Source organism: Psychrobacter sp. SCQQ22 (assembly GCF_015864605.1).
Classification (GTDB): Bacteria; Pseudomonadota; Gammaproteobacteria; order Pseudomonadales; family Moraxellaceae; genus Psychrobacter; species Psychrobacter fozii.
Genome location: NZ_JADYWZ010000008.1, coordinates 115,344 through 170,062, shown reverse-complemented (window position 1 = coordinate 170,062; position 54,719 = coordinate 115,344). Strand labels below are relative to the sequence as shown.

Genomic DNA, 54,719 nt, shown 5'->3' with positions numbered 1-54,719 from the left:
TTATATAGAGTTTAAGAGCTGTGTCAATGACTTAATTAAAGGTTTTTTAACTAATTTAACTGCCTTTTTAATAATCGATACTTTTCAATGGGTTAAGATAAATTTAACTACTCAAAATTTTAGACACTGCTGTTGAAACTCTTATGATTTCCTACTTCTTTAGAAAAGCACTTCTACTTTAGCAATGATATATGATTGAAATCTATCTAATATACCAATACTGCTACACCACTCTTTTCTATATAACTGTTTATAACTTACCCATCTTTTCAAAAAACTCTTTATAAGCAGCGACTTTTTTATCTAATGATAAAGGGTATGCCCGTGAAGTTGATGGCAACCTATATAAAGTTAGATTATTCACATCAGCTTTGTTACCTGTACTCTGCCATTCATAAGGATAATCCATACTTTGATTGGTCTTAGGATACTTGGACTTAGTAGGTGGCTCGCTTAATAAATTGAGTAGTACCTCTGTCGCTTTGCCACCTGTGGTAAACAACATTTTAACTTTTGGCACTTGTAGCAAGATGCTATCTAAGTCAACAGGCGTTACTACCGTTAAGTTCTTGTCAGACGCATTACCCGTCTCACGAATGGCTTGTTTGACTGTTGGACAAGAGGCAATCCCGCGCTCAAACATAAAGGCGCGAATACGTTCAGGATCAAAGCATTTGTTATCCCCTACTCTGAAATAATCTGCATCATCAAAAAATACGCGACCATAGATACGCCACATATCATTATAAAAATTGGGGTAATGAAAACTCATTGCCCATTTATCGATAGTCGGTGGAAACGTTCCCATCATCATGACGGTGGCATTGGGCGGCAACACAGGTGGAAATGGATGTGTTTCTATTTTTGCTGCATTCGTTTCGGATAATGTTGAGTTGCTATAAGTCTTATTGGTATTTTTATGCGCGTAAGATGGGTATGTAGTCATAAGATTCTTCATCAGAAAAGCGGTTTTTTTGGTATCATAGCAGGCCTAAACCTTACTTCACTTATTATAGTGCTGCGATAGTGAAATATAGTCGGCTTAAGAGGTCAATGGCTTAAATATATAGAATGATGCGGTGTTTGATTCGAATAATTGTGGCTTTCATTATAGTTGCTTGAATCATGATGGCTTCAATTGTTTTGGATCTAATTATTGTGATCCTAAATGTAGGTTATGAATAAAAGCACTGTAAATTAATTAAGGTTAAGACCCTTATATAAGCATTGAATGTATTCAGTTGGCTTTACTAGTAATATATTAAGCTTACTATTTGTGTGCCAAAAATACGGTTAAAGTGAAGTAAGTGTTTGTATCTTTTATACTAATAGCAACCGCAGTGACTGCGCAAGCATCAGCCCCAAAATCAAGAGAGATTCTATGAGCGACCTAAATAGCGGTTTAAAAATTACGGTAATCGATCATCCACTAGTTCGTCATAAGCTTAGCCTTATGCGTGAAAAAGATTGTAGTACTTATAAGTTCCGTACGTTGACCAAAGAGCTTGCGCGCTTGATGGCGTATGAAGCAAGCCGTGACTTCGAGATTGAAACATTCCCAATGGCAGGATGGTGTGGCGAAATCACTGGTGAGCAAATCATCGGTAAGACAGCGACAATTGTACCGATTTTACGTGCAGGCATTGGCATGCTTGACGGGGTGCTCGACCTGATTCCTACTGCAAAAATCTCTGTCGTGGGCTTGCAACGTGACGAAGAAACCTTACAGCCAGTACCATTCTTTGAAAAATTCGTCAGCCACATGGACAAACGCCCAGCACTTATCATCGATCCGATGCTAGCAACAGGCGGCTCTATGGTTGCGACTATTGATATGCTAAAGAAAAACGGCTGTACTAATATTAAAGCACTCGTGTTAGTAGCTGCACCTGAAGGTGTGCGTGTGGTCAACGAAGCACATCCTGATGTAACTATTTATACTGCTGCATTGGATAGCCATTTGGATGAGCACGGCTATATCATTCCAGGTCTTGGTGATGCTGGTGATAAGATATTTGGTAAGCAACTAAATCAGTAACCTTTAAACCAAGGTATTCAGTCATCTTAGCAAGGCATTCGATTATCTTAGATAGTCATGACAAAAGCATACAGTATCAATGATAAGGATATAACATGAACGTATTGATTACAGGCGCGAGCGCAGGTTTTGGTAAAGCATTGGCTGAACGTTTGGTGGCAAAAGGCCATCGCGTGATTGGCTGTGCTAGACGCCTCGATAAGTTACAAGCCTTGGCTGCAGATTTGGGCGAGGCATTTTTACCTGTGGTCATGGATGTGAGCGATACAACTTCTATTCCACAAATCATTACTGACTTGCCTGACGGTTTTAATCAAATCGATGTTTTGGTGAATAATGCAGGATTGGCGCTAGGCGCTGGGCCTGCCCAAGAATCCAATCTAGATGACTGGATGCGCATGACCGATACCAATATCAAAGGGTTGATAGCGCTGACCCATGCTGTCTTGCCAGCGATGGTCGCTCGCGATAGCGGCTATATCATTAATGTCGGTTCGATTGCTGGTAGCTGGCCGTACTTTGGTGGCAACGTCTATGGCGCGACTAAAGCATTTGTAAAACAGTTCAGTCTAAACTTGCGAGCTGATCTGATCGGGACCCAAGTTCGCGTGACCAATCTTGAGCCAGGTAACGTCGCGGGCACTGAGTTTTCAAACGTGCGCTATCATGGTGATAGCGATAAAGCTGCCAAAGTTTATGATGGCTTCAAAACCATGACTGGTGACGATGTTGGCGATATTTTATTATGGCTGATTGAGTCGCCTGCACATATCAACGTGAACCGCTTAGAAGTGATGCCAGTTGCGCAGACCTATAATGGCTTAACCATCGCAAAAAACAATGGCTAATCCCTATTAAGCGTTAACATCACTACCATCAGGCCACGATACAATATCTTATTTTGATACTGTATCGCGGCCTGATTTTTTTCAGCCATTTTTACCGTTATTTTATGCTATGGTCAACGCTGTCACTTTTAATGTGACCTACCTGTGACTTACTTCTGTTAATGATATAAGGATATGTTATGCCAAACACTGCACTCACTCTGACGCTAGAATGGTTTTTAAATCCAGATCACCTACCTTTTATTGCAGGCATTCATACTGGTGCTTATGCCGAGGCAGGGCTTGATATCAATATGGTAGAGCCAACTGAACATTACGATGGCTTTGCAGAATTAGAAGCAGGCAATATTGATTTACACGTGAACGAACCGATTCACCTATTCGAGCATTATTTTGAAGACTTAAAAGCATTGGGCTGTTTTTTTGTGACAGACGGTGGCGTGCTTATCAAGCAAAGCAGTCTTGATAAATTACATCAAAACCAACCGATTCGTATTACAACGCCTGCAGCCAACCCTATTACCAATAAAATTGGCTTTGAAATTTTAAGCCGTTATGCCAAGAAAAATGGTTTTGTGTTAGATGCCGCTAATGTCAGCTTTGTAGAAACCGACTTTCAACATTTAGAAAACCTACAAAAAGGCGATGCAATAGGCGAATTCGATGGGGCATGGTTATGTTTTTATAACTTTGAAGGTATTGAGGCCAATCATGCAGGGCTTGACTATACCTTTATTGATCAACATTTATCACCATATCCTAACTTTTCGGCATTGGAACTGATGACCACCCACAGTATTTGGGAAGAAAAGTCAGAAGCGTTGATACAGTTTGTAGCTGTCAGTACAGCAATGGCGCAGTTGTGTATCGACAACCCCGAACAAGCACGCACGATTTATTATGCCTATACAGGTGAGACACCATCTGCATTGATGGATGACATTATCAACGATACTTTGAAGCGCTTGATAGCGCCTATCCAACCAGATGCCGAACGTTGGACTGCCCTACGTGACATGCTAGCAGAATTGGATATTGCTAACATTAGTGATGCTAACTACGCCAAACTCTGGCAGTAGTATAGTCAAATCCATATAAACCCCACATGTTCAAAGCGACATTTAAAATGGCATTCAAAATACCTGAGCAATACCAATTGCAAACCACTCATGTGACAGCGACTGACAGTACGCTGATACCGATGTCTGTGATTGGTAAAGGTCAGCCCGTGCTGCTATTACATGCTTTTGGTATGGACGCGCGGCAGTTTCTGCCGTTTATATTATCGCTGACCCCACACTATTGCTTTTATTTGCCGCATTTTCGTGGTTTTGGCTTGGCCAGTGATTTGACGTTGCCAACGTTTGATTTTATTGAACAATATGCAGAAGACACGCAACAAGTGGTACAGCATATTCGTCAACAGACAACCGTGGACGCCTTGCCTATTGCTGCGATATCGATGGGCGCATTGGTCATGTGGGCATACTTTAAGCGTTTTGGTCATGACAGTGTCAGCCGCTATCTGAATATCGACCAAGCACCTCTCATTCATAATCAGCCAGACTGGCAAGATGGCGGCGTCTTTGGTACACGTCAGACAGAATTATTTGCTCAGTTTACGCGGTTAATTTCTAACGCTGAGCCATACATGCACGTTGATGATTTTCGTCATCTGCCCTATCGATTAAAAGCTAATTTGTTAGACATGGAGCGCTCATTTTCACTGCTCTCTGTCAGTACCAAGCCTTCACAAGTATTGACGAAAACCTTGAGTTATCGTGCACCACACAAAATCTCATTAATGAAGCACGCGACTTGGCAACACAAACTGCGCTGTCTATCTGCCTATGTTGCACTGCCCTATGACTACCGCGATGTGTTGCCAACGGTTGATATTCCGACTACTTTACTAATTGGTGGGCGCTCTCAGTTATATGATCCGAAACGGCAACAACAGTTGCTTGAGCTATTGCCCAACGCGCATAGCATTGTTTTGCCAAAATCAGGGCATGCCGTACCAATGGATGCGCCTGTTGCGTTTTACAATGTCTTAAAACAGTTTTTACATCGTTAATTTTTAAAATATTGGTTTGAGTAGACGCAAAAAAGCGACTCCAAAAGTCGCTTTTTTATTTGTTTAATCAGCTGTTAAGTTCGTTTGCAGAAAACTAATCAGCCAATGCTTGAATAAGCTCAAAGCGTGGCACTTGCTTGCCTTCTACCGTAACCGTTTCAGAAAACATGGCTAATGGGCGTACCCATACGCCATATTTACCATACAGGCAACGATAAACCACTAACGACTCTTCAGTTTCTGAATGCTGTGCCGTATGCAAAACTTGGTAAAGGCTGCCTTTATAATGGCGGTAGATGCCTTGCTGAACTATCTGATCTGTCATTATTACTTCCAATTAGTCAATTTTATTCATATCGACATCATAGCCAGAGCTTTTCATTTCTCTAGCAATGCTATATTTCCAAGCTCCGCTTGTATCCATGGATTTATAGACCACGCCTGATATGTCATTTGGAGTTTCGACATTACCTTTCACAAGCGCAACCACATTTGCTCGACCAATCTTACCAATCAAGAGTCCATGTTCAAAAATAACATTTTGCCTTGCTCGTGGTTTCAGATCTTCGGGGTTAGACTTAATAACTCCGCCAATGTCGCACTCAGTATAGAGAACGATAGCAAAACCTACATCCGTATGCTTTCCTAACTTCTCTATGATTGTAGCGCCAGAATCTACTTGCTCATGGAGAATAACAGCTTTAAAACCGAGCTTATCTACAAATCTAGCTACTGTTTCTTTAGCGCCATCATCGTGACCGTGAACGATAAAAACCTTAGAGCTATCTTTAGTAATTAAAGATTCTTTTTTAGTTGGTCTATCAAGAGTATCAAACAGCTCGATATCTTCTATTACGTCATCTATAAGCTGTAAAGCATGCTTATGACCAGCCATCCAGATTTCCTTAGACTTAGGTTCATAAAAAAAATTTGTGCCAGAAGTAAAGCTAACATTATCAAATTTCTTAATATAAGCTGATTCACTATCTATAAACTTACTGATCAGCGCTGTAAATCTAATAGACAGCTTATCTTGGTTCTCATGATTTTCATAAGTTAAATTTTGAAAATCTTGTCTGAGTATTTTAAAGGTTTCGACCTTATTCATATTAACCAACTGTCACTTTCGCATAGGCTTTTTTGCCTGCTTGGATAACGACTGTCTGACCTGAGGTTAAGCTGAAACCTGCATCAACCACTTCACCATCTACTTTTACCGCACCACGTTTTACCATATCTTTGGCAGATGAGCTGTTTTTAGCCAGCCCAGATTGGTTCAGTACTTGAGTGATAAACAGTGCATCCTGACCTTCTAGATCTACCGTTACTTCTGGCAAATCGATTGGCAGTTCGCCATCAGCTAAGACATTACCCGCTGATTTATGCGCATTGGCAGCGGCATCAGCGTCATGGAAACGCTCGATTAGCTCTTCGGCTAAAATACGTTTGATTTCTTGTGGATTGCGACCATTTTCCATTTCTGCTAGTAAACCTTCGACTTCATCCATTGGTTTAAAGCTTAAAAACTCAAAGTAGCGACGGATTAAGGTATCTGGCATCGACAGCAGTTTTTGGTACATGGTGCCCGGTGTATCGTAAATGCCGACATAGTTGCCGAGTGACTTAGACATTTTATTAACGCCGTCTAGCCCTTCTAAGATTGGCACTGTGATACAAACTTGTGGCTCTTGGCCATAGCGACCTTGCAGGGTGCGCCCCATTAGGATATTAAAGGTTTGGTCGGTACCACCAAGCTCGACGTCGGCTTTTAGCGCGATAGAGTCATAACCTTGCACCAATGGGTAGAGAAACTCATGGATAGCAATTGGCGTTTGCGCGGCATAGCGTTTAGAAAAATCATCGCGCTCAAGCATACGTGAGACGGTCAATTGGCTAGAAAGCTGAATCATGTCACCCGCTGACATATCCTTGAACCATTCGGAGTTAAAGACAATCTTGGTTTTTTCTTTATCCAAAATTTTAAAAACCTGTTCAGCATAAGTCTGCGCATTAACTTTGATTTGCTCATCGGTCAATGGCGGACGTGTGCTGTTTTTGCCAGAAGGATCGCCAATCTTGGCGGTATAATCACCGATTAGAAAATAAATCTCATGACCCAAGTCTTGAAAGTGCTTAAGCTTATTGATTAGTACGGTATGACCTAAATGCAGGTCAGGTGCGGTGGGGTCAAAGCCCGCTTTGATACGCAGCGGGCGATTCAGTTTCAACTTCTTAACCAAATCCTCTTCAGATAGGATTTCCTGTGTACCGCGTTGAATTAAGGCAAGTTGTTCTTCTAGGGTGTAAGTTTGCGTGGTCATGATGCTCTCTTTATTGTCTTTATTAAGGGTTAAACGTTTGGGCTATTTATACTAAATCATACCAAACCAAAAAACACGATGCGCAGTGGCAAACTCGTTGAGTGTCATAAATGCAGTAATTACACTCGTTTTCCTTGCTACTCTGATTTTGGGAATGGTATTAAGGTCTCGTAGCCCGCAAAAGATGTTAGAATTTGACGGATATACTAGCGTTTTTTAAGGTAAATTGCCATGACCAACCCCGCATCGATTGCTGATACTCAACACAATACTCATCCAAACTTAGAGATGGACAGCGATTTAGAGAATAGCTTGGAAAATATTGACGATTTAAATTATGCCACACTTACTGAGGCACTTGAGCAGACCGTGTTTGAAAACTTCGATGATGGCTTATATATCGGCATGATGTCGGGCACCAGTTTGGACGGTATGGATGCCGTTCTTTGTCAATTCGGTACAGATACTGGTAATACAGATGAGGCTCAACAACCCATGCGCTTGTTAACTTCTTATAGCCAAGACTTCCCACCGCGACTGCGTGAAGTGCTTTTAGCATTATGTCAGCCCAACGGTGTTCAGACATTGACACCCACGGCTGATGAACCAAACAGCGAGCTGGATTGGTTCGGCTGGGCGAGCCGCGAGTATGGTGAGTTTGCAAGTGAGGTGGTCAATACGTTATTAAAACAAGCCGATACCGATGTAGAGCTAGTGCTAGCCATTGGCTGTCATGGACAGACTGTGCGCCATCGTCCGCAGATGGGCTTTAGCTTGCAGTTGCTCGATGCCAATATCATCGCTGAACGTACAGGTATCAGTGTGGTCAGTGATTTTCGTCGCCGTGATATGGCCGTTGGTGGTCAAGGTGCTCCATTGGTACCAGCATTTCATCAAGCACTGTTTGCCACGCATGACAGTACACGCGTGTTATTGAACTTGGGCGGCATTGCTAATATCACCGTCTTGCCAGCGGCTTCTAATCAACAAGACAATGTTGTGGGTTACGACACTGGCCCTGCCAATTTATTATTGGACGCGTGGACAGCATTGCATACAGATAAAGGTTATGATGCTGGTGGCGCATGGGCGCAGTCTGGTCAAGTCATTGAGCCGCTGCTCAACCAACTGTTGGAACATTCGTTTTTTGCAAAACCTTATCCCAAAAGTACTGGCCGTGAAGACTTTAACTTAGCATGGCTGCAAGACGAGCTACAAAAATTTGAGCAAGCATCTGCTGCTATTCGTTATTCCTCAGCAGATGTGCAGGCCACGCTCACTGAGCTGACGACCATCAGTGCAAGTGCGCAAATTAATACATTTATCAATGCTAATAAAAACACTGCGGTATATGTCTGCGGTGGCGGTGCATTGAATAGCTATTTAATGATGCGTTTGCAGGCAAACCTTCCCCATTGCACAGTAGAAACCACTGCAAGCTTGGGACTGGATCCAACGTGGGTAGAAGCCGTTGCTTTTGCGTGGCTAGCGAGACAGACATTAATGGGTGAAACAGGTAACTTGCCAGCAGTGACAGGCGCAAGTAAAAGTGTGGTGCTGGGACAGGTGTGCTTCGCTTAGCAGCCCTCATTACCATATCACTTGTCTCACTAATGCCTGTTACTATCGCCTGTACCATAAATCATGGATATATTGATATCATCGGTACATTGATATCAATGAACCCAGTACAAGTTGAACATGAGTATATTTAGCGAGACGACAATACAATGTCTTTACCGTGGATAGTGACGGCCTTATCGTGGATAAACTGCATAGTCAAAGTGTAGGCAGTCATCAGCAATACCTTTATACTATAAAAGCAATAGATACCTAAAACAGCAGGTAGCTAAAATAACAGATAGCCTTTACTACACTCGTTAGGCTTCGCAAGTACACTACCCTTAAGTTTACATATGTACACCTAAGTGTTTTATAATGGTTGTAAAAATGCATGTATGAGGCTATAAAGAGTATAACGCGACAGTAACAAACGATATGACGACAGCGCAATCAAATAATATCAGAAAAAACCATCCTTTTAGGAACGCAAGTACAGGACATATAGCATGAGCCAAGACATCAATACAGCCACATCACCGACGACGACTGGCATAAAGCGCCGTCCAAAAAAGCCTCATTATGAGCGCGATGATGACACTCGAGTGGTCGTTACCGGTATGGGAGCCATCACCCCACTGGGTCTAGATCTCGATAGTACATGGGCAAACCTGCTGGATGGCGTAAGTGGTATCGTACCTATCACTCATTTTGATGCCACAGAATACCGCGCTCAAATTGCTGGTGTGGTCAAAGACTTCGATGCCAAGCAATATATGAATGCAAAAGATGCTCGCCGCTATGATGAGTTTATGCATTACGCTATCGGTGCAACGACCATGGCTTTACATGATGCTGGCTTCATCGATGAGATTGGTGCCGCTGATGCGCCCGTTAAAAATGTCGATCAGGAACGTTTTGGCGTGATTATTGGGTCAGGTATTGGCGGTATTCAAACCATCGAAAACAGCTGTGCGACGCTCAATGCTCACGGGCCAAAAAAAGTATCACCTTTTATTATTCCTGGCTCTATTGTGAATATGGCAGCCGGTCTTGTGGCCATCAAACATAAGCTAAAAGGCCCTAACCTTGCGACATCAACAGCCTGTACAACCTCAACGCACGCCATTGGTTTAGCAGCGCGATTGATTGCGCATGGTGATGCCGATGTCATGCTGGCAGGTGGTAGCGAAAAAGGCTCAAGTCCTTTAGGTATGTCTGGTTTTGCCGCAATGCATGCATTATCAACACGCAATGATGAACCAACCAAAGCCTCTCGTCCTTTTGATAAAGACCGTGATGGTTTTGTACTCGGTGATGGTGCTGGTGTAATGGTATTAGAAAGCCTTGCTCACGCTAAAGCACGTGGTGCGACGATATTGGCAGAACTGGTTGGGTTTGGTATGAGTGATGACGCCAGCCACATTACCTCGCCACCAGAAGACGGTAGCGGTGCTGCACGAGCCATGCAAAATGCGATTCATGATGCGGGTATCGAAGCATCTTGCGTGGGTTATGTCAATGCGCACGGTACCAGCACACCCGCTGGCGATGTCGCCGAATCACTGGCTATCGAAACCGTTTTTTCAGCAGTTAAAGACACTATATTGGTCAGCTCCACCAAGTCTATGACAGGCCATTTGCTTGGCGCTGCGGGCGGTATTGAAGCTATTTTTACTGTTATGGCGCTTCAGCATCAGCATGTACCACCTACCATTAACTTGGATAATCTCGAAGACAATTGCAACCTCGACTATGTGGCCAACCAATCACGTAAAGTCGACAACTTGCAATATGCGGTATCTAATAGCTTTGGCTTTGGTGGCACTAACGGTTCGTTGATTTTTGCAAAATGGTCATAAAAGCAGTCGATCATAATGTCTTAAGCGCGAAAATGTAACGATACCGTCAGACTGACTACGTTTGTCCACTTGCAGCCCCTTATTATACTTGCGTATGATAAGGGGTAATTTTTGGAACATTTATGGAAGATACCATGTCAAGCTACTCATTTTCCCATCAGTTTTACCAACGCTGGACGTGTGCGCCTGAACCCATCCGCGCAGCTATTACCCAAGAGCTAAAAGACATCACTACTTTATTGCAAAGCGATACACCTTTTGAGAGCTTTGAATTTCAAACCCATGATTTAGATGCTCATATCGATGAGCTCTACGAGAACCACGAAGCCGAGCAAGCGATTGCGAAGGCCATTGCCGATAAGCAAGAGCAAGCACGTGCAGCTGCTGAACAACAACGTGTCGAAGAAGTGCAAAAAATAAAAGCAGCAGAGGATGCCAAGCTCGAAGAAGAAGCCAAGTTGAAAGAAGAGGCCAAGCTGCGTGAAGAAGCAGAGGCTGCACAAAAGGAACAAGAAAAGAATGCAACGTTAGCTGCTGATAAGCGCAATGATGACAAGCCAGTAGTAGCAGTTGAGACAAATACTGAAAACAACGCTAATAGTAGCATCACTGATAATTCTGAAAAAAATAATACCCAAAGTATGGCTACTGAAAATCCTACACCGAACCATAAAACCATCAGCGAACATGCAAACACTACTGAAGATCATACAGTTAATAATGATAGCAGCACTAAAAATGATAGCGCTATTAAAGCCATCAACGATAAAGCCAGTACTGCCATCAAATTGGCATTGAAAGATGCCAAACTGAGTACCACGCATCAAGAACTGATCCGTGAACTTGAGGTACAAATTGATGACTATCTCAGTGAGCAAATGATGCTGATGTCTGAAAACTTAAAATCTTGGTTACGTGCTGAAGTCATTCAAAATCTAAGCGATCAAGATAAATCACAGACCAATAAAGAATCATAACGAAGCTAAATGCTGCGTTCCGATAACGAAAAAGCCCTGTAAATGATTTGCAGGGCTTTTTCTATTTTATGCATTACGAGCTAAACAGATTGCTACAACCAATTCTAATCTTTGGCATTGATGTTAAATAGCCTGCGTACGCTCAGTGAGCCATTCAAGTGCTGCGCCATCAACACGATCTTTCAGCTCCGCATAAACTTGGCTGTGATAGTCGTTGAGCCAGTCAATCTCTACTTGATTTAATAATGACGGCTCAATCAAACGAGTATCTATCGGGCAGTAGGTAACGGTTTCAAAGTTTAAGAATTCACCAAACTCTGTCTCTATAGGGTTTGCAACACGCGTATTAACCATTAGGTTTTCTATGCGAATGCCCCATTTGCCTTCACGGTATAGACCTGGCTCATTACTTGAAATCATACCTTCTTTCATAGCACGCTCTTTTGGCGTACTCGCGCTATAAGCAATGACTTGTGGGCCTTCATGAACGTTTAAGAAATAACCAACTCCATGACCGGTACCATGACCATAGTCCATCTGTGCTTGCCATAGAGGCGCACGGCAAATAGCATCGATTAATGGTGAAGCAATACCGTCAGGGAAATGCGCTTTTGCCAATGCAATATGGGCTTTTAGCACTGTGGTAAAGTCGCGTTTATGCTCAGTACTGACTTGCCCGATACAGACCACACGAGTGATATCAGTCGTGCCATTCTGATATTGCGCGCCTGAGTCAATCAGTAGTAGCCCACCCTCGCCCTCGGCCACATCAAGGTAGCTGAATTTTTCTGGTGTTGCGCGGTAATGTGGCAGCGCACCGTTTTCATTAAAACCTGCAATCGTTGGAAAGCTTGGCGATACATAGTGTGGCTGCTGACTACGTACGTCAATTAGCATGCTATCCACGTCTAGCTCACTTAAACGCTCACCGTTTGCTAGGCGCTGCTCAAATGTCGCAAAAAACTCAGCTAAGGCGGCACCATCTTGACGCATTGCCTCACGCACATGATCGATATCAGCATCAGCTTTAACAGATTTGAGTAACGTACTTGGCGCCATTTGCTCAATAAAGCCGATACCGTCTGCCATCTTCGATAGCGTACCGACTGCAACCTTACTTGGATCTAATAACAATAAGTCTTCTGGCGTCAGCGCACTCAATGCCTCTTGTACTGCATCATAATCAGCAATCGTGATACCGCTATCTTTTAAGGCTGTGGCGATATCAGCACTGACTTTATTGTTATCAATAAACAACGTCGCGTCATTTTCACTGATAAGCATGTGGGACAAAAACACAGGGTTATAGTCAACATCAGCACCGCGTAAGTTGGTCAACCACGCGATATCATCTAAACTTGAGAGTAAGTGATGCGTCGCTCCTGCTTCTGCCATACCTGCACGCACAGCAGCAAGTTTTGAGGTGGCAGACTGAGCGAGAAACTGTTCATCATGAGCGTACAACTTGGCAGCTGGCAGCGCTGGACGGTCTGTCCATATTTCTGTCAACACGTCACGCTCAGTGATTAAGGTAATGTCATTGGCATCAAATGCATTCAACAATCGATCCTGCTCAGCGATAGACAACACATTGCCATCGACTGCCACACTATCACCTTCTTGCAAATGCTCAGCTAGCCAATCGATATGATTCGGCTGACCTGGCGCAAGCTTCTCTAAAGTAATACCCGTGCCATCTAACTGATCCGCAGCGTGTACCCAATAACGACTGTCTGTCCAGAGACCAGCAAAGTCAGCAGTCACGACGAGTGTACCAACCGAACCTGTGAATCCTGATAGCCATAAGCGTGCTTGCCAATATTCAGGCAAGTACTCAGATAAATGTGGATCGGCAGACGGTACGATAATTGCTGTCAGGTCTTGTGCAGCGATTGTCTGACGCAGACTATCGATACGATCGTGGATGGTTTGTTTATTCATTAAAAGTGTCCTTATTAGAGATAGAGCAATTAATTCGAAAGAAATTAGATCTAGAAAATTATTGCTGTGCGGCGACTATAGATAGTCGTCTTATTCGAGTGGAAACAGTTTAAGCATTCATTAACCGATTATTATTAGAATTAGAGTCAGTTACATTCAATCGTTTAAGAGTTAAAGGTTTGCAAATAACCAAGCAAACGGAACTACCTATGATTAAAGCAGAATAGTATGACAGCAGAACACCATTAGATGTTTGGGCAGATAGCAGGGTTTCAATGGCGCAAGAGAAATATCTCACCAATTGAAACAATAAAACGTGCTACCAATAATGGTAACACGTCTCATCATACGTCACTTGTACTGTTGTTATTCACAAATGTATATCAGCCTATGATTCATCCAAAATAATATCGATACAAGAAAACCGAGTGCAAGCTATACATTCGTATGGTTAGCGAGGTTGACGCTGTAGCGGTTTTATAGTGGATAAACTATACCTTATTGCTTGGCCAATTGTTTTTCACGCTCACTATCTTTAAGCATTTTATTGATAGGTTTTGCTAATATCAGCAAGAATATGGCCGTAACCACCAAGAATATTGTCATGGTTGTAAATAGACCTGGCAATCCTTCGATTTTGTCAGCAGATACATGACCACCAAAGAAGGCCGCAACCAAGTTACCCATGGCAATAGAAGCAAAGAACAGACCCATCATTTGGCCCTGCATACCCTCTGGCGCCAGCTTCGTCATTGCAGATAAGCCAACTGGGCTAAGTGCTAACTCACCCAACGTTAATAGCAGTAGACTGCCTACCAACCATAGTGGCGATGCCAAGCCAGCACCAGGCGCTAAGATGCTTTTTGAAGCAAAAATCATCAATGCAAAACCAGCAGCAGCCAGTAGCATACCCAGTGCAAACTTAGCCATACTGCTCGGCTCAAGACCTCGATTACCAAGCTTCACCCAGATGATACTGATGATAGGTGCCAATATTAAAATAAATAAAGGATTCAACGACTGGAACCAAATACTCGGTACTTCAAACCCTAAAACGTTAAGATCGGTATAACGATCAGCAAACAAGTTAAAAGACGTTGGCTGCTGCTCAAAACTCGACCAAAACAGCGTCGAACCAATAATTAAGATAAAGCAAATCAACAAACGCAGCTTGTCTGTCTTATCTAGCTTAGGTGAAATGAACATAATAGCGAAGTATAGGATGACCACCGCAGCAATGATATAAGTCATATACTCTGCGACCATCTCAGGATTGAACGATATCATTCCTGTAGAAACCAATAGCACTACAGCTACTAATAATGCTACAAAACCACCAACCCAGCGACCGACATTTTTGTATTGATCATTGGATTTTTCCCACTCGGCAGAGATACCTTTAGCTCGAGCATATTTTGTTAAATTCTTTTGTGCGACGAAACGATAGATGAGTAATGAGACCAGCATACCCAAGCCACCAACGCCAAAGCCGACATGCCACATACCCTTTTCTTTGAATACACCAACGATCAGCGCAGCCAATAACGCGCCGATGTTAATACCCATATAGAACAAGGTAAAACCGCCATCACGGCGAGAGTCACCTTTCGGGTATAGAGCTCCAACCATCACTGAGATACAGGTCTTAAATAACCCTGAGCCCAAGACAATACAGATTAAACCGACAAAGAACAGTGTCATGCCAAACATAGCAGAGAGTGCAATACACAAATGACCAAGGGCAATGATAATACTGCCCCACCACAGTGCTCTCTCCTGACCTAGCCAGTTATCTGCTAGCCAGCCCCCTGGTACAGCTGCCAAGTACAATGAACCTGCAAAGATACCGTAGATAGCAGAAGCGGTGACCTCATCAAAGCCAAAACCACCACTACCTACCGTCGCCACCATAAATAAGACCAGTAGCGGGCGAATACTGTAATAAGAAAAACGCTCCCACATCTCAGTAAAAAACAATGGACGTAGCGGCGTGGGATGCCCCATAAAGCCAGTATCTAGTGCGTCTAATTCAGCAGCATGAGCCCCCGATCGTGTTTCTGTGCCCATAACTTTATTCCTTTAAAGATCATATTGGTAATGACCAAGCCCCTATTTATTCCGATGAGCGGTCATATAGGCGAAGTATTGTTGCACTTGGTTATATTCAAGTAAAGAAAAAGTTGGTTAAAAATTACACAATTACCCATAAAAAAAGCCCGTTCTCAATAGTTGAGAAAGGGCTTTTTTTCTTAGTCTCGAAGACACTACTATTATACTTATAGCACTGTTGATAGAGACTTCATAATGCTGTCACTTGAATACCTGTTACTTAATAGCTAAGTAGCACTATTAGATCAAAATGACCATGCTACAGACTACTGTGCCGCTGCCGTATCATCAGCTGCGTCGCCAGCTTCTAAATCACCATCTGCTTGCTCTGCAGCCAAGTCAGCATCAGCCACAGCGGTCTGGCTTACAGTACCAGAGGCAGTCGCGGTACCTGCTTCGGCAGTCACTACTGCGCTGTCAGTAGAACCTTCAGCAGTAGAATCTCCAGCATCTGTGGCTGGCGTGACAGTTGCATCTGCTGCAGTGTCAGTTTCTGCCGATGCTGTTTCATCAGCTGGCGCAGCATCTTCTTCAGCGGCAGTCGCTTCTGCTTCATCCGCAGCGGCTAATTCCTCAGCAGTCTGAACAGTAATGTGCTGTCCTGCTGGACGTAAAAATCCAGAAACACCAATAAGTAAGACAATACCTAAAAACAAGGCAATGCCACCTAAAGTGTATAACAGCTCTTTTTTTGGATTGTTATTGACGATACCTTCTGACATACCTGATCCACCTTGCACAAAATATTTGAAATATTGGCCTATTATATCGCAATTTGTACCGATTTGTTAAAACCCTTAAGTATTTAAAGGATTTATTATCGACAAATTTTGCCAGTCTCTTTTATAGTCGAGCACCATCTCTTATTTGCGTGACGCACCCAAACGAAGTTGAGCGACCCCACGCTTGCCAAAATAGCTTAATAGCAATAGCAGCGTCATAATGAACAAAATAGGATAATTACCGAAGCGCATATAAGGTGTACTGCCAACTCGCGCTTGGACATTGCCTCGTAATACGGTACGCTCAAACTGCGGCGCACGCTCAATGATATGGCCTTTGTGATCGATAATAGCCGTGACGCCCGTGTTGGTCGCACGCATAAACCAACGACCATTCTCTAACGCACGCATCTGTACCATCTGTAAATGTTGCAATGGACCTGCCGACTTACCAAACCATGCATCGTTTGAGATCGTCAATAAAAAGTCCGTACCGACCGCATTTCTACGGGTAGTATCGGGATAGGCCACTTCATAACATATTGCCGTACCTAAGTTATGACCACGTACGCGCAGTGGTGACTGCTCGTCACTGCCACGGCTATAGCTCATGATATCTTGGCTACCAGCCAAGTTAGGTAAAACATCTAGCAATCCCTGAAACGGAATGTACTCACCAAACGGTACCAGACGCTGCTTTTTATACAGCCCTTCTCCCTCTGCGCCCAATGCAATCACACTATTATAAAACGGTGCATACTTATCAGTACTGGCATCGTAGGCGGCTTCATCCACATAAGGTATGCCCGTCACCCATGTCGTATCAGTCTCATTGGCCAGCTTTGCCATTTCATTGATAAAGTCAGCTGCGGCTAGCTGAGACATAGGAATGGACGATTCAGGCCATAACACAAGATCACTTCCCCATTCTGTGCTCGTTAGCGTTGCATAGATGTTAAGGGTTTCGAGTTGATATTCATTCAACCATTTTAGGTCTTGAGGGATATTGCCTTGAATCAACGATACAGAAAGATCGGGCGTACCTTTTGGCTTGGTCCATTGCGGATTTATCAGCCATAACGCGCTGCTAATTACTAACAAAGCGATCGAAGGAATCATATAACCGCCACGGCGACGCAACAGCTCGACCACGCTGGCTGCCAGTAATACGGCAACGAACGAGATAGCAAATACCCCGGCGACTGGCGCGAGCGATGATAGCCAAGCTTGCTCTGTAAAGGCATAGCCAACAAACAACCACGGAAATCCAGTGAGCAACCATGTCTTCATCCACTCTTGTAGTATCCACAGCGCGGCAAAGGATAACGGCTGACGGCCAACCACTCGATTGAAAACCAGTGCCAAAAATCCATGGAACAAGCCCATGCCTAGCCCCATGATGGCAATCATCAGTAGCGCAAGCCATACTGGAATGGCACCATACGTATGAATAGAAGTATAAAGCCAAAACGCGCCTACACAAAAAAGCCCTGTGCCATAGGCTTGACCGATAAGAAAAGCACGTTTACCGCTCATATCAGGCATCAATAATGCATATAAAATAGCAGGCGACACCAATGCTACAGGCCACACACCATAGGGCGCGAGTGCAAAGATAAACACCGCACCTGCCAGCAAGGCAATTAGCACAGTCAATGCTAGAGGTAAGCCCTTTGGCTTCTCGGGGTTCAGGCGTTTTTGCAAATCAACAGTAGACAGACGCATAGCAGGTATCCAAAACCATATTTTTCAAAATTTTAAGCGTCAGTAATCCAGGTAAAAACCAAGCTGAAACTGACCGTATAATATACTATACCGTATCTAAAAATTAAACCTGCCCATGATACCAGTCTCAATCTATTAATAGGTAACATTGCGTAGCAAACGCTAATAGCAGACCAAAAAAAAACACGACCGCAATCGTGTTTTTCTTATATTTCTCGATAAGCTTTTAGATGACTAGGGCGTGTCCTCATTTTAAAAATGGTGATAAAAATGAGATAAATCGCAGTCAAACAAGGAAAATAGCGCAGATAATATCGAGATATTAGTCAGCTATTTGACGCCATTTGGCAAGATTTAGCCATTTTTAACCCATTTAGATAACTATCGATTGAATTGAGGACACGCCCTAGCACCAGATCAATGACTGCCTATCAAAACTTGCTGATTAACATCTGTTTTGGTCAACTCTAAGTTTTGGATAAAACGTCCTTCGACATCAGTAATGGTGATTTTCCAATCATCTATTATGACGCTCTCGCCTTCTAGATCACCCACGAAGCCAAGTGCTTGCATGACCAGACCGCCCATTGTATCGACATCGGTATCATCAAAGTGACAGCCAAGCTCATCATTACAGTCTTCTATCACCGTAGAAGCCTGCACACGCCACGTGTTTGGCTTGTCAGGATCAGCGATAATATTATTAATATCACTGTCCTCATCAAAGTCATCATGCTCATCGACGATATCACCAACGATTTCCTCGAGCAAATCTTCCATAGTGACCACGCCGCCAAAGTTACCAAACTCATCGACGACGATGGCCATATGCACTTGCGTACGCTGTAGTGAGCGTAACAAGGTATCAGAACGAGCCGTCTCACTAATATATAGTGGCTGACGCACCAAATCTCTGAGACGTTTACTGTCTATTTTCTCTTCTTGGTCACGCACCATATGGACGAGAATAGGTATCAGATCTTTTGCCAAGAGGATACCAATGACGGCATCATCATCTTGACTGTCAAATACAGGATAGCGCGAGTGTGTGGTCTCAAGAATGATATCCATCACTTCAGCGAGACTGGTGCTCTCATGTAGACCAATCACTTGCGGGCGCGGGGTCATGATTTCACGCACTTGGGTCGCAGGCAGATCGAGCACGCCTTCTAACATATCGACAGTATCAGGCTCTAAGAATTGACGCGAGTCTTGTACCAAACGAATCAATTCATCACGGGTTTCAGGGGCGGTCGATAGCCAGCGTTTTAAGCCGCGCATCGACCAACTACTCGGGCTGGGAGTGTCGTCAGACATGGTGGTGTGATTTAACCTCTTTAGTTAATAAAAATTTAGTTAATAAAAATCAAAGTAAGAACAAACAACAGGTAAAACGTAGATGGGGATAAAAACTGTAAACAAAATAGGTCGCGTATCATTAATTCAGTATTAAATCATAAACAAACCACGACAAATTAGCTTCACTTTATCTTATGACTCACCGACATTCAACGACAAATTCACTCAAATTGTATTGTCAGTGTGTTATGAATTTTGCTATGGTCAAAGCCTCAATCCACTAAGAAAAACGCTATGTCGCTACGTTCTGTTTTTTCTCGCCTGCTTTCACCGCGCTCAAATCATCATCGTTCAGATAACGACATGGCTCGTGGTGGCGTAAATCATAGCAGCCTAGATGATCATAACGTAGATAACTGTAACGTAAATATGCATAACGTAGAAAGCAGCTCTGTGAAAAGCAACTCTGTGAATGACACTACATCAAAGCCTACGTGGCGACACTATATTGTACAGTGTCTAATCATCATCACTTTATTACTATCAGCCATTTGGTTGCTGCTTGCTATTTGGTATCAGTTTGGCGAGCGCTCGGCCATCACTTGGCTAGCAGGGATAATGATTGTTGGTATGCTGACCGTATTGCTCAAAAGCCGCTATTGGCCAAAAAGTACTCAGCCATTAGATAAACAGCCCTTAACGACTAAAGCAAAAACTAGCAGCAAAATCATTACTAAACGACTGACCGCTTTATATGCTGCAATGTGGTTGGTTGGCATTGGCTGGTTTTTTTCTATTGAACCGCAGCAAGAGCATGACTGGATGAGCGAGGTCAGCCAGCGTGTCTCTTATGAACGCGATGCGAGCAATCCTGATTTGATTACTCTGACCAATATTCGTAACTTTGATTGGCATACTGCCGAGGATGCAACCGAGCATTGGGACACTCGCACAGTCGATATGTCCAAACTCTCTGGTGTCGATGTCATCAACTCTTATTGGATGGGGCCATTGATTGCCCATACCCTAGTCAGCTTTCGCTTTGAAGATGATAGACCACTTGCCTTCTCATTTGAGATTCGTAAAGAGAATGGTGAGTCGTTCTCCGCGCTTGCTGGGTTTTTTAGACGCTATGAGCTGAGTCTGATTGCCGCAGAAGAACGCGATATTATCTATACACGTAGCAATGCACGCGGCGAGCAAGTTTATCTATTTCCTGTTAGCAGCTTGCAGCAACACGAGGTCAAATCACTGTTTGAGTCTTACTTGACCGCTGCCGATGAGCTAAATGCAAAGCCCGCTTGGTACAATACGTTGACGAGCAACTGTACCAATATTATTTTTTATATGGCGCGCATCGTCAGTGACGATCGTCTGTCGTGGGATTATCGAATTTGGGTTTCTGGCTGGCTACCAAATTATTTATATAATGTGGGTATGCTAGATGCCAATCCAGAAAAGAGCGATCAGCCATGGTCAATGGACACTTGGTATGAGCATGCTTATATCAACCCAAAGGTAAAAGGATTTGATAATCAAGTGAATCTAGCGTCTGGTCTAAATGGTCGCGAGTTCTCTGAGCAGATTCGTCAGGACATTCCTATCCCGCCACTGGCTGACTCACAAGATAGCGCTGAAGCCAAAGCTAAGTCTACGGCTCAGGCTTCTGACTAAAAATAATTTGGCATTTATACAGGGTTGGTGAAGGTTGGCTAAGGCTTCACCCAATTAACCACCCGATCTTCCATTTCTTCATCAGACATGCCTGTTTCAGAGACACAGCGCCCCGCCACACCGACATTGACAGCGCGCATTTGCTGTTGCGTGACCACCGCATCTTGGGTCAGTAATAAATGCCAGCTTGGCAAGTTTTGCCCTTTATACAATCGCTTGTAAGCGCAGTGCGAGGGTAGCCACATCATCTGCGGTAAGTTGTCCATGGTCAATTGAATACAGTCAGGGACATGCTCTTGACGTGTCGCATAGTGACCACAGTATCCCGTCGTACAGTCCATCAGCTGACAAGTGACATCGGTATATTCGACTAGCTCTTCATCGACATCACCATTCTCATCTTCATCGATGTACTTAATTAAACAGCAACTACCACAGCCATCACATAACGCTTCCCATTCGCTATGGTTCAATTCATCTAGCTTAAAGCGTTCCCAAAACTGTGGGCGCAATGTCTCAGATGCTTCATTTGATTCGCTGTCAGAAAACAAGCTCACGATTGGTTTTGGTTCTGATTGCACCTGCGAAACAGTAATATCAGGTAAGTTATCAGCGGATTTGTTCAACAAATTTATAGTCATAGCGTCGCAGTAGCATTTTGATAAAGAGCGTTACACTATTATAGCTGTTTTTGCTGATTATGGGCGTTAAGGTAGTACAAGTTAGAAAAACGAACTATTACAATGACAAATAAATAAAACTCACAACATAAAAAAGGACAATAATATGTCAATTAAAACATTTGAATTAATCAGCACTACCGAAAATGGCATCGAACTTATTAGCTATGTGGCATTGCCAGAAAACGCATCAGACGATAACTCAGTGCCAGGTATTTTAGTGGCTCCAGAATGGTGGGGCGTGGTCGAGCATCCAAAATCAGTGGTTGAACGCTTGGCAGAAGCAGGTTATGCAGCAGTAGCAATGGATGTCTATGGCGAAGGTAAATTGACCACCGATGCAGCGCAAGCCAATATGTGGATGGAGCAAGTATTGGCTGATCAAGACATGCTCATGGCACGCTGCCGCTTGATTCTCAATGACTTCAGTGATCAATTGGCCGTTGATGGTGACAACTTAGCAGCCATTGGCTATTGCTTCGGCGGAAAAATTGTCCTCGATATGGCACGTGAAGGCATGCCATTAAAAGCAGTTGCCACGTTCCATGGTAATCCATCAGCGAAACAGCCAGCAGACAAAAACTTCACAGCAAAAGTGTTGGTCGCCCACGGCCGTGATGATTCGATGGTCTCAATGGATGCCATCGAAGGTCTAAAATCAGAGCTAGACGCAGCCGATGTTGATTACACTATCGATGTCTATGACAACGCCAAGCATGGGTTTACCAACCCGCACGCTGACGAACGTGCTGCCAAAAATGAAGTGGATCTTGGCTACAATGAAGCCGCTGCAAAGCAGAGCTGGGAAAACATGCTTGAGTTTATGAAAGCTAACTTGGCATAAGTTGCAACAGCAGAGAAGCCTAAATGCTCTCTGTATATCGTAAAGCTTAAATAGCAAATAAAAGAAAGAGAAGGGCCGCTTAATATTTAAGCGGCCCTTCTTTTTGAATAGCTTTTCATAAGTTACTTTTCAAATATGGTCAAAAAAGTCTAAAACAGATACAAGACAGCCGACTGCAAATTGTACAAGTAGTAAATTTAAGGAGGGTAACGCAGTAGCAGTTTAGTCGTTCTCTGACTATAAGTCGCAAGGACAGTATTGTACTTCTAGGAAAATAGCGTCATTATCACTGCATTATAAGCTGTATTGAGTAATGAGGATGTTCTATCTATTAATAGCCCAATTAGGCTGGATGGCTTTTGCCGCACTATTAATTGTGGTGGTCGCCCTATATGTCAGGATAAATCGGCATATTGGACAACTGCACCGTGATGTCACCAAGCTACAAGCCGAGCTTGAGCAGCAAAAAGATAGTAACCGTCACTTAGCTAACAAGAACTTTTATACTAACGACGATACTATTTCAGAGCATATTACTGAAAATACATCCGTTAATACAAAAGAATCAGCAACCGATACCTCGACATCTACGTGGCCATCATTACCGCCAACGGTTTCTTCTACCTCAGACCTGACAGTAACCCCTGTATCCAACACTTCTAATAATAAACTTGTAGAAAACCCAAATTTAATCAAAAACAAAACGCCCATCACATCTATTCAACCGGATGAGCGCTCGCTACCTATCGTCACCTCGCTATTCCACTCTGTTAAAAACTGGTTTTTTGGTGGCAATTTAGTGGTGCGGGTCGGTGTATTGGTACTACTGGTGGGCGTCGTACTATTACTGCGCTTACTGAGTGATTATATTGAGATTCCGATTGCCTTCAAGCTGATGGCAATCGGTGGCGTAGGGTTAGGATTGGCGGGATTGGGGCTGAAATTAACCGCCAAACGCTTTTCTTATGGTATTACTTTACAAGGCGCAGGTTTAGCCATTGCATATTTGAGCACCTTTTTTGCATACAGCGTTTATGAAATCATTCCGAGTTTACCGAGCTTTATCGGACTTGGGTTATTGTCCGCTATCACCATTGCGCTCGCCGTCCGTCAGAACGCTTTTCCTTTAGCCTTACTGTCATTATCTGGTGGTTTCTTTGCGCCTATTTTGACCAGTGATGATACTGGCAGCTTGGTGGCCTTGTTCAGCTATTATCTATTATTGAACGTCACGATTGCCGTCATCGCTCATTATCGCCCGTGGAAGATATTGAATTTATTCGGTGTGACGGTAACCTTTGGCTTGGCCTACTACTGGGGCATAAGTGAAAATTTAAGCGCCATTATTGAGACACAACGTTGGTCATTGGTGTTGCTGGTTGCCCTACATTTAATGTTGTATCTCTTTGTCGTGATTCGCTATGCACAACAAATCATTGCCTATAACACGCTTAATGAAAAAGACATTAACCATACTGATAGCGCAGATGACATAGAGCATTTAAACGAAGTCCATGTGGGCAGTAGCACGTATTTATCCCCCATTGATACCGGCTTACTGTTTTCAGTACCGCTACTGGCTTTTGGTTTATTTTCTGCTTTATTAGAGGATATTCCTCATGCTTTGACTATTGTCAGTGCGGTTTTAGGCGCGGTTTACCTTGGTTTAGGTTGGCTATTTATCCAACGTAGCCAGCGATATGCCTTAATCACTGAAGGTATGCTGGCGTTAGGGTTTGGATTTTTGGCCTTAGTGATTCCGTTGGCACTCGATGCAGAGTGGATCGCCTTTGGCTGGTCCGTACAAGGATTAGCCTTGGCCTGGTTTGGACGACGCTCACTGCGCGCATGGTCGGTATTATTCGGTGTGTTATTGCAGCTCATCAGTATCGTCATGTTGATGGCTACCATCGTATTCTCTAGCAATGACTATCCGATTTTAGCCTTGAGTATTTCAGCGATTGCTTATCTAGCCACCGTATTTATCTTACGTGCTAGCAACTCGCCAGCACTGTTAAATGATAGCTTGCGCGACGATTTAACCGATTCAATAATGCTCAAAACGCCAGCCGCCACATCAGACTCAATCACGACATACGCCAGTGCATTGGGTATCAGTGACCACGCCGCGCAGCAGTGGCTGACTTCGGTCAATAGCCAAAGTAAAGTGTTTGGCCTCGTTTGGCGCAGCCCTAGAGTGATATGGTGTCTGACCTTGACGGCTGTGATATGGATGCTGCAAGTCCTAGTACTTGATTTGAGTCATTGGTTTGATATTTGGCAGCTCGATACGATGACGATTGCATTGGCGGCACTAATAAGTCTTGCTATCTATTGGATAATCAACCGCTATCAGCCATGGGCAGAAGCCCAACAGCTGAGTCATGGGTTGCTATTATTGTTTTACCTCATGCTAGTACTACAGTTACCGCAGAAGTTTGAGCTAAATCTATTATGGTCATCAGCAGAATGGCTCGTGTTTGCCAGTTTACTCATTGGTTGGCTCACGGTCGGACAGCTGTGGTTAAAGGTCTGGCACGACGATGCCAGTCTATCGCGCTATGATGGTACAAGTTGGCTCGGCGCTGGCATTTTAGTCATCGCGGTGGCGGCTCATTATGGTCTGCCCGCCTCTGCTGGCGTGATGGCTATTTTAATACCAACCATTTTAATACTAGCAGGATTGTGGTGCAGTTATCGTTATGGCAATCCTCGTCAAATAGACACATCAATCAGTGAAAATTCAACGCATGGATTGCTGTACTGGTTTGATTGGCAACAGGCATTATTAAGCTGTGCCGCTATATTTGCGCCGATTGCCCTAGGTTGGGTCATCATTACCAATTGGTCTTATGATGGTGTGATTTGGGGCATGTCATATTTCCCACTGTTGAATCTATATGATGTTACCTCAGGGCTAGCGCTATTGGTTGGCTTTGGTGTTTATTACCTGAATAAGCAGTATCATAATGAGCAGCCAAACCAAGAAAACACGGTCATCCAAAAGAATATTGAGAAAATTTTCACTACTAATAATTTATTGATTATTTTAGGTCTTATTGGTTTTTGGCTGATCTCCAGCATCCTTATCAGAACGCTCCATGCCTTTATCGGTACTCCACTATGGAATGACTATCAAGGCGGAGCGTGGCAAAGCGAGCAAGTGCAGACTGGACTAACCATGTTGTGGACGCTCCTCGCTTTAATCGCCACTATCATCGCTAGCCGCTACTGGCAGCGCGCGCTTTGGTTTATGGGTATCGGGCTATTGGGCGTCGTCGTCCTTAAACTGGTCTTGGTCGATTTGTCACAAACAGAGGCGATTTGGCGGGTAATATCCTTCCTTGGCGCGGGTAGTTTGATTCTGCTCATTGGTTATTTGGCACCACTACCACCCTCCCACGATGAAATAACGGATAAGACGTAATCATAACCTCACATGATGGTTAAGTGAAATTGTGGCGTGAGCAATGTGGTTCTGTAGTAAACTGAGCACCATTAGAAAGTAAACGTTGATTGTTTTACTTTTAGCATTTTTTATAAAAGGTTATGAAAGCAGATGGATAAGAGAGCAAGTATTCAGTGGTTCCCTGGGCATATGAACAAAGCCCGTAACGAAATCAAAGAAATCATGCCGCAGATGGATTTGGTCATCGAGGTCATCGATGCACGTATCCCTTATAGTAGTGAAAACCCAATGGTCGCGGCACTACGCGGTGAAAAACCAGTCATCAAAATCCTGAACAAAGCTGATCTTGCCGATCCAGAGTTGACCCAAATATGGATGGATTATCTCGAGCAACAAAGCGGTGTCAGAGCCATTGCTTGCGATACCGAGAAGGCCAACGATGTAAAACGCATCATCGCCATCTGCAAACAACTTGTTCCGAATAAAGTCGGTACGGGCCGTCAAATCAAAGCCATGATTATGGGTATTCCAAACGTTGGTAAATCAACGTTGATTAACACCTTAGCAGGGCGCGCTGTCGCAAGAACTGGTGATGAACCTGCCGTGACCAAATCGCAGCAGCTGATTAAGCTGGACGACGACATCATGCTCTATGACACGCCTGGTATGCTATGGCCAAAAGTTGAAAACGAAAACTCTGGCTATCGTCTGGCAGCGACTGGCGGTATTCGTGATACGGCGTTTGACTTCGCTGATGTGGCGAGCTACACCGCTGAGTATTTGCTACACGCCTACCCTGAGCTGCTAAAAACCCGCTATAAGATTGAAGAGCTACCAAAGACTGATTGGCAGTTTTTTGAAGTGGCTGGGCGTAATCGCGGCTGTGTACGTTCGGGCAATCAAGTCGATACGTACCGCATGTCTGAGATTCTAGTTAACGAGCTACGTAGTTCGAAACTTGGACGTATTACGCTTGAGACACCAGCCATGACAGAAGCTGAAGAAATTGTGGTCGCTAAACAGCGTGTCACGGCTGAAGAAAAGAAAAAAGCCAAAGAAGAAGAGAAACGATTACGTCGTTTGAAAACGCGGAAGAATCGTAAGTAGATAAAAGCTACTGATCAATCATATATGGTTAGTAGCAGTATTAGTAAGGGATGATTTTGAATAAAGACGAGAAGCCTTTATGGATGTATTGGATCTTAATAGCTGCCTTCATATCACCGACCCTATTTATAGCTGGGGTAGCTGTTGGTAGTAGTGCAAACATACCTAGTGAAAGTGCTTGGATTTATATATCAGCAATTATAAGCGCAATAGCTACCTTTATCATCGCTCTTCTTACCATTGTACTAGCGGTAGAGACTTGGCGACTGAGAAGAACTCAAGATGACCAAATAGACACTAACCGTAGAGAAAATATAAGACCTCACGTTGAAATTTTCTTAGAATCATCTGTGGTAGGTTTCCAGTTCATTATATTTAAAGTTGAAAATATCGGTCGAGGACTTGCTAGGAATGTTCAATTTAAAATTGAACACTCTGAAAAGGAGTTTTTAGATAGTGAAAAAGATATAATAACCACACTAGAAAAGCTAAGTTTTTTTAGGAATTCGCTAAGTACACTTGGTGTTAATGGTACAAAGAAAAGTTTTCTATTTAGCTTCACTGACATGTATAGCAAGTATGGCGCGGGTTTCTATGAAACTAAACTCTCCTTTCGTATAAATTTTGAAGACATGGAAGGTAATCGTTACTCAACATATTCGATAATCGACCTTTCAGAATTTAAAGGAATAACAGAGATTGGTAAAGGCAACCCTGCTTATCGAACATCAATTGAACTAGAGAAGATAAGAAAAACTCTAGATTCACTTATAAAAAGTAATAAACGAATTAAGGTTGACTCATATTCTCAGAAGGACCGAAATATAGAAAATGAAAAATCTGAAGCAAGAATAAAAGAACACCTTTCCCAAAAAGACGAAAAAATCTTATGATCCAGCTAACTGCCAACTCTACCTCTTCTGAAACTAACTTTAGCCACTCCCTCGCATCCCTAAACTCCCTCGCCCAACGCCTACTTAATTGGTTTGCCGAAAACGGTCGCCATGACTTACCTTGGCAGCAGCACCAAACTGACACACCCAATCCTTATATCGTCTGGTTATCTGAAGTCATGCTCCAGCAAACGCAGGTGACCACTGTGCTGCCTTATTTTGCGCGATTTATGGCATCGTTTCCAACAGTGCAGGATTTGGCCGCAGCAGAGTGGGATACTGTAGCAGAGCATTGGGCAGGACTTGGCTACTATGCACGCGCGCGTAATTTGCATAAAGGTGCCAAGCAATTGGTCGAAGTAATCGATGAAACGGGCGAGTTTCCGCAGACGCTCGCAGGATGGGAAGCCATTTCGGGCGTTGGGCCATCGACTGCTGGTGCAATCATGGCGATGGGACTGCATCATTATGGCGTCATCTGCGATGGCAACGTTAAACGAGTCATCACGCGTTGGGCAGCGATTGACGGTGACATTACCAAGTCTGCTACCACTAAAGAGCTGTGGGCATTGGCAGAGCGCCTGACACCGACAGAGCACTCAGGACTATTTGCGCAAGCGATGATGGATATGGGCGCGACATTATGTACCCGTAGCAAGCCTGCCTGTCTATTATGTCCACTGAAAGAAGACTGTCTAGCCCACGCGCAAGGACGTGAGACTGATTATCCCGTCAAAGCAAAAAAGCAGCCCAAACCCAGTAAGTTTAGTAATGCGTTATTGATCAAAGATGCTAGTGGCGATATTCTATGGCTACAGCGCCCTGATAATGGTATTTGGGGTGGACTGTGGAGCTTGCCATTGCAGTTCGTGGAGAAAGTTGATGGTAAAGCGAGTGGCAGCATTGCGAAAAAAGTAGACGCGATCGATGATAAACCATTAGATGTGCCAAATGACGTACGTAGTAATGAAAAAGTATATGAGGCAGAATTTACCACTGCTGAGCAGATTATCAATGAGTGGCTGATAAAGAATAAATTAGTAGCAGCGCCTATCAGCAAGACTTTGCTTGATGAAGCACCTATTAAGCATTCACTGACGCACTTCCACTGGTATTTGACCCCGCAATCAGTAACTCTAAATGCTAAGCAAGCTGCCGAAATCACCAAAGCACTGCAAGCTGCCGACATTAATATTAACTGGTTGAACGCTGATGATGCTCAGGCAACCCTTGGATTACCACGGGCGATGGTTAAGATTTTAGAATAATCATATAAGCTATATTTCCGCACCAATCATGCTTGAACCAAATACTCAAAACTCGTCTTGCATGCCATAAAAAAAGCGACTCACTATCAATAGTGAGTCGCTTTTTCTTTAGTCTTTATAATATAGTTAGCGCTAAGACTTCGGCACACGTAAGCGCATCAGACCTTCTTGTTGTACCGTGGCGACCAGCTTACCATCTTGCCAAAACTGTCCGTGGTTTAGCCCTTTCGCATTGGATGTCGTGTCACTCCACATGTCGTACAACATCCAGTCGTTCAAATCAAAATCACGGTGGAAATGCATTGAATGATCGATGCTCGCCGCTTGTAGACCACTGGTCATAAAGCTAACGCCATGCGACATAAGCCCTGTGCCTACTAGGTAAAAATCAGAAGAGAATGCCAATAATGCTTGCTGAATCGCCACCGGTTGATTGCCCAACTCGCGGATACGTAGCCAGTTCGCCTGCTTGGGTTTCATTGGTTCTGGGCTGATCGGGTTACGTGGTTTGACCGGTTTAATCTCCACATGACGGCGACGCATAAACCTTGATTTTAAGGCTTCTGGTACTTTGCCCACATTTTCTTCTTTTAAATCTTGCTCAGTCAGCAGATCTTCTGGTGGCGGATAGACCGGCATGTCTTCTTGATACTCAAGCCCTTCCTCCATCGGTGAAAACGAGGCAATCATCGAAAATATCACTTGTTCAACAGGCGGCTTCCCACGTACTTCTTTGTACTGAATCGCCGTCACTTCACGTGCAGACAGGCTACGACCATCGCGCAATCGACGCACCTGATAAATCACTGGTTGGTTGATATCACCGCCGCGCAAAAAATATCCATGCAATGAGTGACAAGGCTTGTCTTGTTCGAGCGTATGCGCTGCCGCCATGATGGCTTGTGCCAATACTTGCCCACCAAAAATACGACTGCCCACATAGTCATGGCTCTTACCCTCGAAGACATCGGGGGTAACTTCGATAAGTGCCACAGTAGCCAGTAACTCATCAATCAGTTGCAAATAATCGGGCATGACAATATGTTTCCTTATTTTCATCAAAAACGCACAGCACCTCACGATATCAATAGGCTATATCGACAGGTCCTTTGTATTTGTACTTGAAGTTAAAATAATATGAAATCACTTGCTGAATGTAAACAAGAGAAATTTTAGAACGAAAATACGGCCATAGCAGCACTAGTATTTATTATAAATAGAAAGCGATAAACATCTTACCCAATATCAGTGGCTTTGGCTAGCGACTGACAGCCCACTCGCGAGTATCCATTCGTTTATTCAACTCAAACAGTAAGAACGAGGCACGTTATAACGCCTCGTTCTTTGTGTTTATTTTAAAATTATGGCTTCACAGCTACTAGCACACGGATAGAATCAGGTACTAATGACAAGTTGCTTAGTGCTTGCTCGCCTTGCGCTTTTAGCTGCTCTAAACGCTCAATCTCTGCAGGGCGCACGTTAGGGTTGATGGTTTGTAGATGTTGTAGGCGTTTGATTTCACGTGACCACTGCTGGCTAAAGCGCGCGCTTGCTTGCTCACCAATCTCAGCCAGCTGCTGACGGGCAATATCCTCAGCTTCATAATAACGCTGCTCAATCACATCACCACGTACTTTAATTACTTGGCGTGCACGGTTTTTATCCAAACGCTCAATGTGCGGCATAATCATCTCAGCGCTGATACGTGCTGATAAATCACTACCCTGCTCACTGATAAAGACACGGATATTTTGCGTGGTCAATGTCGCTGGTAAATTCAGCAGTTTTGGTGCTATCGCTTCTACACGGAAATTCACTTCTAGTAATACCATACCTTGCGGTACAGCAGCGCTTTTCAGCATCGCAACTGTCGTATTACCAAAGGTACTGGTACTCGCCAGCTCATAGATAGCACGCATCAATGGATGCTCATGAGTGATGAATTCGATATCTTCACGCTGTAGCGCTTGATCACGCTCGAATGTCAACGTCATACCGTCTTCGTCACCAAGTGGCAAGCCATCGATATAGTCACTAATTTCAGTGCTATCAATCGGTGCGATAACCCATGAGCCATCACGCTGAATATTATGATCAATATTGGCCGAAGCAAAGAAACGCTCAATGAACTGTGGCAATAGGTTGTGACTATCAAAGTCACGCATGGCGTCAGCAATACGCCCAGCGACACGTGGACGGCACGAGTTATATTCTAGCAGACGATCGCGACCAGCTTGTAGCTGTGCTTCTAATCCCAATCGTGTCTGTAGCGCTTCGTCGATGATACCTTGTAAGATATGACGATTATCAGCCGTATCTGCACCTTCAAGCATTGGCTTCAGAACTTGAATATATTGCTCTTGCACGCTCTGTGCTGTTGGTGAAATCTGATTAAACATATTCAGTGCGTTGTGATACCACTGGTAAAGACGCTCTTGCGCCGTACCCTGTACATAAGGCACATGCAACATGATTTGTTGCGTCTGACCAATACGATCTAGGCGACCAATACGCTGCTCCAAAGTATCTGGATTCGCAGGCAAATCCCACAGGATCAACTGACTAGCAAACTGGAAGTTACGGCCTTCTGAGCCAATTTCTGAGCACAATAGTATCTGTGCGCCTTCACTATCTGCGAAGAACGCTGCCGCTTGGTCACGCTCAAGTAGCGTCATCTGCTCGGTAAAGATAGCTGTCTTAATGCCTGCATGCAGACGTAATACCGCTTCTAAACTTTCAACCGTCGCGCCACTACGAGAAATCAACAGTACTTTTTGATGTTTAAGTTCGCCGCGCAGGATATCAACCAACCAAGACACACGTGGGTCATCTTCTAGCCAGCCACCATCAGGTTGATTCTCTTCGCCCCATAGCTGCTCACGCAATTTACCCGTGGTTTGATAGCTGTTTACCCATGCATCAGGTAGTGGCAGCGGATAAGGCTGGCTACTACGACCATAAAACCCTTTGACACTCTCACGGGTATTACGGAACAGGATACGACCAGTACCATGACGATCTAGCAGCTCGTTAAGTGCATAGGTACGCAGTTTTTCGTCATCATTAATCCCTGCCAACTCGTCAGCACCGAGCGTAAGTAAGCTACTCAAAGCAGCGATTTGCCCGTCACTCAATGGCTTGTCTTCTATCAGTACACCAGCGACCGTTGCTGTCTCAGCAAAGGCGGCTTGACCATCGATAAACTCATCTAAATCATCGAAACGATCTGGATCAAGCAAGCGCAAACGTGCAAAGTGACTCTGTGCACCAAGCTGCTCAGGTGTCGCTGTCAATAGCATGACACCTGCCGTCTCTTCTGCAAAGTCGGCAATCAAGTCATATTTATCGTTACCACCTTGTGCTTCATCCCAATGCAAATGATGCGCCTCATCGACGACCAATAAATCAAACCCTGCATCCATCGCTTGGTCATACAAGTCAGGATGGTCAAGCAATAGATCCATACCAGCGATGATGCACTGCTCGGTCGCAAAGACGTTCTGCTCAGGATCATGCTCTTTAATCGCTGCCGTACGCACCAAGTCAAACAAGGCAAAGTTGAGATTAAAACGGCGGCGCAGCTCAATCATCCACTGGTATTGCAGACTGTCTGGAACAAGAATGAGCACGCGCTCAGCCTTGCCAGTCAATAGCTGCTGATGAATAATCAAGCCAGCTTCAATGGTTTTACCCAGTCCCACTTCATCAGCGAGTAAGACACGCGGTGCAATACGTTTACCGACTTCATGAGCAATATAGAGCTGATGTTCAATGATATCGACTCGCGCCCCCATCAGGCCTTTGAGTGGATGACCAGCCAGCGCTGATTGCATACGCAAGATATCTTGACGCAGCTCATACCAATCACCACGTTCGATACGGCCAGCCAGCAGGCGCTCAAGCGGCTTGGCAAGCGTGATGTTGGCAGCGAGACGAGTCTCCATGATGCCGCGCTCGTGTTCATCGACACTATATTTGAGCACGCCCATCACTTCATCGACAGCATTAACCGTGTAGCATTTGCCGTCTTGGTCATAAATGCTGTCACCAGCTTTGAACACCACGCGCGACAGTGGCGCAGAGTTTTTGGCATAGACGCGCGTCTCTTCGCTTTGCGGGAATAAGATATGCACACATCGGTCGTCAACATCGATGACCACACCCAAGCCAAGCTCAGACTCCGTATCAGATAAATAACGTTGACCAACGGCGAATTCAGTACTGTGCAATGAAGCGATAGAGATAGTCATAGGGCGATGTCTTTTGTACTCAGGTAGTAAGAAATTAGATAGATAGCTTAGAAAACAGCAATGGCGGCTAACAACCGCTAAATAAGGTTGTTCACACCGTAAAATGTCAAAAAAACATAAACGAAGTGCCACAACATTAATCAAGCTAGCAGTTTAGCCGACCATTATATAACGTTAGCGGATAGATGAGTGCGTTAAGTTGACTTTTCAAGAGCAGATTCATGCAAGATTATGTCAATGCTAAGCATAAGTTGGTCTTATAAAACAATAAGATAACGACTCGCAAGTATATAAAAAACATTTACATCATAAAATTGTTTCTATACTGTTACTTTATGAAAATAGATGTCTTTTTTGTTACGTTGATTATTCATATTTATTATTAACAAAAATATCTAGTGGCCTAATATCTAAAACTAGTTTTGTTCAAAACTGTACGAATATCACTGCTTTTATAGACACTTAACTTTTAGATAAACATAACAGTTAAGCCTTAAAGCTATTCGCTTGACCTTTTCTTTTAGCCCATTCGACATTTGATATTCAGATTGAGGACACGCTTTAATAATCACGGCTCTTTTTCTACCCAAAAATACTGCTGATGGTATTTTTCGTACTTTATATAATTCAAGGATGAATACATTTATGAGTGCCTCCAAAAAAGTTGGCTTGCTCAACCAAGTCAGTACCCAAGTGACCGTTATTTTGTTTCTTGCTTTTGCCGTTGTTCTTGCCGTTGTCGTCTATATTGTCGAAAAAGAAGGTTATGAAAAAATTCGACTTGAGTCCGGAAAACTAGTGGCTCAACGAGGTAATACGGCAGTCAATAGTATCTCCTCAGATGTCAATCGCGTGATGCGTAGTGCGTTGCAGCTACAGCAAAGTGCCCAGACACTACCACTACAAGAAAATATTCTGCAAGCCAGTACGGCCAATGCGTTTGATAAGCGAGACTATAGCTTGCTAGGCAGTGGTGGCATTTGGCCTGATATTGGTGCGCTTGGTGATGGTGCAGCTACTCATCCATTTTTGATGGTACGCCAAGATGGTGATTACCGAGCCATATTAACCGATCCAAATCCTGCCAATCCTTACTATAAACAAGACTGGTTTAATAAGGTAAGAGCCCTCAATCCTGACGGTTGTATTTGGGCTGATGTGAGCCCAACTCAGACCAAAGGCGAGCTTGCTATGAGCTGCGGTGTGGCCATCGATCGTGACAATCAGTTTTGGGGTGTGAGCACAGTCAACTTTACACTCAATCAATTACAAGAAAACATCGTCAACCTGAGTGAAAGCTCTGGTTCAGGCTATATTTTATTGCTTGATAATAGCAATAAGGTCATCGCCTCATCCAACCCCGAAAGCCTAAACTATATCGATGAAGACACTGGTACACCGCTTGATATTAAGCAAGTAATTGACTCAGACCCTGCTTGGCAACCTATCTTAGATTTTTTAGATACTCAGCATAGCGATATCATCAAACAAGTTGCGGCGAAAATCTCTCCAGAAGCCCAACAAATCATTGCAACACTTAATAAAACAGAGTCAACTGCTGTTAGTAGCTCTGAGCTTATCAATTATGCAGCTTATGTGAATGCCAGTGAAAACCATCAAAGTACGATGGACAGTCGCCTATTGCAGAATTTCGAGTTGACCAATGACAACTATTATAATGGTAGTCAGGCGTATGTTTTCCAGATTCCTGAAACCTACTGGAAACTCATCGTGGTACAGCCCGACTCTGCCGTCAATGCCATTGCAGATAACTTAAGCAAAAACCTGATCAGATCAATCATGTTAGCGTTACTTATCACCGTTGTGCTGATCTATTTCATGCTGACATTCTTGGCATTTAAACCATTGAAAGAGACCACAGACAAAATCTCACTCGCTGAAAAACTGATTGATGACAAGCAATACAACAAGCTCAGCGAGGTTAAATTTGCGGGTGGACGTAATGAGATTGGTCTAGTTAACCATTCTATTAATGAGCTACTCCATCGCATTCAGTCTAATGAAGGTAAGCTTGCCAATATCAATCAACAGCTAGAGGTAAAAGTCGAAGAACGCACTGCTGAGTTGCAAGACACCTTAAAAGAGCTAAAGAACTCACAATTGCAATTGATACGTTCTGAAAAAATGGCCACGCTCGGTCAGATGGTCGCAGGCGTTGCTCATGAAGTAAACACACCTTTATCCTATGTGCAGAACAACCTCGAAATCATCGGACAATTGACAGCACAATATGAAGATTTGATTACTTTGGTGCAAGGGTTGAAGTCACTTAATACTAATGAAGCAGTGCCTACCACTGAAATCGAGAAATTATTGGCAGATATCGTTCGTGCCTCTGATGAAATCGAAGAAGATGACTTATCAGATGAGCTCAAAGAGCTGATCAAAGACTCCTTATTCGGAGTAGAACAGATTACCGAGATGGTACTCAATTTGCGTAATTTTGCGCGCCTTGATGAGTCAAAAGTCAAAACGATCGATGTTCGTGAATGTATAGAATCTTCGCTAAAAATCGCTGGTAATTCTATTAGACATCAAGATATTGTCACCAATTTTGGCCCAACGCCTGAAATCAAATGCTCACCATCACAAATCAATCAGGTGCTGGTCAACCTATTGAACAATGCCTCCCAAGCAATGGACGGCAATCCTGATGACAAAATAGAAGTGCGTACCTACGCTGATGATATCAACGTTTATATTGAGGTCAGCGATAACGGTAAAGGCATGAGCCAGTCCGTATTGGATCAAATCTTTGAGCCGTTCTTTACCACAAAAGCAGCAGGTGAAGGTACTGGCCTCGGCATGGCTATCAGTCAGCAAATTATGGAACAACATAATGGTGCGATTCAAGCCACCTCAACCGAAGGCGTTGGTACAGTATTTACCCTAACCTTGCCCATCGATAACAATTTAACAGAACAAAATATGTAAGCATAAGCGAAGCGTTAATTGTATTGTCAGTGCAGCACATAACCGAGCTGCACTGATAAAAGGAACAATACCTATAATTTAGCCCCTACTATTCATCGTAAGGATACGAACATGAATGAGATTGAAGACAATATACAGCCGTCTGTTCTAAGTACTGAACCTAAACCAAAAATTGCGTTTATCGATGATGAAAAACGTATTTTGCGCTCAATGAAACTGCTCTTTCGCAAAAGTCATGATGTTTTTATCACCACTGACCCCAACGAATATATTGATTACATCAAAAATAACCACGTGCACGTGGCCGTCAGCGACCAACGTATGCCTGAGCGTGTTGGTGTTGACATATTACGAGAAGTCAAAGAAGTTTCACCATCGACCATGCGTATTCTGCTTACTGGGTATGCTGATCTGAACGCTATTATTGGCTCTATCAACGACGGCGAAATTTATCGTTATTTGACCAAACCCTGTAAATCTGAAGAGCTTCAATCAGTTGTTGGCCGCGCCACCGAAATTGCTTTGACGTACAACCCTGATGAAAATGCAGATCAAATCGACAGCTCAGATAATAAGCAAACACTGCTGGTCATAGATGAGAACGACGAGCTGATTGAGCAAATTCGCAAGCAGTTTTCAAACAGCTACAAAGTACTACATGCAACCAGTTTAGAAACTGCCTACGATTATCTTGCGAACTATGATATCGGTGTTTGTATCACAGATATTAATGTTGCCGGTGAGAATATCGCTCCTATTATCTTCACCTTAAAGCAAGATGCACCGCACCTAGTGGTGTTAGTACAAACACAATTTCAAGATGCCAGTTTATTGATTGATCTGATTAACAAAGGTCAGGTATATCGCTGCTTGCCAAAACCAATGCGTGCCAGCCTGCTAGAGATTAGCGTCAACCGCGCGTTCCGCCATCATAGCAATCTCAAAGCCAGCCCTGAGTTGGTCAAACGTCACGAAGTAGAGCACGACCCTGAAAATGATATTCGTATTGATTTAAGCAATCGGGTACGTAGTTTTATTGGAAAATTGCGCAAGCGTTTTTCGCTATAACCTGTTATTTATAAAAAACAGCCACGGCGAAACCATCATAAAGAACCCTTACATCAATTATGGCGTAAGGGTTCTTTATCATTTTGTCTCTCATATTAAAACCTTTAAGCACTAGACGCCTCACTGATAACTGAGACCTCGCAGTTTTTGACTCATAGTCGCTCAGCAGGTCAGCTTCACTTTCAATGCATTATTTTTAATTGCTGTTTCTGATTACTATTTTAATGCGATGTTTTTAATCAACCGCTTTTGATTGACCAAGGCAACATGCTACATTACCTCGATAATCATTAAAATCAACTTTAAAATAACCATTCGATAAGGAATAACCATGCAAGCGGTTTTTTTAGACAAAGGCACTTTTTCTGATGGCATCGACTTACCTGCCCCAACAGGCATAAGCGACTACGTCACTTATAATGACACCCCAAAAGACGCTGCTGTTATTTTAGAGCGCTGTAAAGACGCCGATATTATCATTACCAATAAAGTTCAAATTAACGCTGAAGTAATAAGCAAGCTGCCCAAGCTCAAGCTCATTCAATTGACTGCCACTGGCATGAATAATGTCGATCAAGATGCTTGTAATGAGCACGATGTTGCGCTGTTTAATGTTGCTGGTTATGCAGTCAAAAGCGTGCCCGAACACACATTTATGCTCATGCTAAATGCAATGCGTGCAGGCATCCACTATCATCAAAAAGTCTCTGATGGCACGTGGCAAGCGAAAGGTGATTTTTGCCTGCTTGATATTCCGCTGATAGATTTGGAAGATAAAACGCTAGGTATTATTGGGGTTGGCACTATCGGTAAACGCGTCACCGAAATCGCGCGTGCCTTTGGTATGAATGTATTGTGGGCAGAACAGCAAGGACGTGCGCCACGTAATGATGACTACACAGCATTTGAGGACGTACTTGCTCAGTCCGATGTTCTAAGCTTGCATTGCCCATTAAATGCGCAAACTCAGCACCTTATTAATGCAGATACTTTAGCAAAAATGACCAAACAGCCGCTCATCGTCAATGTCGCTCGTGGTGGTATCGTCGATAGCCAAGCACTGACCGATGCGATTAATAACGAGCAAATCATTGGTTATGCCAGTGATGTGTTTGAACAAGAACCTATTGCTAATAATGACCCGCTATTGAGCTTAAAGAACCATCCACGTGTCATCTTTAGCCCGCACAACGCTTGGGGCAGTAAAAGCGCACAAGAAACGCTGTGGCAGATGCTAAGCAAACAAGTCGCGGATTTTATCAGTACGCATTAAAGAACTATTACTCATCAAAGCTCACGACTGAATCGTAGCCAAACGTCCTTTATTTTACGGTGTTTGAGCACTATTCGGTCGCTGAGATAATTATTTGTGACCCGCCAAGGATAGATATCTCCTTGCTTGGGTAGCTCGTGTTGAGCGCGATTGACATATCCTGAGGATAACGCGCCCATCACAGTCTCTGATTGGGTGTGGGCGGTGCCATGCTCACTCTGCGCTGTTGCTAATACTGCTTGATAGCCATGCTTATTCATATATCCAAGCAGTCGCATCACATACTGACAAGCCAAATCAATCTTTAGTGTCCATGAGGCGTTGGTGTAGCCGAACAGCACTGCCATATTGGGCACATTTTCAACCATGACTGCTTTATAAGTCATGCGTGTACCGATATCTACTGCCTGTCCATCGATATATACTTTTGCACCACCCAGCATTTGTATCTTTAGCCCTGTCGCTGTCACGATGACATCTGCATCGAGATGTTTGCCAGAGTTGAGCATAATACCTGTCTTCGTAAAATGGCTTATTTGGTCAGTCACTACTGCTGCGCGTTTACCTTGTAACGCTTTGAATAAATCACTGTCTGGTACGGCACATATCCGTTGGTCCCAAGGATTATAATCGGGTACAAAATGCGTCACATCGACATCGCTGCCTTTTAGTTCTGTTTTGACACCGCGCTTTAATAGCGCTTTCATAAATTTGGGGGCTACTATAGCCGCGCGGTAAGTACCTTGTTGTATGAGTACATTGCGGGTACGCAATACCGTATAGGCCTGCTCTTTTGATAAAGGTGAAAACTTGCCTGACAGCCAATCAAGCGCATAATCATCGCCTGGCACGCTCGCCACATAAGTGGGTGAACGCTGCAGCATAGTGACGTGTTGTGCGCATTGCTCAGCTTCTTCATCTACTAACGCTGGCAGCAACGTCATCGCCGTCGCACCACTCCCGATAATGACGACCTTTTTGTCTTGATAGTCCACATCATACCAATGCTGCGGATGGACTATCCGGCCTTCAAACGTTTCTTCTTGATCAAAATGAGGCTTATAACCTTGCTCATAATCGTAATAACCAGTGGCACCGACGACGAACTTAGCTGTTAGAGTAAACACTTCACCGCTAACGTGGTTTTTTACCATAGCCGTCCATCGTTGGCTGCTACTTGACCAAGAAAGCTGCTGCACCTCATGCTGATAGCGAATATGCTCAGTGATACCAAACTCGTGCGCCGTATCAGCAATATAACGCTTAATGTCCCCACCTTTTGCCAAAATTCTATGGTTCAACCACGGCCTAAAACTGTAGCCAAACGTCAACGCATCAGAGTCAGAGCGAATGCCGGGGTAAGTAAATAGATCCCATGTACCACCCAAATCTGCACGTTTTTCTAATATCGCAAACCGCTGCGAGCTTTTCTGCTGCTGTTTTGATGTTTGACGTTTACATTGATTTGGGCTTTTATGACCAAACAGCCCTTTGTGTTTTTGCTGCTGCAATCGACAAGCCATACCTATACCAGCAATTCCTGCGCCGATGATAAGCACTTCATAATCTACTGGCGTGTCTAAGCGCGCCTTTTTAGATTGAAAGCGTCTCTTCACTGCCCGCTTTGCCGCCTGCTTTGCTGCTATGATATCAAGCATAATACCGTCCTTGTTTTTGCATGATTTATCTAAAAAACTTGGTTAAAAAGGGCTTGGGCTTTCCCAGTCCATCCATGCACCCAATACGGGATGCTTTAGACGTAAGTGTTGTGCATGCAGATTGAGCCTTGGAGCAATCTCTAACGCAGTCCCTTCAGCATAAATAGGGTCGCCAATCATCACGTGATCAACATGCACCATATGGACACGTAGTTGATGGCTACGACCGGTAACCGGCTTTAGCATCACTCGTGTCACTGCATGACCATTACACTCTTCATGAGCCAATATTTCATACATAGTTAAAGCATGCTTTGACCAATCGTGGTCGACGATGTGGCGTGGTTTGGTCGCAGGCTCGTAGCGTACTGGCACTGATATCTTGCCAGTTGCGCCAACACTTTCCCACTGTCCAAAGACACGGGCTTGATACTTTTTCTGTGGCAAACGTTCAATAAACTGCTTACTGATATGGGTCTGTGCTGCCGCATTTTTTGCAAAAATGAGCAAGCCTGAGGTGTCCATATCCAGACGATGAATCAACTTAACTGCTGGATTAACGCGCTCAAGCCTTGCCAGCAAGCTCACATTCAGCGTTTTACCATTAACACTTAATAGCCCTACGGGTTTATCCACTATCCAAATATCATCGTCTTCATAGACAGTAATATCTCGTGCAAATGCTTGAAAAAACTCAAGCGGACGGGCATTTTCTTGAGCATTAAGAGCGTTGACTTCTTCATCAGTAAAAAGCATAAAAATGGGCTACTTATATTAGGGCGTAAAGGTAAAAAACAGACTTATTTGTGGACTGAAATGTGAGACTGATAGCGATTTCAAGTATAAAGGAGATACGTCAGACATGTTAAATAGTCGCCACTATTCAAGCAAAAATACGAATAGTACAATCAACTGTCAGACAAAATATAATCCATATCACTGTGTGTCGATTTATTGTGCTAATCGCAATTGTTAAACAATTTAACCAGCCTGCATCTGTCAAGTTTGAGCAAACATGTTAATATAATGGCACATTTTCACCACTTCTAAACGATTCTTTGGTCACTCATCACGCTACTATCTAACCAAGATATTCTGTAATGTATGACGATAGAAATAATAAAACAAGAGAGAAAACTATGTCAGATCTTATTTTCCACACCACCGATGCCGACTTCGATAAAGACGTACTAGAGTCAGACGTACCAGTATTGGTAGACTTTTGGGCCGCTTGGTGTGGTCCTTGTAAAGCCATCGCTCCTATTTTAGAAGATTTAGCCGCTGACTACCAAGGCAAAATCAAAATTGTTAAGGTAGATGTTGATAGCAACCCACAAGCGGCTAGCCGTTTTGGTATTCGCAACATCCCAACGCTATTTGTATTCAAAGGTGGCGAAAAAGTTGATTCAGTAATGGGTCTACAGCCAAAAGCTGAATTGGCAAAAGTACTAGACAAGCATCTATAAGCTTGTTCTAGCCAAGCACATGTTAAAAACTGCAATGTAATAGAAGAAGCCATTATCTGACTAAGATAGTGGCTTTTTTGCTTATTTTTTATGCAAAAGACTCGATTATATGACTTTTTTGGCAAAATTTATTGACAATGCCATTGTGAAGACCGTATAGTCTGCTGACAACAGAAAACTAATTGTTTTCATAAGTGTCTTATCGCTATTCTCCTCGTGTTTATCAACAAAAACACAATCGTCGTTATAAACACCATTGCTGAACGAAATGACTAAACACAATTACTGATATTGAGTTTTTGACGCAGACTCTTATGTAGCCTTCTTTATATTTATTTCTTATTACCTTGCACCAAACGACTGCAATTCGTACATAAGCTGACACGTAACACCCAAACTACATAAATCCTAGCTCTGTGCACGCACCCTCTATCGCCATATTATCGTTGTTTTAATCAATGTCGTGACTTGTGCTGCTAATGGCATCTCTCATCTGATCACTTGCTAATGACCTATCTATGAATCTTACTGAATTAAAGAAAAAATCAATCGCTGAGCTATTGGCTATCGCCAAAGAAATGGGTCTTGATAATATGGCACGTAGCCGTAAACAAGACATCATCTTTGCTATCCTCAAAACCCATGCCCGTAACGGTGAAGCCATTTATGGTGACGGCGTTCTTGAGGTTCTTCCTGATGGTTTTGGCTTTTTACGCTCATCAGAAGGCTCTTATTTAGCGGGTCCTGATGATATCTACGTCAGCCCTAGCCAAATTCGTCGCTTTAGCCTAAAGACGGGTGACAGTATCGCTGGTACGATTCGTCCACCAAAAGATTCTGAGCGTTATTTTGCGCTACTAAAGGTCGGCGAAATCAACTTTGATACGCCAGATCGCTCACGTCATAAGCTTATCTTTGAGAACTTAACCCCACTATTCCCAACTGAGCAATTAAAGCTCGAGCTTGGTAATGGTACCACCGAAGATTTAACGGGTCGTATCATCGACTTGATCGCACCGATTGGTAAAGGTCAGCGCTCTATTATCGTTGCGCCGCCAAAAGCTGGTAAAACGATGCTGCTACAAACCATCGCACAGTCAATTACCCGTAATAATCCTGAGTGTTACCTCATCGTACTATTGATTGATGAGCGCCCAGAAGAAGTCACTGAGATGGTACGTACGGTACGCGGCGAAGTGGTTGCCTCTACTTTTGATGAGCCACCACAGCGTCATGTTCAAGTAGCTGAAATGGTCATCGAAAAAGCCAAGCGTTTGGTCGAGCATAAGCAAGATGTGGTTATCTTACTTGACTCAATTACTCGTCTTGCTCGTGCTTACAACACGGTTATCCCTTCATCTGGCAAAGTATTGACGGGTGGTTTGGATGCCAATGCGCTAGAGCGTCCAAAACGCTTCTTTGGTGCTGCACGTAATGTCGAAGAAGGTGGTAGCTTGACGATTATTGCCAGTGCCCTTATCGATACTGGTAGTAAGATGGATAGCGTTATCTTTGAAGAGTTCAAAGGTACAGGTAACCAAGAGATTACGCTTGAGCGTGATTTGGCTGAAAAACGTGTCTTCCCTGCGATTAATATCAAAAAATCTGGCACTCGCCGCGAAGAGCGTCTGCTTGATGAAGATAAATTGCGCAAAGTTTGGATTTTACGTAAATTGCTACAGCCGATGGATGGCGTACAAGCAACTGAGTTCTTGTTGGATCGCCTAAAAGAAGCGAAGACCAATGACGAATTCTTTGAGCAGATGAAACGTAAATCACAGAACTAATGCTAACACCGTGTCGCTTTAGCATAATAAGCACACATTTAGCTTAAACAAAAAAGACCGCTTCCGAGCGGTCTTTTCTATTTTTAAGACTGAAAGTTGTAATTACCAATCTCAACTGACCTACTATCTATGCAAGTGCAATAACTTCCTGAAACATATCCGTCAAGGACACAGTGGAGAAACATCCTTTACAGGATATTTGCAAAGAATAGCGCTTTTACTACGCGCATAAATTATTAGTTGGGTTAGTATAGGCATACTCTGCTACACAAATCGACAGCAGTATCAATTTTTGATACATTCAATGCAGTCTTTATTAATACAGACCACGATATGTCTTGCGATAACACAATAGGTTATTTTAAGACTATTGCCCAAGTATCTTGATACTTTATATCAGTACCAAAATACTTGGACAATGCAAATATCGTGTTTTGATTATGATCAACCAACTTGATAACTTAACAGGTGATATTATGAAATTTGCTAAAACTATTGCGATGACTGCCCTTACTAGCTCTGCTCTTATCATGGGCGGCTGTGCAACTAACGGATATAGCAGTGGCTTGAGCAACACTGCTAAAGGTGCTGCTGTTGGCGCTGCTGCGGGTGCTGTTCTTAAAAGTAACGGCGACAGCAAAGATATCGCTCGTGGCGCACTTGGTGGTGCTGCTGTAGGTGGTGCTGGTGCTTATATTCTTGACCAAACTCGTTAATTGATCTTATCAAGGCTGAATATTACCTTGATAGAATCTTAGCTGACACAAAAAAGCCTGCAATCAATTGCAGGCTTTTTTGTGTCTAACTCATAAGTTGAAAGTAAATCCGCTTATCGTGATCTACGATACGCTTATAGTGATACCTAATACGCTTATAGCGCTCCGCTAAACGTATCACAAGACTGTACGCTACCACTCTCTAAACCACGAGTAAACCATTGCACGCGCTGCTGACTAGTACCATGAGTAAAGTTATCAGGTACAACTGCTCCGCCACTGGCCTTCGCTAAACGATCATCACCGATTTGACTGGCTGCATTGATGGCTTCATCGATATCGCCCGCTTCTAAAAACTGTACACGCTCTTGATTACGCTGTGCCCAAACACCTGCGAAACAATCTGCCTGCAACTCTTGTAGCACTGACAGCTTATTAGCTTCTGCACGCGTAACTTGACGACTGGCTTCGTTGACTTGCTGACTGATACCTAGCAACGTCTGCACATGGTGACCAACCTCATGCGCAATGACATAAGCTTGAGCAAAATCACCCGCTTTGCCTTCGTTACCTTCCTCACTAGAGCCTTGCTTATCACCTGTAATACCAAGATTTTGACTCATTTCTACAAAAAATGATTTATCTAAATAAACAGTCTGATCTGCTGGGCAATAAAACGGACCTGTCGCAGCGCTAGCGCTACCGCAAGCTGAACTCACTTGACCATTAAACAAAATCAATGAAGGCTCTTTATAGGTACTACCTGCTTCATTAAATATTTGATGCCACACTTCTTCTGTGTCAGCCAGTACTACTTTTACAAACTGCGTATCCCGATCCGTACTGGTTGCAACCTCAGTAGAGGTATCACTACTTCCACCGCCAGTAACGGCTTGACCTGTCTGCAAAGCAGTCATTGGGTTTACCCCAAATACTAGCCATAAGATACCAGCAATGATAATACCGCCGATACCACCACCGACCATCTTTCCACCGCCACCACTACTGGTGCGTACGTTTGAACTACCACGTCGACCTTGCCATTTCATAATTTTATTCCTCAAACATACGATAGGTACTGCTGCTCGTATTGATAGTTATTTATATAATATTACGGCCAATACTACTTTTTATCTTGGTGTTTTAGCCTATTATATTAAAAATAATAGCCTGAATAGGCCTTTCGATAGATAACACCTCTTTAATTTACTTACATTACATCAAACGTTACATTTATTTACTGATTAATCATCGTGAAAGCAGTAAATTATTGCAAGTTAAATTAGAAGTTAATATCCAAAAAACTTCTTTAAAAACAATCTGATGTCATTGATTATATTTTTTCGATATCCAGCAGGGTATTAAAAATTATAATCAATATACGAAGTAAAATTAAACTTACAATTTTATTGTTACTTAATTGTACGGACTATTTCCATTTAGATAGAAAACATATAGAATGCGTGCAAGCTGAGTAGCTGTAACTGGAAGTCGTTGAATACTGAGAAATCTCGGATTTCAACCCATGTTGCTGCTATTGATCATTTCATTTTTCCGGAGAAAACACTATGAAACTTAAATTACTTGCTCTAGCTGGTATCATGACTGCAACTATGGGCCTAACTGCCTGTGACAGCAGCAAAGAAAACGCTGCTGAAGATTTATCTGACGCATCAGAAGAAGTGCAAGACGCTTCTGCAGAACTAGACGAAGCTGCTGCTGAAGGCGAAGTAACTGCTGATGCTGACGCTGCTGTTGCTGGCGCTGAAGCTGACATCGCTGATGCTCAAGCTGCAACTGCTACTGACGAAATGGACGCTGAAGTTCCTGTAGACGGCGAAGCAACTACTAGCATGGATGTAGCTAGCGAAACTCCAGCTGTTGACGCTGCTGACGAAGTTGTTGTTGAAGAACCAGCTCAGTAATTTTATCGTTTATACGATGAATATACTGTAGTAAAAAAAGAGAGAGCATTAGCTCTCTTTTTTTGTGCCTGTTATTTATGATGTATAACAAGCTAATACTGTAACGCTCACTGATATTGCTACTCATATATAATTTAAGCACATCAACATGCTTAGCTTATAGCTGACATACCTAGACTATATAACGAGTATCAATCGACGACCTAAATATCAAAACTTAAGCCGTCATCATCAATACAAACATCTAGATTAGGCATCAAATAGACGCTCATCAACCTGTTGGCGAAATTTCTGTCCTGTTTTAAAGGTAACCACACGGCGTGCTGATACCGCAACGGGCTCCCCTGTTTTTGGATTACGGCCTGGTCGGCTGTTTTTATCTTTAAGCTCAAAATTGCCAAAGCCTGAAAGCTTGACCTCTTTGCCATCAATCAAACTCTCTGACAACTCATCAAAAAAGTTCTCAACCAAACAGCGACCTTCTTGGCGTGTTAGGTTAAGGTGACTCATCAAATGCTCGATCATGTCAGATTTGGTTAAGGTGCTCACAGTACAACTCCTATGCTATGTCGTGATGTCGAATATCATGGTTTAGCGGTATGAGGGTTAATGTTAGCTATTATAAAGGTTTTTGGACGTTTTTTTAATAAAAAGCGCATGAAAGTCCTTTATTAATAACCACTTAACGTATTTTAGGGCTTTCTATTAATAGCAATGCCCCGTAGCCTTGTAAGTAGAAAAGCTACAGAGCATTGTTTATTGTCTATATTAAATATTAGCTATCGCGTAACTGCGCAGAGTGCTGTGCTGTTAGCGCTTGCACAACCTTATCAGTAGCCGTTTTTATCACGTCATCAGCTAACGTTTGCGTATTGTCTTGCCATACTAGTGCAAATGCCAGTGAGCGCTGACCTTCTGGTACTTTATCGCCTTGATAAACATCAAATAACCAAAGATCCGTCAATAGCTCACCTGCAGCAGCACGAATCGTGGTTTCTAGTGTCTGCAAACTAATATCGCTATCGACTAGGATGGCAATATCGCGGCGTACTTGTGGGAACTTGCTAGGCGTGCTGATGGCATGCTGCTCACGAGCGACCGTCAGTAATGGTGCAAGTGACAACTGCGCAACCCAAGTAGCTGGCAGGTCTAACTGTTTTGCGGTATTAGGATGCAACTGGCCAAGCCAACCAACGTACTGATCATCGATATATAATTTAGCGCTTTGACCAGGATGCAAAAAGTTTAGTCCACTGCGCTCATAACGGATACGAGCACCCTCTATTTGCGCAGGTAATAACTGCTCGATATCATGTTTGAGGTCATAAAAATCTAAAGCACGATTTTGATAGGCTTGCTCATCCCACACATTACCGACTGCGACCAAAGCAATACTTGGGGTCTGTACTAATTCGCTGATACTCTGGCCGACAAAGCTAAGGCCTGTTTCAAAGAAACGTACACGTGGTTGCTGACGATTCAAGTTATATTGCACACATGGCAATAGACTTGACAGTAAGGTACGGCGCATAACGGCTAAATCACTAGAGATAGGATTGGCCAGTGCTAACACTTCTCCCAGTGCTTCGTCATCAAGTAATGCTTCTATTTTTGCATCACTAAAGCTAAAGCTAATGGCTTCCATATAACCAGTATCAACCAACGCCAGCTTCATCTCATGGGTCAAGTCCGCAGTATCATCATAATCCATGCTTACTTGCAAATGAGGCAGGACGCTTGGGATATTGTCATAACCATAAATACGGGCAATCTCTTCGATGAGATCCTCACGGATACTCATATCAAAACGATAAGATGGCGGCTTACAGACTAAAGCATCTGCTTGTTGCTCAACCTCAAACCCTAACTGAGTTAAGATACGCACCATGACTGCTGGCGCTATCTCAATACCTATGACATCACGAACTTTAGTGATTGGCAAAGTAATTGGCGCACGTTCTGGTAAATGCTCACTACTCTCAGCTTTTACGATAGGGCCTGCTTGACCGCCAGTGACGCTAATAATCAAATCACAAGCGCGTGCCAATGCGATCTCTGGTAACTCAAAATCTACCCCACGCTCAAAACGTTGCGACGCATCAGTATGCAATCCAAAACGGCGTGCGCGAGCAGCGATAGCAAGCTGACCAAAGAAAGCACTTTCTACAACGATATTGGTCGTGCTATCCGTAACGCTACTACGCTGACCACCCATGATACCAGCAAGTGCCAATGCGCCTTTGTCATCAGCAATCACAAGCTCATCACCTGTTAAAGTAATGGTTTGCTCATTCAGCAAAGTAATGGTCTCAGCAGGCTCTGCCAAACGAACAACGATATCACCAACGATGGTATCTGCATCAAAAGCGTGTAGCGGCTGACCCAATTCCATCAATACATAGTTGGTCACATCAACCAAGAAGTTGTGTGAGCGTAGTCCTGATTGAACGAGGGCATCTTGCATCCACTTTGGTGTCTCAATACTACGATCAATATTGCTAATCGATTGTAATAAGTAGCGTGGACATGCTTCAACTGCATTTACTGTAACGCTTGGCGTTGCACCATTTTCAGTAATAGTGATGTTTTCAGCGATGGTTGGCATTTGCAGTGGTAAGTCGTTAATGACTGATATTTCACGTGCAATACCACGTACACTAAAGCAATCACCACGGTTTGGCGTGATAGAGATATCCAATATCTGATTGTCTAAACCTAGATATTCACGGATATCTGTACCGATCGGCGCATCTGCAGGTAATTCAAGCAAACCGTCTATGCTATCTGTTAAATCAATTTCAGAAGCACCACAAAGCATACCGTTAGAGGCCACGCCGCGTAGGTTACCGTTTTTAATTTTAAAGCCTTTCTTGTCATCGCTTGGCAGTACTGCCCCAACGGTGGCAACAGGTACTTTCATACCAACGGTGACATTAGGTGCGCCGCATACGATTTGTAGCAGCTCAGCTTCACCGATGTTTACCTGCGTGACTCGCAGTTTATCAGCGTCTGGATGTTGCTCAACGCTGACGACTTCTCCGATGACCACACCACTAAAAGCACGAGCAACCGCATAGCGATCATCAATCTCTAGTCCTGCCATGGTTAACTGTTCGGCCAACTGTTCGCTGGTATTCGTGGGATTCACCCATTGACGTAGCCACTGTTCGCTAATTTTCATAAATATCTCGGATCAGAATTTTATAATAAAGTGTTGGAGTAAAGCTTGGCGAATTAACTTGCTATAGTAAATCCTATCTAAACTAGATACAGCATCAGGCTCGCTCAGTCTACAATTTGTAGCACGTTCACTCACCTTCCTTTTATCTAAGTTATCTTGAACTAACTATATAAGCATAAGGAAAACTCTAGCCAAATTGCTTTAAGAAGCGTACGTCATTTTGGAAAAACAGACGTAAATCGTCAATACCGTAATACAGCATCGCAAAGCGCTCAATACCCATGCCAAATGCAAAGCCAGTGTATTTTTCAGCATCAATGCCGCAATTGGTCAGCACTTGTGGATGCACCATACCGCAGCCCATGACCTCAAGCCATTTGCCATTGTCATCTAAGATATCTACTTCTGCAGAAGGCTCAGTAAACGGGAAGAATGATGGGCGGAAACGAACGGTCAGTTCTTTGGCAAAGAATGCTTCTAAAAACTCGCTAATCAAGCCTTTTAGCTCAGCAAAAGTGCTCGACTCAGTAACCATAAGCCCCTCTAACTGATGAAACATCGGCGAGTGGGTTTGATCTGAATCATTGCGATAGACGCGACCTGGGCAAATGATACGAATAGGCGGTTCATTCTTTTCCATCGTGCGAATCTGCACAGGACTGGTATGCGTACGCAGTAAGTAATGCGCATCAAAATAGAATGTATCATGCATCGCACGTGCTGGATGATGCGACGGAATATTCAATGCTTCAAAATTATAGTAATCACTCTCGACTTCAGGGCCAGTCGCGACATTGAAGCCTGCTTGAATAAAATACTGCTGCATGCGCTGAGTAATCATCGTTACTGGATGCAAATGACCTTTTTGACCACCGCGAGCAGGCAACGTGATATCGATACTTTCTGCTTCAAGCTTGGCATTTAATGCGGCCACTTCCAACTGTTGTTGCTGGTCAGTCAATGCTTGCTGAATACGGCTACGAACTTGATGTAACCAGCCACCGTAGGTCTTTTTGTCATCAGCACTGAGTTTGCCCATTTGCTTTGACCAGCCAGTTAATGGGCTCTTTTTACCTGTCAATTGCACACGCAAATCTTGCAACTCACGCGCATCAGTAATCTGTAAAACCAATGCTTCAGCAGCACTCGCAAACTCAGTCAGTTCAGCTTCATTCAGCTCACTGAGCTCTGAGGATAAGGTCGGTAGCGCCGACAAATCGTTGATAGCAGCAGGGGTAGTCATAAGACGCATTATTCCTGATTTAAACGGACTATTAATAATAGTGATTGGTAATTGTAGGGGTTTGACCAAATATTGCAAACCATTTACCCATTCATTTTAAAATAAAGGCTAATAATATGAATGGCTTGAATATTTAGACAACGAAAAATTTAATTGCACATCAAACGAAATTTTTCTGAATTCGGATAGTGTAAATAGAGTCAGCTCTAAAATATTTTAATATAAAAAAAGCCACCGACCAGCGGTAGCTTTTATTAATATCGTACTATTAATCAATATTAGTTCTATTTATTTAAATAGGCTAATATTTATGCTAGTTCCGCTTTTGCTTTTTCAACCAATGCAGTGAAAGTCGCTGCATCATGCATAGCGATGTCAGCAAGTACGCGACGATCGATTGCGATGTTAGCTTTTTTCATGCCATTGATAAAGCGGCTATAGCTCAAACCGTTTAAGCGTGCACCAGCATTGATACGTGCAATCCAAAGACGACGGAAGGTACGTTTTTTGTTGCGACGGTCACGATAAGCATATTGACCAGCTTTGGTCACTGCTTGTACCGCTACACGGTAAACACGTGAACGGGCACCGTAGTAGCCTTTTGCGCGTTTTAGGATTTTTTTGTGACGACGATTCGCCTGTACACCACGTTTTACACGGGCCATAAATTACTCCAAGATATTTTTAATCATTATTAAACGAATCACGATGTCATCGAATAGTAGACATCGTTATCAGATTGCAAGGTCAAATATTTTTAATTAAGTGGCTATTCATTAAATAGCGCTTGATTAAATGCATATGACGATAGGCTATTAGATGTATGGGCACATACGACGAACTGCTGCTTCGTCAGACTTGTCCACCATCTTAAGACCGCGCAACTGGCGAATACGCTTAGCTGATTTCTTGGTCAAGATATGGCTTTTATTTGCTTGCTTACGCTTGAAGCCGTTTGCTGTTTTTTTGAAGCGTTTAGCTGCACCGCTTCTGGTTTTCATCTTAACTTTCATGATGATTTGCCTCTTTGTCTTTGATAGAACCTGGTCGTCAAATAGTACATAACGAATAGTGGCTTTAAAAACAACCACTAAACCTCTATTTGCCTCGAGGTGGGAGGCCGTATTTTAGCAGATAGCACGCTGTTTTGCCAAGGAAAGTTTTAATCATGTCCCAGTAAACCATCATAGTAGATAACGAGTATGAACCGACTGCTAGCCTTTCTCATAAAAACACCAATAAAACAGGGAAATCCTCTGCAAATAGATTGAATGTCAGCTTAAGCTGTGCTTAAGTAGAGAGTGAGTATTGGTATAGTTTAGACGCTAATAATACAAAACTGCTTATCACACTTATTAGCCGTATATCATACGGTCGGCATCGTGACGATGTTACCAATCTATATCAAGCTCAGCAGAACTCATCACCTGCCGTCAAACTAGGAAATAATGTGCCAAGAAAAGAGTTGGACTTTGATAACGATTTATTTGTCTTTGAAACAGTCATGCGTGTACGTCATACTGAGGTTGATATAGGCCAGCATCTGACACTCGAGTCATTGACAGCCTTGGTAACTGAAGCGCGCGCGCGATTCTTATACTCCAAAGGAATTAAAGAGATCAATGCCGACTATCAGGGCTTAATTATTGATGAGTTACAGTTAAATATTGATAGTCGTGTACGATTGCGTGACCAACTCCTGTTTGAGATAGGCGTCGAGCCGTTGTATGATGACGGCGGAAATATGGTGATAAAAGTCACGCGTATGCATACGGGTGAAACAGTGGCGAAAGCACGACTGCATTTTCTCAGTTACGATTTCCGACTAAATAAAGTGACTGCGCTCAATAACACTTTAAAAGAGGCGCTATACCCACACTTAGTTAATCTTTAACATTGTTTTTCTTAAAATACTGTCTTTGCTTAAGCAGCTTCCTCACTCACCATATCAAGAGAGTTAGCACGCTTGATGCATTGACCATTCCTTACTTCATACTTATAAGATGACAGATATATTATGACTTTACCTGCTTGGCTGGCTGCCATAAAATTTAATGATGATGGTTTGATTCCTGCGATTGCCCAAGACCATAAGTCTGGGCGTATTTTGATGATGGCATGGATGAATGCGGAAGCGCTCCAACTGACTGCACAAACGCAGACAGCCGTTTATTTTTCGCGCTCACGTGCCAAATTATGGCACAAAGGCGAGTCGTCCGGTCATACTCAAACTGTCCACGATATTCGCTTGGACTGTGATGCAGATGTGATTGTACTGAACGTCACCCAAGCTGGCGGCATTGCTTGCCACACTGGCCGAGAGTCTTGTTTTTATCAGCGTTTAGATTTATCTGGACAAACGCCTGAGTGGGAAACCGTTGATAAAGTACTAAAAGACCCTGCGGATATTTATGCATCAACTGAGACGGTGGATAACAGTCTACAAACCAATAACACCACTGCTAAAGATGACACTAACGCTGAGTCTAATCAAACAGAGAACGCCTCTATTTTGCAGCAGCTTGATAATGTATTGGCCGAACGTAAGCAAGCAGATGCTGATAGCTCTTATGTGGCAAGCCTATACGCCAAAGGATTGAATAAAATTTTAGAAAAAGTCGGTGAAGAAAGTACCGAAAGCATCATCGCTGCCAAAGACTTTGCCAGTTGCAATGAAAGCATAGACAAAGCGCAATATGATGAGGCACGTCATGAGCTCATTTATGAAGTGGCTGATGTCTGGTTTCATACGTTGGTTGGACTGGCATGGTTCGATATAGAGTCGGACGCTGTATTAAACGAGTTAGGTCGTCGCTTTGGACTCTCAGGCATTGATGAAAAGGCGTCACGATAACTTGTGATATTGTAAAATCAATCTAGTGAAGACAGCCTTGTGAAATCGTAAAATAATCAGCTGCTGTGTTTGATTATTTTGCGATTTCACCCTTTTGTCACAACTGCAGGTTATAATATAGCTCTTTTAACGTCGCATTATATGTCGATACTTTTTGTTTGCTATATTGCTATGTGATAAACGCAAAGCTATAAATATAAATTATTCATATACAGACTGAAAACCAAGACATGAGGATAGCTTTATGGGCAGTTTTTCTATTACGCATTGGCTGATACTATTGGTTGTGGTGGTCGTCGTATTTGGCACCTCTAAACTGAGAAATGCTGGCAAAGATTTAGGCGGCGCAGTTAAGGGCTTCAAAGAAGCGGTCAAAGACGAAAATACAGAGCATGCTAAAAAGCACGCCGTCCTTGATCACGATAACAATACCCGTACCACAGATCGCTCAGCTACTGACAACGTCAATAATAGCGATATCAACGCAGCCCCAACTGACGATAAGCACAACGTATAATGCCTATAGCACTTCGCCAGCCTGTAGTTCCTAGATAGTGACACTCAACCATTATGTTTGATATTGGGTTTTCCGAATTACTCCTCTTTGGCATAATCGCCTTGATTGTTCTGGGTCCAGAAAAACTGCCTCAGGCAGCACGGACGGCTGGGCAATGGTATGCCAAAATTCGCCGCACGGTTTCTACCTTACAGTCTGAAATAGAGGCTGAATTAGACTTGGCTGAAACACGGCAGCAAATGCAAAAAGAGCTGGCCAAAATTCGCCAGACTGAGTCGGATATGAAACGCGAGCTAGCAGAAATGCGTGGCAATATGAAAGAGTTTGAAAACGCTCAAAACCAACAATTTCATGCAACACATGATACTGTCGATAAACGTGCATATAGCAAGGCTAATGAAAATAATAGTGAGCAAAATAGTAGTGAACAAAAAAGTCAGTCAGTCACGCCTAAAGAATTCGATTACGCCTA

At 43.3% G+C, this 54,719-nt stretch carries 44 protein-coding genes (1 of these 44 only partly in view); 24 read left to right on the top strand and 20 right to left on the bottom strand.

From position 1 onward, the window contains the following. Positions 1 to 250: 250 nt before the first annotated feature. A complete protein-coding gene (locus I6E84_RS11590; RefSeq protein ID WP_352259595.1) occupies positions 251 to 814 on the bottom strand; it encodes a DNA glycosylase in 564 nt (187 codons plus the stop codon). Between the two features lie 567 nt (positions 815 to 1,381). On the opposite strand from I6E84_RS11590, the gene upp reads away from it, so the two are divergent. From upp to I6E84_RS11570, 4 genes are all read left to right on the top strand, one after another. Further along, the gene (upp, locus tag I6E84_RS11585) at positions 1,382 to 2,038 is read left to right on the top strand and encodes a uracil phosphoribosyltransferase (protein WP_110923541.1); all 657 of its coding nucleotides are present in this window, start codon (positions 1,382 to 1,384) and stop codon (positions 2,036 to 2,038) included. Between the two features lie 95 nt (positions 2,039 to 2,133). Further along, complete coding sequence (locus tag I6E84_RS11580; RefSeq protein WP_197218123.1) at positions 2,134 to 2,886, top strand: SDR family NAD(P)-dependent oxidoreductase; 753 nt, start codon at positions 2,134 to 2,136, stop codon at positions 2,884 to 2,886. Between the two features lie 179 nt (positions 2,887 to 3,065). Then, on the top strand, positions 3,066 to 3,965 hold the full coding sequence (locus I6E84_RS11575; RefSeq protein ID WP_197218121.1) for an ABC transporter substrate-binding protein: 900 nt from the start codon (positions 3,066 to 3,068) through the stop codon (positions 3,963 to 3,965). A gap of 47 nt (positions 3,966 to 4,012) precedes the next feature. Beyond that, positions 4,013 to 4,963, top strand: a complete 951-nt coding sequence (locus tag I6E84_RS11570; protein ID WP_227681480.1) for an alpha/beta fold hydrolase — start codon at positions 4,013 to 4,015, stop codon at positions 4,961 to 4,963. A 94-nt stretch (positions 4,964 to 5,057) separates the two neighbouring features. Here the strand turns inward: I6E84_RS11570 and I6E84_RS11565 are convergent, their stop codons facing one another. The 3 genes from I6E84_RS11565 to tyrS are packed head-to-tail and all read right to left on the bottom strand — an operon-like array spanning position 5,058 to position 7,284. Further along, positions 5,058 to 5,288, bottom strand: a complete 231-nt coding sequence (locus I6E84_RS11565; RefSeq protein ID WP_197218117.1) for a DUF1653 domain-containing protein — start codon at positions 5,286 to 5,288, stop codon at positions 5,058 to 5,060. A 12-nt stretch (positions 5,289 to 5,300) separates the two neighbouring features. Continuing rightward, positions 5,301 to 6,071, bottom strand: a complete 771-nt coding sequence (locus I6E84_RS11560; protein ID WP_197218115.1) for a TIR domain-containing protein — start codon at positions 6,069 to 6,071, stop codon at positions 5,301 to 5,303. A gap of 1 nt (position 6,072) precedes the next feature. Next, positions 6,073 to 7,284, bottom strand: a complete 1,212-nt coding sequence (gene tyrS / locus I6E84_RS11555) for a tyrosine--tRNA ligase (protein WP_197218113.1) — start codon at positions 7,282 to 7,284, stop codon at positions 6,073 to 6,075. Between the two features lie 231 nt (positions 7,285 to 7,515). Here tyrS and I6E84_RS11550 point away from each other — a divergent pair, with 231 nt between their 5' ends. The 3 genes from I6E84_RS11550 (at position 7,516) to I6E84_RS11540 (ending at position 11,683) form a co-directional block, all read left to right on the top strand. Further along, a complete protein-coding gene (locus tag I6E84_RS11550) occupies positions 7,516 to 8,865 on the top strand; it encodes an anhydro-N-acetylmuramic acid kinase (RefSeq protein ID WP_197218111.1) in 1,350 nt (449 codons plus the stop codon). Positions 8,866 to 9,353: 488 nt separating this feature from the next. Continuing rightward, positions 9,354 to 10,706, top strand: coding sequence for a beta-ketoacyl-ACP synthase II (fabF, locus tag I6E84_RS11545; RefSeq protein WP_197218109.1), 1,353 nt, complete (start codon positions 9,354 to 9,356; stop codon positions 10,704 to 10,706). Positions 10,707 to 10,828: 122 nt separating this feature from the next. Then, a complete protein-coding gene (locus tag I6E84_RS11540) occupies positions 10,829 to 11,683 on the top strand; it encodes a hypothetical protein (RefSeq protein ID WP_197218107.1) in 855 nt (284 codons plus the stop codon). Positions 11,684 to 11,806: 123 nt separating this feature from the next. On the opposite strand, the gene I6E84_RS11535 is transcribed toward I6E84_RS11540, so the two are convergent. From I6E84_RS11535 to I6E84_RS11515, 5 genes are all read right to left on the bottom strand, one after another. After that, a complete protein-coding gene (locus I6E84_RS11535; RefSeq protein WP_197218106.1) occupies positions 11,807 to 13,624 on the bottom strand; it encodes an aminopeptidase P family protein in 1,818 nt (605 codons plus the stop codon). A gap of 498 nt (positions 13,625 to 14,122) precedes the next feature. After that, positions 14,123 to 15,691 (bottom strand): peptide MFS transporter, encoded by a 1,569-nt coding sequence (locus tag I6E84_RS11530; RefSeq protein WP_197218105.1) that lies wholly within the window; start codon positions 15,689 to 15,691, stop codon positions 14,123 to 14,125. Between the two features lie 308 nt (positions 15,692 to 15,999). Continuing rightward, entirely contained in the window at positions 16,000 to 16,455 is a 456-nt protein-coding gene (locus tag I6E84_RS11525) for a hypothetical protein (protein ID WP_197218104.1), read from the bottom strand. Positions 16,456 to 16,596: 141 nt separating this feature from the next. Continuing rightward, entirely contained in the window at positions 16,597 to 18,180 is a 1,584-nt protein-coding gene (gene lnt / locus I6E84_RS11520; protein WP_197218103.1) for an apolipoprotein N-acyltransferase, read from the bottom strand. A 417-nt stretch (positions 18,181 to 18,597) separates the two neighbouring features. Beyond that, complete coding sequence (locus I6E84_RS11515; RefSeq protein ID WP_110923555.1) at positions 18,598 to 19,497, bottom strand: CBS domain-containing protein; 900 nt, start codon at positions 19,495 to 19,497, stop codon at positions 18,598 to 18,600. 276 nt (positions 19,498 to 19,773) lie between these two features. On the opposite strand from I6E84_RS11515, the gene I6E84_RS11510 reads away from it, so the two are divergent. After that, on the top strand, positions 19,774 to 21,153 hold the full coding sequence (locus I6E84_RS11510; RefSeq protein WP_197218102.1) for a DUF4105 domain-containing protein: 1,380 nt from the start codon (positions 19,774 to 19,776) through the stop codon (positions 21,151 to 21,153). A 38-nt stretch (positions 21,154 to 21,191) separates the two neighbouring features. Here the strand turns inward: I6E84_RS11510 and I6E84_RS11505 are convergent, their stop codons facing one another. Further along, positions 21,192 to 21,794: a YcgN family cysteine cluster protein gene (locus tag I6E84_RS11505; RefSeq protein ID WP_197218101.1), complete on the bottom strand. Its 603-nt coding sequence runs from the start codon at positions 21,792 to 21,794 to the stop codon at positions 21,192 to 21,194. 145 nt (positions 21,795 to 21,939) lie between these two features. On the opposite strand from I6E84_RS11505, the gene I6E84_RS11500 reads away from it, so the two are divergent. From I6E84_RS11500 to mutY, 5 genes are all read left to right on the top strand, one after another. Next, a complete protein-coding gene (locus I6E84_RS11500; protein WP_197102053.1) occupies positions 21,940 to 22,677 on the top strand; it encodes a dienelactone hydrolase family protein in 738 nt (245 codons plus the stop codon). Positions 22,678 to 22,996: 319 nt separating this feature from the next. Continuing rightward, complete coding sequence (locus I6E84_RS11495) at positions 22,997 to 26,104, top strand: DUF2339 domain-containing protein (protein ID WP_197218100.1); 3,108 nt, start codon at positions 22,997 to 22,999, stop codon at positions 26,102 to 26,104. 132 nt (positions 26,105 to 26,236) lie between these two features. After that, positions 26,237 to 27,193: a ribosome biogenesis GTPase YlqF gene (ylqF, locus tag I6E84_RS11490; RefSeq protein ID WP_197218098.1), complete on the top strand. Its 957-nt coding sequence runs from the start codon at positions 26,237 to 26,239 to the stop codon at positions 27,191 to 27,193. 56 nt (positions 27,194 to 27,249) lie between these two features. Next, complete coding sequence (locus I6E84_RS11485) at positions 27,250 to 28,086, top strand: hypothetical protein (protein WP_197218097.1); 837 nt, start codon at positions 27,250 to 27,252, stop codon at positions 28,084 to 28,086. Next, a complete protein-coding gene (gene mutY / locus I6E84_RS11480) occupies positions 28,083 to 29,354 on the top strand; it encodes an A/G-specific adenine glycosylase (RefSeq protein ID WP_197218096.1) in 1,272 nt (423 codons plus the stop codon). Before I6E84_RS11485 ends, mutY begins: the two co-directional genes overlap by 4 nt. A gap of 132 nt (positions 29,355 to 29,486) precedes the next feature. On the opposite strand, the gene I6E84_RS11475 is transcribed toward mutY, so the two are convergent. Next, positions 29,487 to 30,389: an acyl-CoA thioesterase gene (locus I6E84_RS11475; RefSeq protein ID WP_197218095.1), complete on the bottom strand. Its 903-nt coding sequence runs from the start codon at positions 30,387 to 30,389 to the stop codon at positions 29,487 to 29,489. Positions 30,390 to 30,715: 326 nt separating this feature from the next. After that, a complete protein-coding gene (rapA, locus tag I6E84_RS11470) occupies positions 30,716 to 33,604 on the bottom strand; it encodes an RNA polymerase-associated protein RapA (RefSeq protein WP_197218094.1) in 2,889 nt (962 codons plus the stop codon). Positions 33,605 to 34,249: 645 nt separating this feature from the next. Here rapA and I6E84_RS11465 point away from each other — a divergent pair. From I6E84_RS11465 to I6E84_RS11455, 3 genes are all read left to right on the top strand, one after another. Then, a complete protein-coding gene (locus I6E84_RS11465) occupies positions 34,250 to 36,559 on the top strand; it encodes a sensor histidine kinase (protein WP_110923564.1) in 2,310 nt (769 codons plus the stop codon). A gap of 111 nt (positions 36,560 to 36,670) precedes the next feature. Then, positions 36,671 to 37,627, top strand: a complete 957-nt coding sequence (locus tag I6E84_RS11460; protein WP_110923565.1) for a response regulator — start codon at positions 36,671 to 36,673, stop codon at positions 37,625 to 37,627. Between the two features lie 331 nt (positions 37,628 to 37,958). Next, complete coding sequence (locus tag I6E84_RS11455; protein ID WP_197218093.1) at positions 37,959 to 38,900, top strand: D-2-hydroxyacid dehydrogenase; 942 nt, start codon at positions 37,959 to 37,961, stop codon at positions 38,898 to 38,900. 14 nt (positions 38,901 to 38,914) lie between these two features. Here the strand turns inward: I6E84_RS11455 and I6E84_RS11450 are convergent, their stop codons facing one another. Continuing rightward, complete coding sequence (locus I6E84_RS11450) at positions 38,915 to 40,558, bottom strand: flavin-containing monooxygenase (protein WP_197218092.1); 1,644 nt, start codon at positions 40,556 to 40,558, stop codon at positions 38,915 to 38,917. Positions 40,559 to 40,600: 42 nt separating this feature from the next. Then, positions 40,601 to 41,314 carry an RluA family pseudouridine synthase gene (locus tag I6E84_RS11445; protein ID WP_197102038.1) on the bottom strand — a complete coding sequence of 238 codons (714 nt, stop codon included), beginning with the start codon at positions 41,312 to 41,314 and terminating at the stop codon, positions 40,601 to 40,603. Positions 41,315 to 41,697: 383 nt separating this feature from the next. Between I6E84_RS11445 and trxA the strand changes: the two genes are divergently transcribed. From trxA to I6E84_RS11430, 3 genes are all read left to right on the top strand, one after another. Further along, positions 41,698 to 42,024, top strand: coding sequence for a thioredoxin (gene trxA, locus I6E84_RS11440; protein WP_194197946.1), 327 nt, complete (start codon positions 41,698 to 41,700; stop codon positions 42,022 to 42,024). Between the two features lie 518 nt (positions 42,025 to 42,542). Next, a complete protein-coding gene (gene rho / locus I6E84_RS11435; RefSeq protein WP_025651526.1) occupies positions 42,543 to 43,811 on the top strand; it encodes a transcription termination factor Rho in 1,269 nt (422 codons plus the stop codon). Between the two features lie 476 nt (positions 43,812 to 44,287). Then, the gene (locus I6E84_RS11430) at positions 44,288 to 44,527 is read left to right on the top strand and encodes a hypothetical protein (protein ID WP_110923570.1); all 240 of its coding nucleotides are present in this window, start codon (positions 44,288 to 44,290) and stop codon (positions 44,525 to 44,527) included. A 155-nt stretch (positions 44,528 to 44,682) separates the two neighbouring features. On the opposite strand, the gene I6E84_RS11425 is transcribed toward I6E84_RS11430, so the two are convergent. Next, a complete protein-coding gene (locus I6E84_RS11425) occupies positions 44,683 to 45,576 on the bottom strand; it encodes a neutral zinc metallopeptidase (RefSeq protein WP_197218090.1) in 894 nt (297 codons plus the stop codon). Between the two features lie 519 nt (positions 45,577 to 46,095). Between I6E84_RS11425 and I6E84_RS11420 the strand changes: the two genes are divergently transcribed. Then, on the top strand, positions 46,096 to 46,452 hold the full coding sequence (locus tag I6E84_RS11420) for a hypothetical protein (protein ID WP_110923572.1): 357 nt from the start codon (positions 46,096 to 46,098) through the stop codon (positions 46,450 to 46,452). A 249-nt stretch (positions 46,453 to 46,701) separates the two neighbouring features. On the opposite strand, the gene I6E84_RS11415 is transcribed toward I6E84_RS11420, so the two are convergent. From I6E84_RS11415 to rpmI, 5 genes are all read right to left on the bottom strand, one after another. Then, positions 46,702 to 47,001 (bottom strand): integration host factor subunit alpha, encoded by a 300-nt coding sequence (locus I6E84_RS11415; protein WP_110923573.1) that lies wholly within the window; start codon positions 46,999 to 47,001, stop codon positions 46,702 to 46,704. A 226-nt stretch (positions 47,002 to 47,227) separates the two neighbouring features. Continuing rightward, a complete protein-coding gene (gene pheT / locus I6E84_RS11410; protein WP_197218089.1) occupies positions 47,228 to 49,633 on the bottom strand; it encodes a phenylalanine--tRNA ligase subunit beta in 2,406 nt (801 codons plus the stop codon). A gap of 187 nt (positions 49,634 to 49,820) precedes the next feature. Then, on the bottom strand, positions 49,821 to 50,876 hold the full coding sequence (gene pheS, locus I6E84_RS11405; protein WP_197218087.1) for a phenylalanine--tRNA ligase subunit alpha: 1,056 nt from the start codon (positions 50,874 to 50,876) through the stop codon (positions 49,821 to 49,823). 308 nt (positions 50,877 to 51,184) lie between these two features. Next, positions 51,185 to 51,541, bottom strand: coding sequence for a 50S ribosomal protein L20 (gene rplT / locus I6E84_RS11400; protein ID WP_011281252.1), 357 nt, complete (start codon positions 51,539 to 51,541; stop codon positions 51,185 to 51,187). 150 nt (positions 51,542 to 51,691) lie between these two features. Further along, positions 51,692 to 51,889 (bottom strand): 50S ribosomal protein L35, encoded by a 198-nt coding sequence (gene rpmI / locus I6E84_RS11395; protein ID WP_010197866.1) that lies wholly within the window; start codon positions 51,887 to 51,889, stop codon positions 51,692 to 51,694. Positions 51,890 to 52,326: 437 nt separating this feature from the next. Between rpmI and I6E84_RS11390 the strand changes: the two genes are divergently transcribed. The 4 genes from I6E84_RS11390 to tatB form a co-directional block, all read left to right on the top strand. Continuing rightward, positions 52,327 to 52,770, top strand: a complete 444-nt coding sequence (locus I6E84_RS11390; protein WP_197218086.1) for a thioesterase — start codon at positions 52,327 to 52,329, stop codon at positions 52,768 to 52,770. Between the two features lie 123 nt (positions 52,771 to 52,893). Next, the gene (gene hisIE / locus I6E84_RS11385; RefSeq protein WP_197218085.1) at positions 52,894 to 53,730 is read left to right on the top strand and encodes a bifunctional phosphoribosyl-AMP cyclohydrolase/phosphoribosyl-ATP diphosphatase HisIE; all 837 of its coding nucleotides are present in this window, start codon (positions 52,894 to 52,896) and stop codon (positions 53,728 to 53,730) included. Positions 53,731 to 53,974: 244 nt separating this feature from the next. Next, on the top strand, positions 53,975 to 54,247 hold the full coding sequence (tatA, locus tag I6E84_RS11380) for a Sec-independent protein translocase subunit TatA (protein WP_197218084.1): 273 nt from the start codon (positions 53,975 to 53,977) through the stop codon (positions 54,245 to 54,247). Positions 54,248 to 54,300: 53 nt separating this feature from the next. Continuing rightward, a protein-coding gene (gene tatB, locus I6E84_RS11375; RefSeq protein WP_197218083.1) for a Sec-independent protein translocase protein TatB crosses the window boundary here: on the top strand, positions 54,301 to 54,719 show its 5' portion. It continues 277 nt past the right edge of the window; only the first 419 of its 696 coding nucleotides appear in the window; the start codon lies at positions 54,301 to 54,303; its stop codon lies off the right edge, out of view.

Bases quoted from the DNA above. Each gene is read 5' to 3' on its own strand.
- mutY (WP_197218096.1), top strand. From the start codon at position 28,083: ATGATCCAGCTAACTGCCAACTCTACCTCTTCTGAAACTAACTTTAGC.
- fabF (WP_197218109.1), top strand. From the start codon at position 9,354: ATGAGCCAAGACATCAATACAGCCACATCACCGACGACGACTGGCATA.
- I6E84_RS11530 (WP_197218105.1), bottom strand. From the start codon at position 15,691: ATGGGCACAGAAACACGATCGGGGGCTCATGCTGCTGAATTAGACGCA.
- ylqF (WP_197218098.1), top strand. From the start codon at position 26,237: ATGGATAAGAGAGCAAGTATTCAGTGGTTCCCTGGGCATATGAACAAA.
- lnt (WP_197218103.1), bottom strand. From the start codon at position 18,180: ATGCGTCTGTCTACTGTTGATTTGCAAAAACGCCTGAACCCCGAGAAG.
- trxA (WP_194197946.1), top strand. From the start codon at position 41,698: ATGTCAGATCTTATTTTCCACACCACCGATGCCGACTTCGATAAAGAC.
- I6E84_RS11535 (WP_197218106.1), bottom strand. From the start codon at position 13,624: ATGAATAAACAAACCATCCACGATCGTATCGATAGTCTGCGTCAGACA.
- I6E84_RS11565 (WP_197218117.1), bottom strand. From the start codon at position 5,288: ATGACAGATCAGATAGTTCAGCAAGGCATCTACCGCCATTATAAAGGC.
- tyrS (WP_197218113.1), bottom strand. From the start codon at position 7,284: ATGACCACGCAAACTTACACCCTAGAAGAACAACTTGCCTTAATTCAA.
- I6E84_RS11420 (WP_110923572.1), top strand. From the start codon at position 46,096: ATGAAACTTAAATTACTTGCTCTAGCTGGTATCATGACTGCAACTATG.
- I6E84_RS11505 (WP_197218101.1), bottom strand. From the start codon at position 21,794: ATGACTATAAATTTGTTGAACAAATCCGCTGATAACTTACCTGATATT.
- pheS (WP_197218087.1), bottom strand. From the start codon at position 50,876: ATGACTACCCCTGCTGCTATCAACGATTTGTCGGCGCTACCGACCTTA.
- I6E84_RS11560 (WP_197218115.1), bottom strand. From the start codon at position 6,071: ATGAATAAGGTCGAAACCTTTAAAATACTCAGACAAGATTTTCAAAAT.
- I6E84_RS11460 (WP_110923565.1), top strand. From the start codon at position 36,671: ATGAATGAGATTGAAGACAATATACAGCCGTCTGTTCTAAGTACTGAA.
- I6E84_RS11430 (WP_110923570.1), top strand. From the start codon at position 44,288: ATGAAATTTGCTAAAACTATTGCGATGACTGCCCTTACTAGCTCTGCT.
- I6E84_RS11550 (WP_197218111.1), top strand. From the start codon at position 7,516: ATGACCAACCCCGCATCGATTGCTGATACTCAACACAATACTCATCCA.
- rpmI (WP_010197866.1), bottom strand. From the start codon at position 51,889: ATGAAAGTTAAGATGAAAACCAGAAGCGGTGCAGCTAAACGCTTCAAA.
- I6E84_RS11575 (WP_197218121.1), top strand. From the start codon at position 3,066: ATGCCAAACACTGCACTCACTCTGACGCTAGAATGGTTTTTAAATCCA.
- tatA (WP_197218084.1), top strand. From the start codon at position 53,975: ATGGGCAGTTTTTCTATTACGCATTGGCTGATACTATTGGTTGTGGTG.
- I6E84_RS11425 (WP_197218090.1), bottom strand. From the start codon at position 45,576: ATGAAATGGCAAGGTCGACGTGGTAGTTCAAACGTACGCACCAGTAGT.
- I6E84_RS11495 (WP_197218100.1), top strand. From the start codon at position 22,997: ATGTTCTATCTATTAATAGCCCAATTAGGCTGGATGGCTTTTGCCGCA.
- I6E84_RS11590 (WP_352259595.1), bottom strand. From the start codon at position 814: ATGATGATGGGAACGTTTCCACCGACTATCGATAAATGGGCAATGAGT.
- I6E84_RS11500 (WP_197102053.1), top strand. From the start codon at position 21,940: ATGTCAATTAAAACATTTGAATTAATCAGCACTACCGAAAATGGCATC.
- upp (WP_110923541.1), top strand. From the start codon at position 1,382: ATGAGCGACCTAAATAGCGGTTTAAAAATTACGGTAATCGATCATCCA.
- I6E84_RS11525 (WP_197218104.1), bottom strand. From the start codon at position 16,455: ATGTCAGAAGGTATCGTCAATAACAATCCAAAAAAAGAGCTGTTATAC.
- I6E84_RS11510 (WP_197218102.1), top strand. From the start codon at position 19,774: ATGTCGCTACGTTCTGTTTTTTCTCGCCTGCTTTCACCGCGCTCAAAT.
- I6E84_RS11580 (WP_197218123.1), top strand. From the start codon at position 2,134: ATGAACGTATTGATTACAGGCGCGAGCGCAGGTTTTGGTAAAGCATTG.
- I6E84_RS11515 (WP_110923555.1), bottom strand. From the start codon at position 19,497: ATGTCTGACGACACTCCCAGCCCGAGTAGTTGGTCGATGCGCGGCTTA.
- rapA (WP_197218094.1), bottom strand. From the start codon at position 33,604: ATGACTATCTCTATCGCTTCATTGCACAGTACTGAATTCGCCGTTGGT.
- I6E84_RS11475 (WP_197218095.1), bottom strand. From the start codon at position 30,389: ATGCCCGATTATTTGCAACTGATTGATGAGTTACTGGCTACTGTGGCA.
- pheT (WP_197218089.1), bottom strand. From the start codon at position 49,633: ATGAAAATTAGCGAACAGTGGCTACGTCAATGGGTGAATCCCACGAAT.
- rplT (WP_011281252.1), bottom strand. From the start codon at position 51,541: ATGGCCCGTGTAAAACGTGGTGTACAGGCGAATCGTCGTCACAAAAAA.
- I6E84_RS11570 (WP_227681480.1), top strand. From the start codon at position 4,013: ATGGCATTCAAAATACCTGAGCAATACCAATTGCAAACCACTCATGTG.
- hisIE (WP_197218085.1), top strand. From the start codon at position 52,894: ATGACTTTACCTGCTTGGCTGGCTGCCATAAAATTTAATGATGATGGT.
- rho (WP_025651526.1), top strand. From the start codon at position 42,543: ATGAATCTTACTGAATTAAAGAAAAAATCAATCGCTGAGCTATTGGCT.
- I6E84_RS11455 (WP_197218093.1), top strand. From the start codon at position 37,959: ATGCAAGCGGTTTTTTTAGACAAAGGCACTTTTTCTGATGGCATCGAC.
- I6E84_RS11540 (WP_197218107.1), top strand. From the start codon at position 10,829: ATGGAAGATACCATGTCAAGCTACTCATTTTCCCATCAGTTTTACCAA.
- I6E84_RS11450 (WP_197218092.1), bottom strand. From the start codon at position 40,558: ATGCTTGATATCATAGCAGCAAAGCAGGCGGCAAAGCGGGCAGTGAAG.
- I6E84_RS11465 (WP_110923564.1), top strand. From the start codon at position 34,250: ATGAGTGCCTCCAAAAAAGTTGGCTTGCTCAACCAAGTCAGTACCCAA.
- I6E84_RS11445 (WP_197102038.1), bottom strand. From the start codon at position 41,314: ATGCTTTTTACTGATGAAGAAGTCAACGCTCTTAATGCTCAAGAAAAT.